General features: G+C 65.2%; 51 protein-coding genes (2 of these 51 cut by a window edge). 28 read left to right on the forward strand and 23 right to left on the reverse strand.

Annotation, left to right across the window (positions count from 1 at the left end; translation table 11 throughout):
• The 5 genes in view from HMPREF2886_RS26705 to nagE are tightly spaced (at most 24 nt apart) and all read left to right on the forward strand, a layout consistent with a single transcriptional unit that may run on beyond the window.
• Positions 1 to 490, forward strand: the 3' portion of a protein-coding gene (locus HMPREF2886_RS26705) for a GntR family transcriptional regulator (protein WP_003092669.1). The gene continues 254 nt to the left of window position 1, outside the view; 490 of the gene's 744 nt are visible here — the last part of the coding sequence; its start codon lies off the left edge, out of view; its stop codon occupies positions 488 to 490.
• Positions 491 to 506: 16 nt separating this feature from the next.
• Positions 507 to 1,598, forward strand: a complete 1,092-nt coding sequence (gene nagA, locus HMPREF2886_RS26710; RefSeq protein WP_070748702.1) for an N-acetylglucosamine-6-phosphate deacetylase — start codon at positions 507 to 509, stop codon at positions 1,596 to 1,598.
• Positions 1,595 to 2,617, forward strand: a complete 1,023-nt coding sequence (locus tag HMPREF2886_RS26715) for an SIS domain-containing protein (protein WP_033969902.1) — start codon at positions 1,595 to 1,597, stop codon at positions 2,615 to 2,617. Before nagA ends, HMPREF2886_RS26715 begins: the two co-directional genes overlap by 4 nt.
• Before the next feature lie 16 nt (positions 2,618 to 2,633).
• Complete coding sequence (ptsP, locus tag HMPREF2886_RS26720) at positions 2,634 to 5,162, forward strand: phosphoenolpyruvate--protein phosphotransferase (protein WP_070748704.1); 2,529 nt, start codon at positions 2,634 to 2,636, stop codon at positions 5,160 to 5,162.
• 24 nt (positions 5,163 to 5,186) lie between these two features.
• Complete coding sequence (gene nagE / locus HMPREF2886_RS26725) at positions 5,187 to 6,899, forward strand: N-acetylglucosamine-specific PTS transporter subunit IIBC (protein WP_039027525.1); 1,713 nt, start codon at positions 5,187 to 5,189, stop codon at positions 6,897 to 6,899.
• Positions 6,900 to 7,100: 201 nt separating this feature from the next.
• On the opposite strand, the gene HMPREF2886_RS26730 is transcribed toward nagE, so the two are convergent.
• The 3 genes from HMPREF2886_RS26730 to purL all read right to left on the reverse strand — a co-directional run bounded on the left by HMPREF2886_RS26730 (position 7,101) and on the right by purL (position 11,779).
• Positions 7,101 to 7,418, reverse strand: coding sequence for a YqfO family protein (locus HMPREF2886_RS26730; protein WP_003092679.1), 318 nt, complete (start codon positions 7,416 to 7,418; stop codon positions 7,101 to 7,103).
• A 179-nt stretch (positions 7,419 to 7,597) separates the two neighbouring features.
• Positions 7,598 to 7,876 (reverse strand): CDGSH iron-sulfur domain-containing protein, encoded by a 279-nt coding sequence (locus tag HMPREF2886_RS33845; RefSeq protein WP_071546757.1) that lies wholly within the window; start codon positions 7,874 to 7,876, stop codon positions 7,598 to 7,600.
• 6 nt (positions 7,877 to 7,882) lie between these two features.
• A complete protein-coding gene (gene purL, locus HMPREF2886_RS26735) occupies positions 7,883 to 11,779 on the reverse strand; it encodes a phosphoribosylformylglycinamidine synthase (RefSeq protein WP_033975756.1) in 3,897 nt (1,298 codons plus the stop codon).
• A gap of 286 nt (positions 11,780 to 12,065) precedes the next feature.
• On the opposite strand from purL, the gene mltF reads away from it, so the two are divergent.
• Positions 12,066 to 13,538, forward strand: coding sequence for a membrane-bound lytic murein transglycosylase MltF (gene mltF, locus HMPREF2886_RS26740; protein ID WP_070748705.1), 1,473 nt, complete (start codon positions 12,066 to 12,068; stop codon positions 13,536 to 13,538).
• Between the two features lie 13 nt (positions 13,539 to 13,551).
• On the opposite strand, the gene HMPREF2886_RS26745 is transcribed toward mltF, so the two are convergent.
• Together HMPREF2886_RS26745 and HMPREF2886_RS26750 are read right to left on the reverse strand one after the other, a co-directional pair.
• On the reverse strand, positions 13,552 to 14,136 hold the full coding sequence (locus tag HMPREF2886_RS26745; RefSeq protein WP_033969909.1) for a DUF2239 family protein: 585 nt from the start codon (positions 14,134 to 14,136) through the stop codon (positions 13,552 to 13,554).
• 125 nt (positions 14,137 to 14,261) lie between these two features.
• Positions 14,262 to 15,518 carry an aromatic amino acid transport family protein gene (locus tag HMPREF2886_RS26750; protein WP_003105913.1) on the reverse strand — a complete coding sequence of 419 codons (1,257 nt, stop codon included), beginning with the start codon at positions 15,516 to 15,518 and terminating at the stop codon, positions 14,262 to 14,264.
• 62 nt (positions 15,519 to 15,580) lie between these two features.
• Between HMPREF2886_RS26750 and HMPREF2886_RS33850 the strand changes: the two genes are divergently transcribed.
• Complete coding sequence (locus HMPREF2886_RS33850) at positions 15,581 to 15,820, forward strand: hypothetical protein (RefSeq protein ID WP_153574653.1); 240 nt, start codon at positions 15,581 to 15,583, stop codon at positions 15,818 to 15,820.
• A gap of 86 nt (positions 15,821 to 15,906) precedes the next feature.
• Here HMPREF2886_RS33850 and tadA read toward each other — a convergent pair whose 3' ends face one another.
• The 5 genes from tadA to HMPREF2886_RS26770 all read right to left on the reverse strand — a co-directional run bounded on the left by tadA (position 15,907) and on the right by HMPREF2886_RS26770 (position 20,261).
• Entirely contained in the window at positions 15,907 to 16,455 is a 549-nt protein-coding gene (gene tadA / locus HMPREF2886_RS26755) for a tRNA adenosine(34) deaminase TadA (RefSeq protein ID WP_073648786.1), read from the reverse strand.
• The gene (locus HMPREF2886_RS26760; RefSeq protein ID WP_039027523.1) at positions 16,446 to 17,837 is read right to left on the reverse strand and encodes a multicopper oxidase family protein; all 1,392 of its coding nucleotides are present in this window, start codon (positions 17,835 to 17,837) and stop codon (positions 16,446 to 16,448) included. The genes tadA and HMPREF2886_RS26760 overlap by 10 nt, the downstream gene beginning before the upstream one ends.
• 261 nt (positions 17,838 to 18,098) lie before the next feature.
• The gene (locus HMPREF2886_RS26765) at positions 18,099 to 18,296 is read right to left on the reverse strand and encodes a hypothetical protein (protein WP_001749826.1); all 198 of its coding nucleotides are present in this window, start codon (positions 18,294 to 18,296) and stop codon (positions 18,099 to 18,101) included.
• A 35-nt stretch (positions 18,297 to 18,331) separates the two neighbouring features.
• Complete coding sequence (locus HMPREF2886_RS35100) at positions 18,332 to 19,762, reverse strand: P-loop NTPase fold protein (RefSeq protein ID WP_256562581.1); 1,431 nt, start codon at positions 19,760 to 19,762, stop codon at positions 18,332 to 18,334.
• Positions 19,763 to 19,877: 115 nt separating this feature from the next.
• Positions 19,878 to 20,261 (reverse strand): plasmid mobilization protein, encoded by a 384-nt coding sequence (locus tag HMPREF2886_RS26770; protein ID WP_032422801.1) that lies wholly within the window; start codon positions 20,259 to 20,261, stop codon positions 19,878 to 19,880.
• A gap of 541 nt (positions 20,262 to 20,802) precedes the next feature.
• On the opposite strand from HMPREF2886_RS26770, the gene HMPREF2886_RS33860 reads away from it, so the two are divergent.
• The 6 genes from HMPREF2886_RS33860 to HMPREF2886_RS26790 all read left to right on the forward strand — a co-directional run bounded on the left by HMPREF2886_RS33860 (position 20,803) and on the right by HMPREF2886_RS26790 (position 24,459).
• On the forward strand, positions 20,803 to 21,012 hold the full coding sequence (locus tag HMPREF2886_RS33860; protein WP_000101767.1) for a TraC family protein: 210 nt from the start codon (positions 20,803 to 20,805) through the stop codon (positions 21,010 to 21,012).
• A 2-nt stretch (positions 21,013 to 21,014) separates the two neighbouring features.
• Positions 21,015 to 21,239 carry a hypothetical protein gene (locus HMPREF2886_RS33865; RefSeq protein WP_016943284.1) on the forward strand — a complete coding sequence of 75 codons (225 nt, stop codon included), beginning with the start codon at positions 21,015 to 21,017 and terminating at the stop codon, positions 21,237 to 21,239.
• A 268-nt stretch (positions 21,240 to 21,507) separates the two neighbouring features.
• The gene (gene trbJ, locus HMPREF2886_RS26775) at positions 21,508 to 22,299 is read left to right on the forward strand and encodes a P-type conjugative transfer protein TrbJ (RefSeq protein WP_070748707.1); all 792 of its coding nucleotides are present in this window, start codon (positions 21,508 to 21,510) and stop codon (positions 22,297 to 22,299) included.
• 2 nt (positions 22,300 to 22,301) lie between these two features.
• A complete protein-coding gene (locus HMPREF2886_RS26780) occupies positions 22,302 to 22,484 on the forward strand; it encodes a hypothetical protein (RefSeq protein ID WP_004690111.1) in 183 nt (60 codons plus the stop codon).
• 2 nt (positions 22,485 to 22,486) lie between these two features.
• Positions 22,487 to 24,130: a P-type conjugative transfer protein TrbL gene (trbL, locus tag HMPREF2886_RS26785; protein WP_053263295.1), complete on the forward strand. Its 1,644-nt coding sequence runs from the start codon at positions 22,487 to 22,489 to the stop codon at positions 24,128 to 24,130.
• Positions 24,131 to 24,132: 2 nt separating this feature from the next.
• The gene (locus HMPREF2886_RS26790; protein ID WP_032422808.1) at positions 24,133 to 24,459 is read left to right on the forward strand and encodes a hypothetical protein; all 327 of its coding nucleotides are present in this window, start codon (positions 24,133 to 24,135) and stop codon (positions 24,457 to 24,459) included.
• Positions 24,460 to 25,558: 1,099 nt separating this feature from the next.
• Here HMPREF2886_RS26790 and HMPREF2886_RS26795 read toward each other — a convergent pair.
• From HMPREF2886_RS26795 to guaB, 5 genes are all read right to left on the reverse strand, one after another.
• A complete protein-coding gene (locus HMPREF2886_RS26795) occupies positions 25,559 to 26,617 on the reverse strand; it encodes a replication initiator protein A (RefSeq protein ID WP_021577798.1) in 1,059 nt (352 codons plus the stop codon).
• Positions 26,618 to 26,697: 80 nt separating this feature from the next.
• Complete coding sequence (locus HMPREF2886_RS26800) at positions 26,698 to 26,928, reverse strand: helix-turn-helix transcriptional regulator (RefSeq protein ID WP_000410046.1); 231 nt, start codon at positions 26,926 to 26,928, stop codon at positions 26,698 to 26,700.
• 284 nt (positions 26,929 to 27,212) lie between these two features.
• Positions 27,213 to 28,421: a tyrosine-type recombinase/integrase gene (locus HMPREF2886_RS26805; protein WP_024248387.1), complete on the reverse strand. Its 1,209-nt coding sequence runs from the start codon at positions 28,419 to 28,421 to the stop codon at positions 27,213 to 27,215.
• A gap of 308 nt (positions 28,422 to 28,729) precedes the next feature.
• Complete coding sequence (gene guaA, locus HMPREF2886_RS26810) at positions 28,730 to 30,307, reverse strand: glutamine-hydrolyzing GMP synthase (protein WP_033969941.1); 1,578 nt, start codon at positions 30,305 to 30,307, stop codon at positions 28,730 to 28,732.
• A gap of 79 nt (positions 30,308 to 30,386) precedes the next feature.
• Entirely contained in the window at positions 30,387 to 31,856 is a 1,470-nt protein-coding gene (gene guaB / locus HMPREF2886_RS26815; RefSeq protein WP_003092702.1) for an IMP dehydrogenase, read from the reverse strand.
• Between the two features lie 263 nt (positions 31,857 to 32,119).
• Between guaB and HMPREF2886_RS26820 the strand changes: the two genes are divergently transcribed.
• From HMPREF2886_RS26820 to HMPREF2886_RS26835, 4 genes are all read left to right on the forward strand, one after another.
• Positions 32,120 to 33,097: a helix-turn-helix transcriptional regulator gene (locus tag HMPREF2886_RS26820; RefSeq protein WP_031638751.1), complete on the forward strand. Its 978-nt coding sequence runs from the start codon at positions 32,120 to 32,122 to the stop codon at positions 33,095 to 33,097.
• Positions 33,098 to 33,231: 134 nt separating this feature from the next.
• On the forward strand, positions 33,232 to 34,128 hold the full coding sequence (locus tag HMPREF2886_RS26825; RefSeq protein ID WP_033969944.1) for a transporter: 897 nt from the start codon (positions 33,232 to 33,234) through the stop codon (positions 34,126 to 34,128).
• Positions 34,129 to 34,140: 12 nt separating this feature from the next.
• On the forward strand, positions 34,141 to 35,298 hold the full coding sequence (locus HMPREF2886_RS26830; RefSeq protein ID WP_057388894.1) for an MFS transporter: 1,158 nt from the start codon (positions 34,141 to 34,143) through the stop codon (positions 35,296 to 35,298).
• A gap of 30 nt (positions 35,299 to 35,328) precedes the next feature.
• Positions 35,329 to 36,471 carry a class II histone deacetylase gene (locus HMPREF2886_RS26835; RefSeq protein ID WP_033975768.1) on the forward strand — a complete coding sequence of 381 codons (1,143 nt, stop codon included), beginning with the start codon at positions 35,329 to 35,331 and terminating at the stop codon, positions 36,469 to 36,471.
• Here the strand turns inward: HMPREF2886_RS26835 and HMPREF2886_RS26840 are convergent.
• Complete coding sequence (locus tag HMPREF2886_RS26840; RefSeq protein ID WP_052151819.1) at positions 36,456 to 37,238, reverse strand: sulfite exporter TauE/SafE family protein; 783 nt, start codon at positions 37,236 to 37,238, stop codon at positions 36,456 to 36,458. The genes HMPREF2886_RS26835 and HMPREF2886_RS26840 overlap by 16 nt on opposite strands.
• Positions 37,239 to 37,345: 107 nt before the next feature.
• On the opposite strand from HMPREF2886_RS26840, the gene HMPREF2886_RS26845 reads away from it, so the two are divergent.
• From HMPREF2886_RS26845 to HMPREF2886_RS26875, 7 genes are all read left to right on the forward strand, one after another.
• Positions 37,346 to 38,254, forward strand: a complete 909-nt coding sequence (locus HMPREF2886_RS26845; RefSeq protein WP_033969951.1) for a LysR family transcriptional regulator — start codon at positions 37,346 to 37,348, stop codon at positions 38,252 to 38,254.
• Between the two features lie 36 nt (positions 38,255 to 38,290).
• Positions 38,291 to 39,670 carry an exodeoxyribonuclease VII large subunit gene (xseA, locus tag HMPREF2886_RS26850; RefSeq protein WP_033969989.1) on the forward strand — a complete coding sequence of 460 codons (1,380 nt, stop codon included), beginning with the start codon at positions 38,291 to 38,293 and terminating at the stop codon, positions 39,668 to 39,670.
• A gap of 6 nt (positions 39,671 to 39,676) precedes the next feature.
• Complete coding sequence (locus tag HMPREF2886_RS26855; RefSeq protein WP_039027519.1) at positions 39,677 to 40,612, forward strand: LysR family transcriptional regulator; 936 nt, start codon at positions 39,677 to 39,679, stop codon at positions 40,610 to 40,612.
• Positions 40,613 to 40,763: 151 nt separating this feature from the next.
• A complete protein-coding gene (dctP, locus tag HMPREF2886_RS26860; protein WP_033969953.1) occupies positions 40,764 to 41,804 on the forward strand; it encodes a TRAP transporter substrate-binding protein in 1,041 nt (346 codons plus the stop codon).
• A 73-nt stretch (positions 41,805 to 41,877) separates the two neighbouring features.
• Positions 41,878 to 42,372 carry a TRAP transporter small permease gene (locus HMPREF2886_RS26865; protein ID WP_033969954.1) on the forward strand — a complete coding sequence of 165 codons (495 nt, stop codon included), beginning with the start codon at positions 41,878 to 41,880 and terminating at the stop codon, positions 42,370 to 42,372.
• On the forward strand, positions 42,369 to 43,649 hold the full coding sequence (locus tag HMPREF2886_RS26870) for a TRAP transporter large permease (protein WP_079387346.1): 1,281 nt from the start codon (positions 42,369 to 42,371) through the stop codon (positions 43,647 to 43,649). Before HMPREF2886_RS26865 ends, HMPREF2886_RS26870 begins: the two co-directional genes overlap by 4 nt.
• A gap of 4 nt (positions 43,650 to 43,653) precedes the next feature.
• A complete protein-coding gene (locus HMPREF2886_RS26875; RefSeq protein ID WP_033975771.1) occupies positions 43,654 to 44,415 on the forward strand; it encodes a M15 family metallopeptidase in 762 nt (253 codons plus the stop codon).
• Here the strand turns inward: HMPREF2886_RS26875 and HMPREF2886_RS26880 are convergent.
• On the reverse strand, positions 44,412 to 45,365 hold the full coding sequence (locus HMPREF2886_RS26880) for a GlxA family transcriptional regulator (RefSeq protein WP_070748709.1): 954 nt from the start codon (positions 45,363 to 45,365) through the stop codon (positions 44,412 to 44,414). The genes HMPREF2886_RS26875 and HMPREF2886_RS26880 overlap by 4 nt on opposite strands.
• 120 nt (positions 45,366 to 45,485) lie before the next feature.
• On the opposite strand from HMPREF2886_RS26880, the gene HMPREF2886_RS26885 reads away from it, so the two are divergent.
• The gene (locus HMPREF2886_RS26885; protein WP_033969959.1) at positions 45,486 to 46,115 is read left to right on the forward strand and encodes a cysteine hydrolase family protein; all 630 of its coding nucleotides are present in this window, start codon (positions 45,486 to 45,488) and stop codon (positions 46,113 to 46,115) included.
• 34 nt (positions 46,116 to 46,149) lie between these two features.
• Here HMPREF2886_RS26885 and HMPREF2886_RS26890 read toward each other — a convergent pair whose 3' ends face one another.
• The 3 genes from HMPREF2886_RS26890 to HMPREF2886_RS26900 all read right to left on the reverse strand — a co-directional run bounded on the left by HMPREF2886_RS26890 (position 46,150) and on the right by HMPREF2886_RS26900 (position 47,774).
• A complete protein-coding gene (locus HMPREF2886_RS26890; RefSeq protein WP_003092738.1) occupies positions 46,150 to 46,722 on the reverse strand; it encodes a putative natural product biosynthesis protein in 573 nt (190 codons plus the stop codon).
• Between the two features lie 56 nt (positions 46,723 to 46,778).
• The gene (locus HMPREF2886_RS26895) at positions 46,779 to 47,255 is read right to left on the reverse strand and encodes a copper chaperone PCu(A)C (RefSeq protein ID WP_033969960.1); all 477 of its coding nucleotides are present in this window, start codon (positions 47,253 to 47,255) and stop codon (positions 46,779 to 46,781) included.
• Between the two features lie 129 nt (positions 47,256 to 47,384).
• Positions 47,385 to 47,774, reverse strand: coding sequence for a DUF2946 family protein (locus HMPREF2886_RS26900; protein WP_070748711.1), 390 nt, complete (start codon positions 47,772 to 47,774; stop codon positions 47,385 to 47,387).
• A 171-nt stretch (positions 47,775 to 47,945) separates the two neighbouring features.
• On the opposite strand from HMPREF2886_RS26900, the gene HMPREF2886_RS26905 reads away from it, so the two are divergent.
• Positions 47,946 to 48,794, forward strand: a complete 849-nt coding sequence (locus HMPREF2886_RS26905) for a M23 family metallopeptidase (RefSeq protein WP_033975773.1) — start codon at positions 47,946 to 47,948, stop codon at positions 48,792 to 48,794.
• An 85-nt stretch (positions 48,795 to 48,879) separates the two neighbouring features.
• On the forward strand, positions 48,880 to 49,275 hold the full coding sequence (locus HMPREF2886_RS26910) for a DUF4345 domain-containing protein (RefSeq protein WP_003092748.1): 396 nt from the start codon (positions 48,880 to 48,882) through the stop codon (positions 49,273 to 49,275).
• 17 nt (positions 49,276 to 49,292) lie between these two features.
• Here HMPREF2886_RS26910 and HMPREF2886_RS26915 read toward each other — a convergent pair whose 3' ends face one another.
• The 3 genes from HMPREF2886_RS26915 to HMPREF2886_RS26925 all read right to left on the reverse strand — a co-directional run bounded on the left by HMPREF2886_RS26915 (position 49,293) and on the right by HMPREF2886_RS26925 (position 53,525).
• Positions 49,293 to 50,708: a PepSY-associated TM helix domain-containing protein gene (locus HMPREF2886_RS26915; protein WP_058018310.1), complete on the reverse strand. Its 1,416-nt coding sequence runs from the start codon at positions 50,706 to 50,708 to the stop codon at positions 49,293 to 49,295.
• Between the two features lie 64 nt (positions 50,709 to 50,772).
• Complete coding sequence (locus HMPREF2886_RS26920; RefSeq protein WP_083318621.1) at positions 50,773 to 52,944, reverse strand: TonB-dependent copper receptor; 2,172 nt, start codon at positions 52,942 to 52,944, stop codon at positions 50,773 to 50,775.
• Positions 52,945 to 53,063: 119 nt separating this feature from the next.
• Entirely contained in the window at positions 53,064 to 53,525 is a 462-nt protein-coding gene (locus tag HMPREF2886_RS26925; protein WP_057388911.1) for a DUF2946 domain-containing protein, read from the reverse strand.
• A gap of 482 nt (positions 53,526 to 54,007) precedes the next feature.
• Here HMPREF2886_RS26925 and leuA point away from each other — a divergent pair, with 482 nt between their 5' ends.
• Positions 54,008 to 55,564, forward strand: partial view of a 2-isopropylmalate synthase gene (leuA, locus tag HMPREF2886_RS26930; RefSeq protein WP_033974425.1) — the 5' portion only. The gene runs 114 nt beyond the window's last position; only the first 1,557 of its 1,671 coding nucleotides appear in the window; the start codon lies at positions 54,008 to 54,010; its stop codon lies off the right edge, out of view.

Raw genomic sequence — 55,564 nt, forward strand, 5'->3', positions numbered from 1 at the left:
GCCGCGTCTCGAACAACCGCTGTCGCGTCTCTCCAGCTTCAGCGAGATGCTCCGCCTGAAAGGCTTCACCCCCGGCTCCACCTGGCTGGAGCGCGGCATCGCCCTGCCCACCCACGACGAACTGATCCGCCTCGGCCTCTCGCCGACCGAGAAGGTCGCGCGCATGAAGCGCCTGCGCAAGGCCGACGGCACGGTGATGGCGATCGAGAACAGCACCCTGCCGGCACGCCTGCTGCCGGATCCGACGGCGGTCGGGGATTCCCTCTACGAATACCTGGACGGCATCGGTCGCCCGGTGGTCCGCGCCCTCCAGCACGTGCGCGCGATAAACGCCTCCGCGTCCGATGCCGCGCTGGTCGGCATCGCGCCAGGCACCGCGATGCTGCTGATGACCCGGATCGGCTACCTCGAGGACAACACCCCGATCGAGCTGACCGACACCTACTGCCGCAACGACTACTACGACTTCGTCGCCGAACTGCGACGCTGACCGACACGGAGCCGCCATGCTCGAAGGCAACATCCTCACCCCGCAAGGCTGGGTCCTCGGCCGCCTGCACATCCAGGACGGGCGTATCCAGCGGATCGAAGGCGAGCCCTGCGATCCGGCTGGCAACGCCGATCCGTACCTGCTGCCAGGCTTCATCGACCTGCATGTGCACGGCGGCGGCGGCCGCGACATCATGGAAGGCGGCGATGCCTTCGCCACCATCGCCCGCACCCACCGGCGCTTCGGCACGACCTCGCTGCTGGCCACCACCATGACCGCACCGCGCGAGGAGATCGCCGACATCCTCAGCCAGCTCGGCGATTACTGCCGCCGTTCGCCGGAGGGCGGTTCACGGATACTCGGCGTGCACCTGGAAGGCCCCTACATCAACTCCGGCAAGCTCGGCGCGCAGCCCAACTTCGCCCATGCCGCGGTGCTCGAGGAAGTCGAGGACTACCTGCGCCGCGCGCCGATCCGGGTGATCACCATCGCCCCCGAGATCGCCGGGCACCAGCCGCTGATCCGCGCCCTCGCCGAGCGCGGCGTGCGCCTGCAGATCGGCCATACCCTGGGCAGCTACGAGGACGGCGTGGCCGCACTGGAAGCCGGCGCCAGCAGCTTCACCCACCTCTACAACGCGATGACCGGCCTGCACCACCGCGAACCGGGTATCGTCGGCGCGGCCTTGGCCCACGCACGCTACGCCGAGCTGATCCCCGACCTGCTGCACGTCCATCCCGGCGCCATCAGGGTGGCCCTGCGCTCGATCCCATGCCTGTACTGCGTGACCGACTCCACCGCCGCCGCCGGCATGCCCGACGGCCAGTACAAGCTCGGCAGCCACACGGTGACCAAGTGCCTGGGCGGCGTGCGCCTGCCCGACGGCACCCTGGCCGGCAGCACCCTGACCATGGACCAGGCGCTGCGCAACCTGGTGAAGATCGGCCTGCCCCTGGCCGAAGCCTCGCAACGCCTTTCGCAATTCCCCGCCGACTACCTCGGGCTCGCCGAGCGCGGCCGCCTGGCGCCCGCAGCCTGGGCCGATGTGGTGCGCCTGGATCGCTCCCTGGAACTCGACGCCGTGATGGTGGAAGGAGAACTCGAATGACTTCGCTGATGCTCGAGGAAGCGCTCGCCGCCGCCGCGGTGGCGAGCCGTCAACTGGCCGTGCTCGACGCTTGCCTGCCGGCGCTTGGCCAGCGCCTGCGGGAGGTCGATCCGAACCTGGCGCTGACCGTCGCGCGCGGCAGCTCCGACCATGCCGCCAGCTACTTCGCCTACCTGGCCATGCAGCACGCCGGCTTGCCGGTGGCCTCGCTGCCCATGTCGGTGGTGACCCTGAACCGCTCGCCGCTGCGTGTCGCCGGGCAGGCCGTCTTCGCTTTCTCGCAGTCCGGACAGAGCCCCGATCTCGTGGACAGCCTACGCATCCTGCGCGAACGCGGCGCCCTGGGCATTGCCCTGGTGAATGCCGAAGATTCGCCGCTGGAAGCCGCCAGCGAATTCGTCGTGCCACTCTGCGCCGGCACCGAGCGCAGCGTCGCAGCGACCAAGAGCTTCATCGCCACGCTCAGCGCCAGCGCCCGCCTGCTCGCCCACTGGCAGCGCGACAATGCCCTGCTGGCCGCAGGCCAGCACCTGGCGGCCGGGCTGGAGCAGGCCGCCAGGCTCGACTGGTCGTCGGCCATCGAGGCCCTGCGCGACTGCCAGCGGCTGATGGTGATCGGTCGAGGCGCCGGCTATGCCATCGCCCAGGAGGCCGCGCTGAAATTCAAGGAAACCTCGGCGATCCAGGCCGAGGCCTTCAGCAGCGCCGAGGTCCGCCATGGACCAATGGCGCTGGTCGAGGAGCGCTATCCGCTACTGGTGTTCGCTCCCCGCGGCCCGGAGCAGGAAGGCCTGCTGGCTCTCGCCGAGGATATGCGCCAGCGCGGTGCGCAGGTATTGCTCGCCGCGCCGGACGACATCGCCGAACGCGACCTGCCGCTGCAGCGCGCCGCGCATCCGGCGCTCGATCCGATCCTGGCGATCCAGAGTTTCTACGTCATGGCCGCCGGCCTGGCCGAAGCCCGCGGCATGGACCCGGACCAGCCACGGCACCTGAGCAAAGTCACCCGAACCCACTGAGCCTGAGCGCGCGCCCATGAACAACAAGAACCTCGCCCTCAAAGCCCCCCTGAGCGGCCCTGTGATGCCGCTCAACCGAGTACCCGACCCGGTGTTTTCCAGCGGCACCCTGGGCGAAGGCATCGCCATCGACCCGCTCAACGACTGCCTGCACGCGCCCTGCGCCGGGCTGGTCAGCCACCTGGCGCGAACCCGCCACGCGCTCAGTCTGCGCGCCGACAACGGTGCCGAGCTGCTGCTGCACGTCGGCCTCGACACCGTACAGCTGCAAGGCGAGGGCTTCGAGGCGCTGGTCGAGGAAGGTGCGCGGGTGATCGAAGGCCAGCCGCTGCTGCGCTTCGACCTGGACCGCGTCGCCCGCGGCAGCCGCAGTCTGATCACGGTGATGATCCTGACCAACGGCGACGGCTTCCAGATACGCCCGCTGACCACCAACCCGGTGGAGGTCGGCGCGCCGCTCCTGCAACTGAGTCCGGAGAAGGCCGAGCAACGTCCGGCCAATCCCGCGCCTGGCGAAAGCTCGACGCAGCGCCAGGTTCGCGGGCGGGTGCGGGTCGCCCACCATGGCGGTCTGCACGCGCGCCCGGCAGCGCTGCTGCGCAAGACCGCGCAGGGCTTTTCCAGCCAGGCCGAACTGCACTTCGCCGGGCAGGTGGCCAGCGTCGACAGCCTGGTCGGCATCATGGGCCTGGGGGTCGCCGAACAGGACGAGGTAGAGGTGATCTGTCGCGGCGAAGACAGCGAGGCGGCCCTCGACGCCCTGCTCGCGGCCCTCGCCAGCGCCACCGCGGGGGCTTCGGAGGAAGCTCCACGTGCCATCGCCCCGAGCGAGCCGGCGCGACCTGCGGCTATCGCCGGTACCCTGACCGGCGTCTGCGCTTCGCCCGGCCTGGCCAGCGGTCCCCTGGCGCGGCTCGGCGCCATCAGCCTGCCGACGGACGACGGCCGGCATCGTCCCGAGGAACAGCACCTCGCCCTGGACCAGGCCCTGCAACGGGTGCGCGACGACGTACAGGGGAGCCTGCAGCAGGCCAGGCTCGGCGGCGACGAGAACGAAGCGGCGATCTTTTCCGCGCATCTCGCGCTGCTGGAAGACCCGGGTCTGCTGGACGCCGCCGACATGCTGATCGACCAGGGCGTCGGTGCCGCCCACGCCTGGCACCGGGCGATCCAGGCCCAGTGCGAGATTCTCCAGGCGCTGGGCAACCTGCTGCTGGCCGAACGCGCCAACGACCTGCGCGACCTGGAAAAACGCGTGCTGCGGGTACTGCTCGGCGACACCGCGCCGTTGCGGGTGCCTGCTGGGGCCATCGTCGCCGCCCGGGAAATCACCCCCTCCGACCTCGCGCCGCTGATGGATGCCGGCGCGGCAGGCCTGTGCATGGCCGAAGGCGGCGCCACCTCCCACGTGGCCATCCTCGCCCGTAGCAAGGGCCTGCCGTGCCTGGTGGCGCTCGGCGCCGGGCTGCTGGAACTGGAGGAAGGCCGGCAGGTGGTGCTGGACGCCGGACAGGGCCGGCTGGAACTCAGCCCCGACGCTCGACGCCTGGAGCAGGTCGCCTTGCAAGTGGCGCAGCGCGAGGAACAACGCCGCCGCCAGCAGGCCGATGCGCAGCGCGAGGCGCTCACCCGCGACGACCGGCGCATCGAGATCGGTGCCAACGTCGCCTCGCCGAGCGAGGCCGCCGAAGCCTTCGCCAACGGCGCCGACGGGGTCGGCCTGCTACGCACCGAGTTTCTCTTCCTCGAGCGCCGCGCCGCGCCCGACGAAGAGGAGCAGCGCAACGCCTACCAGGAGGTCCTGGACGCCATGGGCCAGCGCAAGGTGATCATCCGCACCATCGATGTCGGCGGCGACAAGCACCTCGACTACCTGCCGCTGCCGGTGGAAGAAAACCCTGCGCTGGGCCTGCGCGGCATCCGCCTCGGCCAGGCGCGCCCGGAACTGCTCGACCAGCAGTTGCGCGCGCTGCTGAGGGTCGAACCGCTGGAACGCTGCCGGATACTGCTGCCGATGGTCAGCGAGGTCGACGAACTGCGCGCCATCCGTCGCCGTCTCGGCGAGTTGGCCACGCAGTTGGGGATCGAGCGCCTGCCCGAACTGGGGGTGATGATCGAAGTGCCCTCCGCCGCCCTGCTCGCCGATCAACTGGCCGAACACGCCGACTTCCTCTCCATCGGCACCAATGACCTGTCGCAGTACGTCCTGGCCATGGACCGTTGCCACGCCGGCCTGGCCGACCGCATCGACGCCCTGCACCCGGCGCTGCTGCGGCTGATCGCCCAGACCTGCGCCGGAGCAGCCCGCCACGGCCGCTGGGTCGGCGTCTGCGGTGCGCTGGCCTCGGACCCGCTGGCGACACCGGTACTGGTCGGCCTCGGGGTCGAGGAATTGTCCGTCGGGCCGAACCTGGTCGGCGAGATCAAGACCCGGGTGCGCCAGCTCGACGCCGCCGAATGCCGCCGCCACGCCCAGGCGCTGCTGGACCTGGGCAGCGCCCGGGCGGTGCGCGACGCCTGCCTGCAACACTGGCCGCTGGCCTGACAAGAACAATCGGAGACCACCGCCATGCCCCCGTTCCTGATCGAAAGCCTGCAACGCCTGGGCCGCGCCCTGATGCTGCCGATCGCGATCCTGCCGATCGCCGGCCTGCTGCTGCGCCTGGGCGACGTCGACCTGCTCGACATTCCGCTGGTCCACGACGCCGGCAAGGCGATCTTCGCCAACCTGGCGCTGATCTTCGCCATCGGCATCGCCGTCGGTTTCGCTCGCGACAACAACGGCACCGCCGGCCTGGCCGGCGCCATCGGCTACCTGGTGATGATCTCGGTGCTCAAGGTGATCGATCCGGGCATCGACATGGGCGTGCTCTCCGGCATCATCAGCGGCCTGGTGGCTGGCGCCCTGTATAACCGCTTCAAGGACGTGAAGCTGCCGGAATACCTGGCGTTCTTCGGCGGCCGCCGCTTCGTGCCGATCGCCACCGGGATCAGCGCGGTCTGCCTGGGCCTGCTGTTCGGGGTGATCTGGCCACCGCTGCAACAGGGCATCAATGGCCTCGGCCAGCTCATGCTGGAAAGCGGCAGCTTCGGCGCCTTCGCCTTCGGCGTGCTGAACCGCCTGCTGATCGTCACCGGGCTGCATCACATCCTCAACAACCTGGTGTGGTTCGTCTTCGGTAGCTTCACCGACCCGGAAACCGGGCGCGTCGTCACCGGCGACCTGGCGCGCTATTTCGCCGGCGACCCGAAGGGCGGCCAGTTCATGGCCGGGATGTTCCCGGTGATGATGTTCGGCCTGCCCGCCGCCTGCCTGGCGATGTACCGCAACGCCCGTCCGGAGCGGCGCAAGCTGATCGGCGGGCTGCTCCTGTCGATGGCCTTGACCGCCTTCCTCACCGGCGTCACCGAGCCGGTGGAGTTCGCCTTCATGTTCCTCGCGCCGCTGCTCTACCTGTTGCATGCGCTGCTCACCGGCCTGTCCATGGCCCTCACCGACCTGCTCGACATCCGCCTCGGCTTCACCTTCTCCGGTGGCGCCATCGACCTCGCCCTGGGCTGGGGCCGCTCCACCCACGGCTGGATGCTCTGGCCGCTGGGCCTGCTCTATGCCGGCATCTATTACCTGGTGTTCGACTTCTGCATCCGCCGCTTCAACCTGAAGACCCCGGGCCGCGAAGACGACGCGAGCAGCGAATCGGGCGACAACGCCGAAGCCGAGCGCGCCCCGGCCTTCATCCGCGCCCTGGGCGGCGCAGCCAACCTCGAAGTGGTGGACGCCTGCACCACGCGCCTGCGTCTGCGCCTGGTCGACCGCGACAAGGCCTCGGACGCCCAGCTCAAGGCCCTCGGTGCGATGGCCGTGGTACGTCCGGGCAAGGCCGGTAGCCTGCAGGTGGTGGTCGGCCCACAGGCCGACAGCATCGCCGACGAGATCCGCCGCGCCCTGCCCTTCGATACGCAGCCGGGCGAAGCCGTACCTCCGCCGGGCAGTCCGAACGCAGCCGAAGAGGTGGTGTCGATGCAGGCCACCGTCGACGCCGCCGAAGCCCAGGCCTGGCTCGGCGCCCTCGGCGGCGCCGGCAACCTGCGCGAGGTACGGGACGTCGCACTGACCCGCCTGCGGGTCAGCGTGGCGGACGAACGCAAGCTGGCCACCGAGCAACTGCGCCGTCTCGGCGGACAGGGCGTCAGTTCCCTCGCCGGCGGCATCTGCCATATCCTGGTGGGCCCCCGCGCCGCGGCCCTGAGCCAGGCCTTGCAACCGCTGCTGCGGCGCTGACGGCAGAGGGGGGGGGCCTCGGCCAATCGGCGGATAACCGCCAAGCGGTTATTCGCCCTACGCCACAGCTCCCCCGTTCGGGTTCGATAATCGCGAAGCGGTTGTTCGCGCCACGCCACAGCCCCGGGTCGGGCTCTCCCCGTGAGGCGGATAACGAAAAGGGCGGCCACTGGCCGCCCTTCTTGCTTGTCCGAGGAAAACTCAGAAGACCATATCGGTCAGGCGCCAGACTTCGTAGGCCGGGGTCTCATAGGGATGCGCCGCCTTTAGCGCCTTGACGCTGGCGTGGATGAGCTCGTCGGCCACCACCAGCTCCACTTTCCACTCCGCCACGTGCTCGACCTGGCCGACCTGGCCCAGGTAGGGTTGGCTACCGTCCAGGGGCCGGAACTGGCCCTGGCCGAGGGACTGCCAGCAGCAACTGTCGTATGCCCCGATGCGCCCGCCACCTGCGGCGAACACCGCTTGCTTGACGACATCCAGATGGCTCTCAGGCACATAGAAACACAGCTTGTACATCGTTTTCTCCGCACGAATCGAATGCTGCACGAGGCGGTCGGTGGTTGTGCGACTGCCGACGCCAAATAATGGCACTTTGCCTTGACATGATGAATATTTGGCGCTGCCTTTACGACAGATAAGCGCAACATTTGTTCGCTCGTCACAACACCTTCGTGCGGGCGTTCACAGATTTACGTTCAGCCGCGGAAACGCCGCCACCTGGCCTTCAGCCCGGAGGCGGAAGACGCATGGCTGCCGTCGCAATACGGCAGGTCGGCGGAGCGCCCGCAGCGGCACAACAGCAACAGGCGCTCGCGGGTCGCGTGGAGCGTCAGGCCATTGCGGCAGTCGGCGGGACAATCGGGAAGCGAAGCCGAAGCCCCGCAGGTACAGAGCCGCAAGGTGTCGCCGGGAGAGACCCGGCGAACCTCGGGAAGAAGGTCGGGCGAAGAGCTGGAGTCCGCATCGCCCGCCATGCCGGATCAGTCCACCCAGACCCGGGCGTTGCGGAACATGCGCAGCCAGCCGCCGTCTTCCTGCCAGTCGTCCGGACGCCAGGAATTCTGCACGGCGCGGAACACCCGCTCGGGGTGCGGCATCATGATGGTGACCCGGCCGTCGCGGCTGCTCAGGCCGGTGATGCCGCGCGGCGACCCGTTGGGGTTGGCCGGGTAGGCTTCGGTGACCTTGCCGTGGTTGTCGACGAAGCGCAGCGACACGCAGCCGGACAGGTCGGCCTCGAGCAACGCTTCCTCCGACTCGAACTCCGCATGGCCTTCGCCATGGGCGATGGCGATCGGCAGGCGAGACCCGGCCATGCCCTGCAGGAAGATCGACGACGACTCCTGCACCTGGACCATCGCCACCCGCGCCTCGAACTGCTCGGAACGGTTGCGCACGAAATGCGGCCAGAACTCGGTGCCGGGAATCAGCTCGTGCAGGTTGGACATCATCTGGCAGCCGTTGCAGACGCCGAGGGCGAAGCTGTCCTTGCGCGCGAAGAAGGCCTGGAAGCCGTCGCGGGCGCGGGCGTTGAAGAGGATCGACTTGGCCCAGCCCTCGCCGGCGCCGAGCACGTCGCCGTAGGAGAAGCCACCGCAGGCCACCAGGCCCTTGAAGGCGTCCAGGTCGACCCGCCCGGCGAGGATGTCGCTCATGTGCACGTCGATCGCGGCGAAGCCGGCGCGGTCGAACGCCGCGGCCATCTCCACCTGGCCGTTGACGCCCTGCTCGCGGAGGATCGCCACTTTCGGCCGCACGCCCTTCTTGATGTAGGGCGCGGCGATGTCGTCGTTGACGTCATAGCTGAGCTTGATCGACAGCCCGGGGTTGTCTTCGTCCAGCAGCGCGTCGAACTCCTGCTCGGCGCAGTCGGCGTTGTCGCGCAGACGCTGGATCTGGTAGCTGGTCTCGCTCCAGATGCGTTGCAGGATGCGGCGCTGGGCGCTGTATACGGTCTCGCCGTTGTAGTTCAGGTTGATCTCGTAGCCATTGACCGGCTGGCCGATCACCGCCACGCAGTCGTCGAGACCGGCGGCGCTGAACTGCGCGAGGACTTCCGGAGTGGCGCCCTCGCGAACCTGGATCACCGCGCCCAGTTCCTCGCTGAACAACACGGCCGCCAACTCTTCGCGGCTATCGGCCAGGGCATCGAGGTTCAGCTCGACGCCGCAGTGACCGGCGAAGGCCATCTCCAGCACGCTGGTGATCAGGCCGCCGTCGGAACGATCGTGGTAGGCGAGGATATGGCCGTCGGCATTGAGCCCCTGGATCACCGCGAAGAAGGCTTTCAGGTCCTCGGCGTCGTCGACGTCCGGTACGGCGCGGCCGAGCTTGCCGTGGACCTGGGCCAGGATCGAGCCGCCGAGACGGTTCTTGCCGCGGCCGAGATCGATCAGGATCAGGTCGGTCTCGCCCTTGTCCAGGCGCAGTTGCGGGGTCAGGCTCTGGCGCACGTCGGCGACCGGGGCGAAGCCGGTGACGATCAGCGAGACCGGAGAAGTGACGCTCTTGTCCTCGCCATTGTCCTGCCAGCGGGTCTTCATGGACATCGAGTCCTTGCCCACCGGGATGGTAATGCCCAGTTCCGGGCACAGTTCCATGCCCACGGCCTTGACCGTGTCATACAGGCGCGCATCCTCGCCGGGGTGGCCGGCGGCGGCCATCCAGTTGGCGGAAAGCTTGATGTCGGACAGCTTGCCGATACGCGCGGCCGCCAGGTTGGTGACCGTCTCGCCGATGGCCATGCGTCCGGAAGCCGGGGCGTCCAGCAGCGCCAGTGGGGTACGTTCGCCCATCGCCATGGCCTCGCCGGTGTAGACGTCGAAGCTGGTGGCGGTGACGGCGCAGTCGGCCACCGGCACCTGCCAGGGCCCGACCATCTGGTCGCGGGCCACCAGCCCGGTGATGGTGCGGTCGCCGATGGTGATCAGGAAGCTCTTGCTGGCCACGGCGGGATGGCGCAGGACGCGCTCGACGCTTTCCTGCAGCTCCAGCCCGGCGGCGTCGAAATCGTCGCCCAGCTCGGCCTCGCGGGTGACCGCGCGGTGCATGCGCGGCGCCTTGCCGAGCAGGACTTCCAGCGGCATGTCCACCGGCTTGTTGTCGAAATGGCTGTCGGCGACGGTCAGCTGGCGCTGCTCGATGGCCTCGCCGACCACCGCGAACGGGCAGCGCTCGCGCTCGCAGATGGCCTTGAAGGTCTCGAAGTCGGCGGCGTCCACCGACAGCACGTAGCGCTCCTGCGACTCGTTGCACCAGATTTCCAGCGGGCTCATGCCCGGCTCGTCGTTGGGCACCGCGCGCAGCTCGAAGCGACCGCCGCGGCCGCCGTCGTTGATCAGTTCCGGCAGGGCGTTGGACAGGCCGCCGGCACCGACGTCATGGATGAAGCTGATCGGGTTGCGCTCGCCGAGCTGCCAGCAGCGGTCGATCACCTCCTGGCAACGTCGCTCCATTTCCGGGTTGTCGCGCTGCACCGAGGCGAAGTCGAGGTCGGCGGAGCTGGCGCCGGTGGCCATCGAAGAGGCGGCGCCGCCGCCCAGGCCGATCAGCATGGCCGGGCCGCCAAGGACGATGAGCTTGGCGCCGACGCTGATCTCGCCCTTCTGCACGTGTTCGTCGCGAATGTTGCCCATGCCGCCGGCGAGCATGATCGGCTTGTGGTAGCCGCGCACTTCCTCGCCGTGAGGGGTAGCGATCTTCTGCTCGAAGGTACGGAAGTAGCCGGTCAGTGCCGGACGGCCGAACTCGTTGTTGAACGCGGCGCCGCCCAGCGGGCCCTCGACCATGATGTCCAGCGCGGTGACGATGCGCTCGGGCTTGCCGTAGGGCACTTCCCAGGGCTGTTCGAAACCGGGGATCAGCAGGTTGGACACGGTGAAGCCGGTCAGGCCGGCCTTCGGCTTGGCGCCGCGGCCGGTGGCGCCCTCGTCGCGGATCTCGCCGCCGGAACCGGTGGAGGCACCGGGGAACGGCGCGATGGCGGTCGGGTGGTTGTGGGTCTCCACCTTCATCAGGATCTGTACCGGCTCGCGGCTGGCGGCGTATTCGCGGGTCTGCGGATCGGGGAAGAAACGCCCGGCGACATGGCCGACGATGACCGCGGCGTTGTCCTTGTATGCGGACAGCACGCCTTCGCGGTTCATCTCGTAGGTGTTCTTGATCATGCCGAACAGGCTCTTGTCCTGGGCCTGCCCGTCGATGTCCCAACTGGCATTGAAGATCTTGTGCCGGCAATGCTCGGAGTTGGCCTGGGCGAACATCATCAGCTCGACGTCGTGCGGGTTGCGCCCCAGTTCGCCGAAGCTCTTCAGCAGGTAGTCGATCTCGTCCTCGGCCAGGGCCAGGCCCAGCTCGACGTTGGCCTTCTCCAGCGCGGCGCGACCGCCGCCAAGCACGTCGACGGCGGTGAGCGGGCGGGGCTGCGCATGGCTGAACAGCTCGGCGGCGCCTTCCAGGCGGTCCAGCACCAGTTGGGTCATGCGGTCATGCAGGCGGGCGGCGACCTGCTGGGCGTCGCTCTCGGACAGTTCGCCCTGCACATAGTAGGCAATGCCGCGCTCCAGCCGGTCGATCTTCGCCAGGCCGCAGTTGCGGGCGATGTCGGAGGCCTTGCTCGACCACGGCGAGATGGTGCCGAAGCGCGGCACCACCAGGAACAGCCGGCCGCTAGGCTCCTGCACCGGCACGCTCGGGCCGTATTTCAGCAGCCGCGCCAGCACCTGCTCCTCGTCGGCGGTGAGCGCGCCGGTGACGTCGGCGAAATGCGCGAACTCAGCGTACAGCCCGGTAACGGCAGGTACGTGCTGGGTCAGTTGCTCGAGCAGTTTGCCGTGGCGGAAAGCGGAAAGGGCGGGAGCGCCGCGCAGGATCAGCATTGTCGGAACAGCCTCTGGAGACGGGAAGGTGTGGGGGCCGGCCGGGCCGGCCCGCAGAGGCCGTGCATTCTACCGTAAAGCACCGTCCGGCGGCACCCGCGCCGATGGCTATCGCATAGCCCTCCATCGGATCCGCGGCGACTCGCTTCGAAGCACTTCGAGAACGGCGCCGCGGCGCTCTGCGACGGGGCAAGCGAAACGGCGGACGAACGGTATCCCGGCGATAGCAGAGAAGGGCTCGGCTGTCGAGATATGGCGCCGTCTCGCCTTTGCGTATACTGCGCCGATGTTTGCCCTGACCGCGTACCGCTTACGTTGCGCCGCCTGGCTGTTGGCGACCGGCATCTTTCTGCTGCTTGCGGGCTGTAGCGAGGCGAAAGCCCCTACCGCCCTGGAGCGCGTGCAGAAGGAGGGCGTACTGCGCGTGATCACCCGCAACAGCCCGGCCACCTACTTCCAGGACCGCAACGGCGAAACCGGCTTCGAATACGAACTGGCCAAGCGCTTCGCCGAACGTCTCGGCGTCGAGCTGAAGATCGAGACCGCCGACAACCTCGACGACCTCTATGCCCAGCTTTCCCGCGAGGGCGGCCCGGCGCTCGCCGCGGCCGGCCTGACCCCGGGACGCGAAGACGACGCCAGCGTGCGCTACTCGCACACCTACCTCGACGTCACCCCGCAGATCATCTACCGCAACGGCCAGCAGCGCCCGACCCGCCCGGAAGACCTGGTCGGCAAGCGCATCATGGTGCTCAAGGGCAGCAGCCACGCGGAGCAGCTCGCCGAGCTGAAGAAGCAGTATCCCGAACTGAGGTACGAAGAGTCCGATGCTGTCGAAGTGGTCGACCTGTTGCGCATGGTCGACATCGGCGACATCGACCTGACCCTGGTCGACTCCAACGAACTGGCGATGAACCAGGTGTACTTCCCCAACGTCCGCGTCGCCTTCGACTTCGGCGAAGCCCGCGGGCTGGCCTGGGCCTTGCCGGGGGGCGACGACGACAGCCTGATGAACGAGGTCAACGCGTTCCTCGACCAGGCCAAGAAGGAAGGCCTGCTGCAACGCCTGAAGGATCGTTACTACGGGCATGTCGACGTACTCGGCTACGTCGGCGCCTACACCTTCGCCCAGCACCTGCAACAACGCCTGCCACGCTACGAAAGCCACTTCAAGCAGAGCGGCAAGCAGTTGGATACCGACTGGCGCCTGCTCGCCGCCATCGGCTACCAGGAATCGCTGTGGCAGCCCGGCGCCACCTCCAAGACCGGCGTACGCGGCCTGATGATGCTGACCAACCGGACCGCCCAGGCGATGGGCGTTTCCAACCGGCTCGACCCGAAGCAGAGCATCCAGGGCGGCAGCAAGTATTTCGTGCAGATCCGCAGCGAACTGCCCGAGAGCATCAAGGAACCGGACCGCAGCTGGTTCGCCCTGGCCGCCTACAACATCGGCGGCGCGCACCTGGAAGACGCGCGCAAGATGGCCGAGAAGGAAGGCCTCAACCCGAACAAGTGGCTGGACGTGAAGAAGATGCTGCCGCGCCTGGCGCAGAAGCAGTGGTACGCCAAGACCCGCTACGGCTATGCGCGCGGCGGCGAGACCGTGCACTTCGTACAGAACGTGCGGCGCTACTACGACATCCTCACCTGGGTGACCCAGCCGCAGATGGAAGGCAGCCAGATCGCCGAGAGCGGGTTGCACCTGCCCGGCGTGAACAAGACGCACCCGGAAGAAGACAGCGGCGACGAGAAACTCTAGCCGCCCCCTCCCCTCAGGATTCTCCGTCGCTTGCCAGCCAGGCGGCGTGCTCGCGCACATCGGTCGGCCAGCCGGCGATCCGCTCGGCGAAGCCCTCGCGATCCCCGGCGAACAGCGCCCGCGTCGCCTCCTCGAAGCCCGGCAGGTCGCCGGCCATCGCATTCATGAAATGGTAGGCGCGCTCCTGCGCCTGCCGCGCACGCCCGGACTGGCTGCGGCGCGCCTCCTCGACCAGCTTGCGCAGCGCCACCGAGGCGCCCCCGGGTTGTGCGGCGAGCCATTCCCAGTGGCGCGGCAGCAAGGTCACCTCGCGCGCCACCACGCCCAGCTTCGGCCGCCCACGCCCGCGCGGCGCGGCCTCCTCCGCCGGTTGCCGCTCGCCTGCGACGACCAGGCGCGCCAGCAGGTCCTCGCTGGAACCACGGATATCGAGATCGACGGAACGGCCGGTGGCATTGTCGAACACCAGCAGCGGCCCGGCAGCACCGCCGGCGACCGCTTGCTTCAAGGCCAGCGCGACCTCCGGCAGCGCCGCCGTCAGCAGCCGGCGCGTGCCGTCGAAGCAGGTGAAGGATTGGATGTGTGGATCATTGGCCATGACAGGCTCCCATGGATGGAACGCCCGAATAATACCCGGATATAAATAGAGCGACAATATTACCCGGATAAAATAAACTCCATGAAAAAGGCCGCCCAATGGCGGCCTCTTCCGGCGGCGATGACCTACCAGCCGGCCGGTAGCAGGTTCATGGCGCTGCAAATGGCGTAGGCGGCGCTGGCCAGGTAGATCGTCACGATCACCGCCTGGATCGCCGGATGGGCGATCCAGCCGCATTTCCAGGCCGGCTCGAAGTCGCCGTTCCTGCGCGCCGAGCGCAGCATCAGGATCGGCATGATCGAGAGAATCACCCCGCTGAAGGCCCCGGCGAAGTACAGCGCGTTGACGAAGCCGACCAGCCCGCTGTAGGCCAGGACGAACGGCGGTAGCGCGACGATCGCCAGCACCAGCAGGCGGGTCTTCGGCCGGTTCTCCGGACCGAGCTTGTGGAACTTGTCGAAGATGTTGGTCAGGAAGCTACCGCCCAGGCCCCAGTAGGAAGTCAGCATGGCGCACAGGGCGAAGGTGTTGGCGGTGAAGAAGGCCCATTCGCCGAGCGCCTTGCCCCAGGCCAGGGTGGCGACTTCGGACTGGTTCTCCAGCCCGGTCAGGGCGATCACCGAGAGCGGCACGATGCTGAGCAGGACGAAGGTGGTCAGCATCCCGGTGATCACCGCCTTCGGCAGGCGTTCCGGTGCATGGCTGAAACCACGGGCCATCTCCGGGACGATGTACTGGGCGGAGAAGCAGAACACCGCGATGTTGAATACCGGAACCATGTAGATCCAGTCGCCGTCGAGCAGACGGGCGAACTCGGTGTTGTCGTTGAGCAGGGTGGCCGCCACCAGGATCAGGATCATGCTGACCATGCCGATGCTGATGAACTTCTCGCCCTTGCCGATGGCGCTCAGCCCCAGGTACAGCACGCCGGCGGCCGGAATGAAGAACAGCACGCTGCCCAGGGCCGGGCTGATACCGAAGAAGGCGCTGAGGATCTTGCCGCTGCCGCTCATGTAGGCGATCAGCGCGCCGATGCTGTTGACCGCCACGGACAGGAAGATCGCCCAGGCGCCGAAGGAGCCGACATAGCGCTGGGCAAGGCCGCTCAACTGGTTGTGGGTGCGCGTGCGCAGGGCGGTTTCCGAGACGTAGAGCATGGAAATGGTGGTGAACAGGCCGGCCACCGCCAGCCAGAGCAGCAATGGCATGAAGCCGGCCTTGCGGCTGGCGTAGGCCATGGACAGCACGCCTGCGCCGATGTTGGTTCCGACGATCATCGCCACCGCCTCGAGGAACGTCAGGCGCTTGACCTCCAGTCCCGAGGAATCGACGGCTTCCGCCCCGGCGTGATCCTGATACTGCTGGACCCGGGTATCACTCATGACAACAACTCCCTGCATTTCGAATTGGCATTGTGCGGGAGGCGGCCAGGACCGCCGTACCGATGGCCTTCTTCGAGGACAATGCAGGGCCGGGAATCGCGGACGCCTCCGGACCGGCCGCGCTTTTCTGCTGCGCGGTCCGGCGGGGGTATCCGCAGGCGGGCTCGCTCTCACCTGAAGCCATTGCCTGCGGGCCGCTTGCTCAAGCGGCCGTGCAAAATATCACACAATTCGATGAAGAAAGCGCGCGGCGACTACGACTTTACGCCTATGCCGATCGTCCGAAATATCCGGATAAATAATTGATACAGATGGATTTTCAAGGAGAGGAAGGCGCAAGGGCGTGCTTTAACGTTTCAGCCTGAACGTTCGAAAAGAGAAACATCCGTCAGTCTTCGCGAGGCTTCTTCGCCGCTTCGCGCCGCGCGCGGAAGAACGCCGAGAGCGCCTGGCTGCATTCTTCCGCCAGCACGCCGCCCTCGACCATGACCCTATGGTTGAGATGCTCCTGCTCGAAGAATCGCCCACGGCTTTCCACTGCGCCCGACTTGGGCTCGACCGTGCCGTACACCAGGCGCTGAATGCGTGCGTGCACCAGCAGTCCGGAACACATGCTGCAAGGTTCCAGGGTCACATACAGGGTGCTGCCTGGCAGCCGGTAGTTGCCCGCCTCCGCCGCTGCCATGCGGATCGCCAGCATTTCGGCGTGGGCACTGGGATCGTGGCTGCTGATCGGCCGGTTGAAGCCCCGCCCGATGATCTCGCCCTCGCGCACCAGGACCGCGCCCACCGGTACTTCGCCGAGGGCCGCGGCCTTTTCCGCCTCTGCCAGGGCCTCGCGCATGAAATGCGGGTCCCGGCTGCGATCGATGATCGGACGCACGCCTTTTACCGTCGGGTAGCCCTTGCCGTTACGGATCAGCTTAGTCACCCGCACCAGGCCTCGCCGACCGCGATGGTCCCCATCAGGCCGGTCTCCATATGGTCGATGACGTGGCAGTGGAACATCCACAGGCCCGGATTGTCCGCCACCAGCGCGACGCGGGCGGTCTCGTTCTTGCCCAGCAGGTAGGTGTCGGTGAAGTACGGGATGATCTCCCGGCGATCCGAATCCAGCACCTTGAAGGCCATCCCATGCAGGTGGATCGGGTGCTGGTACTGCGCCATGTTGCGCAGCTCGAAGATGTAGCTCTGGCCTTCCTTTAGCTTGGCCAGCGGCGGCGCGTTGTGCTTGTGCTCCTCGCCGCCTTCCCAGGCCTTGCCGTTGATCTGCCAGAACGACGGATAGGGATTCTTGCCGCTGGTATCGGACATCGCCCCGACCCACTCGAAACGGAAACCGATCTTCTCGGCATTGGCCAGGTCCGGTTCGCTCACCGGATTCGCCGGCAACGGCTCCGGCCAGTCGCCGGCAGGTGCCTCGGCGCTGGCCACGCTGCGGATCGTCGCCAGGCGTACCGGCCCGTCGCGCAGGGACAGCTCGGTGCCCGCTTCCGGCACCTTCAGCGCCAACTCCAGGCGCATCCCGGGGCCGATCCAGTACTGCCCCTCGAAGCCGCGCGGTTCCACCGGATGGCCATCGATGGCATAGATCCTCGCCTCGCCGTTGGGCAGGTTGAGACGGTAGGTGACGGTATTGTCGACGTTCAGCAGGCGCACCCGGACGATCTGCCCGGCCGGCAGGTCGATGGTCGGCACATGCTTGCCGTTGATCGTCGAATAGCGCCCGCGGGTGCCTTCGCGCGCGGCCTGTCGCGGCACGCTGAAGGGGGTGAAGGCGCCCTGCTCGTCCACATGCCAGGTCTTCAGGCAGAGAACCTTCTCGTGGCGGAACCCGGTGGGTTCGCGCTCCTCGATGATCAGCGGGCCGACCAGCCCACGGCCGAGCTGCTCGCTGCTCATCAGGTGCGGGTGGTACCAGTAGCTGCCGGCGTCCTGGGTCTTGAACTGGTAGATGAAGCTCTCGCCCGGCTGCACCGGCGGCTGGGAAATGTACGGCACGCCGTCCATCTCGATCGGCAGGCGGATGCCGTGCCAGTGGATGGTGGTCGGTTCGTCCAGCCTGTTGGTGAAGCGCACCCGCAGCCACTCGCCCTGCTTCGCCCGCAACTCCACGCCGGGGCACTGGCCGCCATAGGCCAGCGCCGGACTGCTGAAGCCCGGGACGATCTCCAGGTCCAGCGGCGCGGCGATCAGTTCGTAGTCGTACTCCTGCGCCACCTGCGGACGCGCCAGCCAGAGGCGCGCGCCGCCGGCGCCGAGGCCGACCACCGCCAGCCCGGCGAGGCCGCCGAGCACTTGTCTACGGGTAAATGTCATGGAGCCTTCACCTTCGCGGGTACTGCGGCTGGAAAATGATAGATTTTCTCATTTCCCAGCCGCGAAGGCGAGCCATCGCTCCGTGCAACTGCCTCTTTGCTGATCCGGAGCAAACGAAAAGGGCAGCCGAAGCTGCCCTTTCCTCTCATCGGCGCAAGCCGATCATTCCCACTCAATTGTAAATTACCTGAAAACAACCATATAAATCAGCATATTGATACCATACCTATTTGCCGAACCATGAAAAATACCATGCTCAAATCAGAGAGGTAGAGCGCGCTTTGTATCGGTGTCATCCGACCTTTCATCACCTGCCGAGGCCTTGGCCATCTGCCGCAACAGAATGGCCAACTCGGCCGGATTGCCGTCGCGGCGGACTTCGGCCAGCAGCTCCGCTGCATAGGTAGGATCAGCGCGGAAGTGCTCGGCCATCGCCGCATCATGCGATCTGCCCTTCATTGGTGCCGTCCTCCTCGTTGAAGTTATACAAAGCGCTAGTGTGCCAAAAGCTCTCTAGTCAGTTCATCTGCAGACGGGATTCCGCCCCGTAGCAAAATTGCCTGACATGTCTTTTGCAATAGCCCCCAAGCCCGCATCCATTGAAAAATATCCACAGATGAACTTGAACCGTGTGCGATCTTACTGCGGTCTCCGTAACTCTTTTTTGCCGTGTCGTAGGTTAACGAACGGGGCTGAATTGGTGCGCACAACTCAGCCAGTAATAACGACGTGCGATACGTAATCTCTGACTGAATTCGTATGATGTTTTCTAACGCTTGCCACATGTGCAATATTGATGAGGATATATCAGGCATTAGAGGCGCTTTGGCCAACGCAGCTCGTATAACTTTAGCCGGCGGATTTTTATCTTCTAAATTGCGCCAAAGTAACGAATCTTGAACGGCTGACAAAAAAACATCCTCACGCACTGTATTCGATAATTGTTCGGGGTCGCCACGCAAACACATCAGTGAAAGTTCATACGGCCACCCCTCAACTTTCGCATCTTTGAGATTAATGCCAGTCTGCAACCCTTTGTGCAATTTATCTTTTGTCAGATCAGATATGTATGGAGCAACGACATCATAGAATACATTCATGAAGCGCACTAGCTGATCTTCGCTGGGAGCTCCGCAAATCTCATCAATGGAAGCGAGTACCGCATTGTTTAAGTCAGTCGACACTGGCATTGGTAGCTCAAAACCGGCCTGTATTATCTTTTCTAAAAAATGCGGCCCTTCTGACGGATATTTTTCGTTAATCGCTTTATCTGCTAGTTGCCTGTCAAAAACAACAAGATACATCACATTCGGCAATCGTCCTACTGACTTAATAAGACGAAATATAGCAAGTGCCTCCTCCGAAGATAGACGATCCATGTCATCAATTATGACGAGGAATCGTCGATTCTCTGCCTCAAGTACTTTTGACAGCTCTCGAAACACTGTCTCTAGGGGCTCTTCATCTGGAAACAACCGCTTCGCTACATCAAACAAGCCGCCGACTAACCCAGACAACCAACCTACCGGAGTTAATGCAATTGCGGGGCCTATAACAGGACCGGCTTGGAGAATGCCGCGACCCAATTTTCGAACTAATTTACGAGTTTTGTCACCAAATTGTTCACCCAAAACAGAGTTTAATTGTTGAAGAAAGGCGAGCGCCAGGGCCTCTTCTCCTCTATACCACCAACATTTAAACTCAGTGACAATCAAATGGGAATCTTTTGCTTCCGAAAGCTCCGCTCTAATAAGATTAACTGTACTGCTTTTGCCTGACCCCCATGCTCCATTTAAAGCAATTGTTGTTCCAATCGGATCCTTAATATTTAATATACTTTTTGCGAGAGCCTCTGAAAAAGAGGTCACACCGTATAGATCTTCTTCTCGCCTCTCAATTGGACTGTCGTTAAAATAATTACTCACACTCCCCCCCATATAAACACTCACTTTATGAAAAACGCTCGCCTCTTTGCCTTCAGTTGTGCTCTAACAGATAAAAGTGACAGATAGAATTAGCAACCTATCTCCTATGATCAGCTCATTTCCGAGACACAACTATAGCGCTCATTTTCTCTCTGATAGAAGCCTGCAAGGCTCTAAATTCGATCATTACCTTCTCAATGTCCATAGACCGGGCACTCTGCCCACGCTTCTCCGCAAGCCACAATTTCAACAACCCGGCCACCCGGCCAAGGTCGCCATTCACTCGCACAAGATCGGCCACGGCTGACAGGTCAGCCCTTGCCCGGATAGGCGCGTTCAGTCCGGCCGCTTTCATGTAGGCGGACAACGACAAACCGGACTGAGCAGCCCGGTCGGCCAGCTCGGCCTTTTCGTCGTTGTTCACCCATACCTCTATTCGTTGGCCTCGGGGTCGGGTTCCTCGGCCCTTCCCTTTCGGTTTCTGTTCTTCGTCACTCATCAGTGCCCCTTTTCCATCGCGCCCGATGGCGCGGATTGGTGTCGTTGTCTTGCCCGGCTTGCGCCTCCTTTTTGGTGCCCGTGGCTCCTTTGTCGCGGCAGCGACCGTCAGCCTCGCAGAGCAGGATGCCGTCGAACCGCAGGTGAGTAAGGGGCGGTGTTGGACTGGTGCGGGCTTGCCCGTACCGGTACAACACACATCCTGCCTGCTACCTCTCTGCGATTCTATGCGACTGGAGCAGAATCGCCAGTAAAATATGGCGTAATCGCGTACATTCGCGCTAATTCGCATACACTCGCGTAGCATCGCATTAATCAATTCTTCTAATCGCATAGAATCGCATACATTCGCATAAAAACGCGTTTCCGACTGAGTTCATGAGCATCAAGGACGTACTGACACCAAAAGGAGGGGGCTTTGAGAGGCCATCAGCTAGGCCAGCCAAATCTAAGTCTTGTAAATTGCTCGACCCGGGTGAGAACATAGCCTCCGTTTACGCGCTTTTTTCGAAACTCGATCATCAAGAAACAACGGAGTAATCATGGCACGAAAAACCCTCGCAGAGCGCCGTTCTGATGCCCTTTCGGAGCTTGAAATGGCGAAAGCCAGATTGGCAAAACTCGACAATGAGGCAGCCGAAAGAATCGGAAGAATTGCAATAAAGTCAGGATTGGTTAATCTTGAGCTTACGGACGATCAAGTCCGAGAAGAATTCGACAAAATCGTGGAAAGGATTAGCAAGGGGAATTGATCATGAAGACAGCTCACCGCATCAGCGCATTGGCCAATCAACTCAACGAACTGCAAGCCTGCCTCGGTCGAGCCAGTGGACGGCCTAGCAAGAGCGTTATGGAAGCCCAGCGCATAGCGGCCGAGCTGGCTTCTTCACTTGAAGATTGGCACCTTGAAACGCTACACATCCCTGAACCGGAGCGTGACCTTTATCGCGCACAGAATCCCTATTACGCTGCCCACTGACGCCGCGCACCGCCTTATCAAAAGCTCACTTCGGTGGGCTTTTTTTGTCCGCAAAACGTATCAAACCGGACAGCCGAGCCCCTTTCACGCGTCAAGAAAAACGCGATCAAAATCATAGCGTTGAGAAACAATCTCGTGAAGATTGACGGACAGTTTACGGACATAAATCATTGAATTCTATGCGGATACAAGATTATCCGCATATTTAAAACCGCTCCATATCGGTCAATAATCAAACCTCGGACGATGACAGAATGAGGTATTCGGTATGGAAATGGAATCGCAAAAAGCGTCGGCTTATGCCGCCCGAAAATTCGGTCGAGGCGCGGCGCTCGCTCTAGCAATGGCGAGCGCAGGCCTTGGTGTAAGTCTCTACATGGCACCGGCTCCGGCCTATGCCATCTACTGCTCGAACTGCTCTACGTTCTATCAGCAGATGTACGAATACGCCGAAGCGGTGAATACGCAACTGAACACCGCGCAGCAGTTGCAGACGCAGATCCAGCAGTACGACAACATGATTAAGCAGGGCATGTCACTGCCCAGCCGCATGTTCAACACCATCACTGGCGACCTCCAGCGCGTGGCCAGCGTCTACAACTCGGCGCAGTCGCTCGGCCGCAACATCAGCAATCTGGACGAACAGTTTCGCCAGCAGTTCAAGGGCTATGACAGCTATCTGAACTCGATTGGCCAAGGGCAAAACAACATGCCGCAGCGCTATCGGGACTGGGCACAATCCGGCTTCGATAACGCCCGCACGGCCATGCAGGCCGCTGGCGTGAATACCAGCACATTCGAGGATGAGAACGCGATGCTGGACCAGTTGGTAAGCCGTTCACAGTCGGCCGTTGGTCGCCAGCAGGCCATTCAAGCAGGGAACGAGATTGCGGCGCAGAACGTGCAGCAGCTCCAGAAGCTGCGCGATCTGGTGGCCACACAGATCACCCTGCAAGGCAACTACATGGCGCAGCAAAACGAACGACAGTCCGTTAGCGATGCCTCCGAACAGCAATTCCGCAGCCGTGAAAATACACGCGGCCCGTCTGAGGGGTTCTAACCATGATGATTTCTAAGGCGCTGATTGCCGCCCTCTGTCTCGTCTCGGCCCTTGGTGGGTCGGCACTGACGGCCGTGGTCGTCACGAACGCCGCCGCGCCGGAATGCGCAGCGGTCGGCAATGGCCATCAGGATGACCAATTCCGCAGCCGCCCAAACACTCGCGGCCCGTCTGAGGGGTTCTGACTATGCGACGTTCAACCGTTTACGCACTTGTCGGCGCGGTGCTCTTGCTATCCGCAACTAGTGCGATGGCTGCCGGGGTCGATTTGGCGCAGAGCAACACGTCTATGAACAGCCTTCTGCGGCTGATTCAGAACGCTTCAAACCAATGGGCACCGCGCCTGCATGATTACGCCTTGTGGCTCTTGGGATGCCTTGCCGTCATCCAGTTAGTTTGGACTTTTGCTCCTTTGGTCATGCGCGGGGCTGAACTGGGCGACATCCTCCATGAACTGGTGAAATTCATCCTCGTGATAGGGTTCTTCTATGCGATGCTCGATCACGCGACCGAGTGGGGCGGGGCCATCGTCAACAGCTTCCGGCAGGCCGGGGCGCACGCGGCAGGGTTGGGTAGTGCGGAGCTGATGCCGGGGGATATGTTCTCAACTGCTGTGGACTTTTCACGGCAGGTGCTGACGGCCGGTGTTTCGATGTTCAGCCCAATCACATCGGTTGTGGTGGCCGTATCTGCATTGATCGTCCTGATGTGTTTTACGTTTATAGCGGCTCTGGTGTTCGTGACGCTGGTAGAGGCCTACGTCATCATCAATGCCGCCGTCCTGTTTATGGGTTTCGGTGGCTCTCAATGGACACGCGAATATGCACTGGCTCCCATTCGCTATGCCGTTGCGGTAGGTGCCAAGCTGTTTGTCCTGACTCTGATTGTGGGTCTGATCATGCAGGTTTCCGCAGAATGGTCGGCAGCCTACACCAACGACGAAGCGTCGTTGATGACCTTGGTCGGCCTGTCTTTGGTGTGCGCCTACCTGACCAAAACCATCCCTGAACTGATCGGCGGCATGATTAGCGGCACGTCGATGGGCGGCGGCTCTGCAATTGGGGGCATGGCCGCAGCCGGTGCAGCCGGTGCGGCGGCCGCAGTCGCTACTGTTGCAACAGCAGGGGCAGCAGCCCCGGCCGCAGGAGCACTAGGGGCCGCAGGAACTGGCGGAGGCGCTGCCAGTGCCGCGGGTGGTGGACTGGCCTCCGCACTGAACGCCAGCATGGCAGGCGGCAGTACCGCAGGGGGCATCGGTGGTGCGACGGGCGTCAGCAGCGCTGGAATTGGCGCAAGCACAGGATGGGGCAGCGGTGCGGCCGCAAAGGCCGCAGGTTCTCGCGTCGGGGGTGGTGCCGCGTCAGGATCGGCGAATCCAGTGTCGGCGGCCGCTTCGCCAGCTAGCCAAGAAGCAGGCAGCGGCTTGAAACAAGCCGCCAAACAGGCCGGAAGAGCGGCCAAGGGCGGTGACGACGATACGGATCAGCAGGCCGTCGCTCAGCAACGGCAGATGACACCAAAAGAAGGGACCGGCGGCAACGGCAAGGTTGTTGCGCAGGGCGCCGAGGTGGCCACACGGGCGCTTGGCGTGCTGGGCGCTATCAGCGTACCCGGTATGGAAAGCTCCCACGGGCTTTCGCTCGGGGGCACCGGGTCTCCCCCTCCCGTCCCCGGCGGCGACAGTCCAACACCTGACGACGGCGCAGAGCCGACTACACAAGCGGAATCCAACATTATTCGTCCGACATCGGACACAGCTAGGACCGGAAATGTCGGCGCGCTCAATGTGCCCGGCATGGATTCTGGCGTTAACTCTCAATCGGAGGCGTAATCATGATGAACGATGTATTTTTTGGCCTGATGATGCTCGGCGGCTTTTTTGTTCTCGGTATTGGTATGTGGGCGCTTGGCCAATGGCTCCGACGCAAAGGCTTTGGCCCGCAGCTCGATGCACTGGATAAGCAGTACACGGCACTACAGCATCGGGTGAACCGATTGGCTCTGCCTGCCGCTGCGCATTTCTACGGCCGCATGGGTATGCTTAATCGCATGCCACTTTTCGGCAGCAAGAATCAGGTGGTATTGGTAGAGCGTGTGAGAATGGCCATCCTTCAGATGGAAGAGGAAGAACGGCAGCGACGCAGGGTCATCAATCGCTGACGCGCACAGCCAGTTCCATCACCCACAACCCCGCCTGAGTGCGGGGTTTTGTTTTCCTGCCGCAGCATCTCCGTCTATTACACACCGCAATAACGGCCTGTATCGCTCTGTGAGAAGTTTTCACACATGACAGTCACAACAACATTCCGACACTGAAAAAACGCCTCCACGGCCCATACAGGAGGGATTTTGGACGCTTTCGCAGGCCGTAAGAGGCCTTATGTCGATTTTGGCCCTGCCCTTCCCTTTTTGGTGCCTGAGCGTCTTTTTGCTGGTTTCAACGGCTCGACCAGGTGCTGCGACCGGTGGGTAATCCACGGAACTAGCCGCGTCGGCGACGGCAGGCCCGCCCTACCTTTTTTGGTGCCCAACGGCCGTAGGCCGACCAAGAGCAGCAAGCTAGGAGCTGCGCCATCAAGGCGCGGCACTTAGCGCGCATGCTGGGGATTCTTAGAGAATCTTAGATGGAATTTGCGAACGGCCCGCAAACGCCCGCCGTTGCTGGGTTTTCAGAAACCGGCCGGGTGCCGTTAAACAGGGGGTGGGGTGCCGTTAAACAGGGGGGGAGCGGCGTTACGGTCGGATGCCTTGGGTCGCCCGTTTCTCCTTTGCCCTTAGCGTACTCGTCCAGCCTCCAACCCACGGCAGCAAGCTCGGCCAGCGCCTTGGGGCGGAGCGAACGCCTTTCATGAGGGAGGGGAGCTGCCGCGAAGCGGTGGGAACCCCGCAAGGGGCCACGCTTTTGGATCGTGGCGCGATTTCGCACGAATAGGAGTTCCGAACTAACGGATGGGGGCCATCGACTTATGCACAGGCAAAAGGGTTTTAAACAGTTTTATATATAGTTTTAAAAGATTTAGCGTAAAAAGAAGGAAATTTAATCTTTTAATTCAATGGATTACGCGCGATGCCGGTTCCTAATAGACGGATACCGGTTCCCAATAGACGGCGAAACGGTTCCTAATAGACGGTTTCAGGTTCCTAATAGACACTCTATCCACAGCGTGGCGGGTTGTTCCCACTTTGTCCGCCAACTGTCCGTCAATCAAAATGAAAAAAGCCCGCAACGGGGCTCTTTTGCGATCTCACTCACCGTCTATTAGGAACCGCCCAGCGGTTCCGACGAGGAATTGCGGTGCCTCATGACCAGTAGAGGGCCATCCTTCCCCGCTTCTTCGCACAAGGCATATTCAGGCAGGTCATCGGCTTTGATGATCCCGCGAAGGAAGAAACAGAATTTTTTGAACGAGCCACCGCTTCCACTGCGTTCGTAAAGGGTCTTGAAAGCCCATTTAGCGCTATCCCTGCCTGCGGCACGGCGAGCCAGTCGGTAGATAAAGCGTCCTATGCCCGGCTCGATCAGAAAGTAGTCCCGGTGTACTGTAAGTACCTCCGGCCGCTTGCCCTCGGTGACTTCTCGATAAATCCACTCCGGGGCTTCAATCTCGACAGAACTTATCTTCTTGGTGTCCGTGCGTGACAGAACACGATAGCGCGCGATCAGCCCCTCGGCTTCGGTTGTCCGAAACTTGCCGCTTTCGCGCACTGTCTTGATGGTAGTACCCCGCAACCGATCTAGCGCGGCTTCCACTCCCTTAACCTGACTACTACCGTTACCACGTCGGGCAAATCTGAGGATGTCGCTAACATGCAGCCGAAACACTCTCCCCGGCTTGCCACCCTTTCCTTCTCGATAGCGGTTCATAGCTTCGGTCAAGTGAGACACCATCATCAGCACAATGTCGTAGTCCCAAATGGAGGCCATTCCGTGCGCTCCTGCGGACACTTCCACGTATCCATCCGGCAGGTCGTAGCGGATCAGTTCTCCGGCTCGCTTGTCCTTCTTGGATAAACGGAACACGGCCACATCCATGACGCTGCGATTGTCGCGGCCGCCCACGTCATAAAGGCTGGGCGCAAAAAAATCTGGCTGAGCGTCGCCTTGTGGAGGCTTGCGGACAAGTGACAACGCTTTGTCCCGCTCTTTTGCCCTTTCCATCTGTTCATGCACGGTCGAGACGTTAGACGGTCTACCGCGTTCAGCAGCCGGAGTTCGGTCACTGTTCCGCTTCCTGATATTTTCAAGGCGTTCCAGTAGCCCGCCAGAGTCGCCTATTACCGCGCCTATGGGCTTAAGACCGCTGTTTCGGCTACTCATGCACGGCCCAACCGGAGCTGTATTAAGCCCAGTACAAGCGGTCTACTCGTAAATGTCGCCTGCAAGTTGGCCGCCACAATTCAGGCCCCCATTCCGGGACGAGGGGCCGGGCTGGAATGTTTGCACGCATCAATCCATGCCTCGACCTCCGCCAAATCCCACACGACCTTGCGGCTACTGAGCGCAATGCGCTGAGGAAATTTCCCCTGCTTTTCAAAGTTGTAGATCGTGCGCTCGCACAGCGGAATCATCTCCAGCAGCTGCTTTTTGCTAATGAGAACTTTACTTGCTCTCCTTAATTCTTTTTCCACACCGAATACCTCGTTTTGTCATCATCCGAGGTTTAATTATTGCTACACAATTCCGGAAAATTCCAGCATATACGATCATATTTTTTCAATTAAATCAATCACTTAGTGTCCGTAAATTCAACGTTTGACGGACAATCTTGATAACGCAAACCGCTGTTTTAATTAGGTTTGCAATAGGCACTTAAACCCAATTTATCGCGTCCGGAAATTCATCGTTTTTCGGACAAAAAAAAGCCCACCGAAGTGGGCATTTCGCTACAGAATGCAGGTCTCTAGGCTCCGAATCAGTCCTTGAGGCGGGTCTTCCTGATTGTCCACTCGTCGATCATGTCGGCCCAATCTTGGAGCATCGCCCGGCGCTGATCGCGGTACTCGGCCTTGTTGTAGATGGCACGAACGCCCTTCTGTTCGTGCGCAAGGCACTTCTCGATCCAGTCGGTGTTATAGCCCGCCTCATGCAACAGCGTGCTGGCTGTGCGCCGCAAGTCGTGCGGTCCAAACTTGCCAAGTGACTGCCCTTCCTTCTGGGCCAGCCGATAGGTAAGGGTAAGCACCTGATTGAGCGTTGCGCTGCTCATCGGCAAGTCTGAGTCATAACGTGATGGCAGAATGTATTCCGAACCGCCGGCGAAGGTCTTCAGCGCGATGAAAATATCCAGCGCCTGCCTCGACAGGAACACCAAATGGGGATTGCGGCGCTTCATCCGCTCCTTGGGGATTGTCCAGAGCGCGTCGGTGAAATTGATTTCGTTCCACGTTGCGTTGGTCAGTTCGCTTTTGCGAACCATCGTTAGCAACAGCAGCTTGGCAGCCGCTCGAATTGAAGGTGTGGTGCCGATACGCTCCATGTACTGGTACATCAAGCCAATTTCCTCGGGCGTCAGTGCTCGATCTCGCGGCTCAAACTTGGCGATAGTTGACGGGCGCACCAAATCGGCCGGGTTCTCAACCTTCTGTCCGCGTTCGATAGCCCAGCGGAAGACCTGCATCATAATTTCGCGGCAAAGCACGGCCGTTGATGGCCTGCCTTGTTCCACGATGGCATCAGTCAGCGCCCGCAAGTCCTCGTGGGTAATTTCTATCAGTTTCCTGTTGCTGAATTTCGGCTTTAGCTCTCGCTCGTATGTTCCACGGCGCATGTCGCGGGTGGAATCTGCCATTTGATAGCCGCGCAACCACTTCTCGGCCCACGCGCCGAATGTCTCAGCATCCTTGACGCGGGCTTTGTCCCGCGCTTTCTCCTTGGCTGGAGATTTCCCTGCGGCGATCATCTTCTTGGCTTCGCCCAGCCGTTCGCGAGCTTCCGCTAGCGTGATCCCTCCGACACCATAGCGGCCGAAGGTGATGGTCTCTTGCCTGCCGTGGATCGAGTAGTTGTAGCGGAACGAAATCGAACCCGCAGGGGTGATGGCCACGTAGAGGCCGTCACGGTCATTCACTTTGTAGAGCTTGTCCTTTGGCTTGAGGTTGCGCAGCTTGGTATCAGTCAGCATGGTCGGGTTGGGTTTCCTCTCAAAAATACCATGCTCAAAAAGCCCCACAAATCCTCAAAAAACTTCTTTAAGGACAATGCGTTACCTAAATTCGATACCATGAACACCCCATCAGAGGAGGCATGGTATCGAGTGCCGAACATGGCATCAGGTTCAAATCGTACCATCTACCATGCCATAGAAACGGTGTGCTTGGCGATGCGAAAATTTGCCAGACAGTGCTACGCCAAGAACGAAAAAAGCCCGCAATTACGCGGGCTTAGGGGTGTTTTAATGCTTCTTGGTGCCAGTCTGTGCCGGACGCGGGATCACTCCCACTCGATAGTCGCCGGCGGCTTGCTCGACACGTCGTAGGTGACCCGGGAGATACCGGCGATCTCGTTGATGATGCGGTTCGAGACCTTCTCCAGCAGCTCGTAGGGCAGGTGCGCCCAGCGCGCGGTCATGAAGTCGATGGTCTCCACCGCGCGCAGGGCGACGACCCAGGCGTAGCGACGGCCGTCACCGACCACGCCGACCGATTTCACCGGCTGGAACACCACGAACGCCTGGCTGGTCTTGTGGTACCAGTCGAAGGCGCGCAGTTCCTCGATGAAGATGTGGTCGGCCTGGCGCAGCAGGTCGGCGTACTCCTTCTTCACCTCGCCGAGGATGCGCACGCCCAGGCCCGGGCCGGGGAACGGGTGGCGGTAGACCATGTCGTAGGGCAGGCCCAGCTCCAGGCCGATCTTGCGCACTTCGTCCTTGAACAGTTCGCGCAGCGGCTCGACCAGTTCGAACTGCATGTCCTCCGGCAGGCCGCCGACGTTGTGGTGCGACTTGATCACGTGGGCCTTGCCGGTCTTGGCGCCAGCCGACTCGATCACGTCGGGGTAGATGGTGCCCTGGGCGAGGAACTTCACGTCCTGCAGCTTGGTGGCTTCTTCGTCGAAGACTTCGATGAAGGTGCGGCCGATGATCTTGCGCTTCTCTTCCGGGTCGGCGACGCCGGCCAGGCGACCGAGGAACTTGTCCTCGGCGTTGGCGCGGATCACCTTCACGCCCATGTTCTCGGCGAACATGGCCATCACCTGGTCGCCTTCGTGCAGGCGCAGCAGGCCGTTGTCGACGAACACGCAGGTCAGTTGGTCGCCGATGGCCTTGTGCAGCAGCGCGGCGACCACCGAGGAGTCCACGCCGCCGGAGAGGCCGAGCAGGACCTTGGAGGAACCGACCTGGGCGCGCACGGTGGCGATGGCGTCGTCGACGATGTTCGACGGGGTCCACAGCGCGGCGCAACCGCAGATGTCGAGGACGAAGCGCGAGAGAATGCGCAGGCCCTGCTTGGTGTGGGTGACTTCCGGGTGGAATTGCACGCCGTAGTAGGCGCGGGCATCGTCGGCCATGGCGGCGATCGGGCAGCTCGGGGTGCTGGCCAGGATGTGGAAGCCGGCCGGCATCTCGGTGACCTTGTCGCCGTGGCTCATCCACACGTCGAGGCCGAGCACGCCGTCGTCGTCCACGTGGTCCTCGATGCCGTCCAGCAGGCGCGCCTTGCCGACCACGTCGACGCGGGCGTAGCCGAACTCGCGCAGGTCGGAGCCCTGCACCTTGCCGCCCATCTGCTCGGCCATGGTCTGCATGCCGTAGCAGATGCCGAACAGCGGCACCCTCAGGTCGAACACCGCCTGCGGCGCGCGCGGGCTGTCGGCTTCGTGTACCGACTCGGGACCGCCGGCGAGGATGATGCCGCGCGGCGCGAAGGCGATGATCGCCTCGTTGCTCATGTCGAAGGGATGGATTTCGCAATACACGCCGATCTCGCGCACGCGGCGGGCGATCAGTTGGGTGTACTGGGAGCCGAAATCGAGGATCAGGATACGGTGGGCGTGAATGTCTTGGGACATGGCCATCTCTCGCTACGGAATTCGAAAACGACACGGGGCTGAATCGAACAGCCCCGTGCAGCACTCATTTCAATCAGCCTCAACCAACCCGGTAGTTGGGGGCTTCCTTGGTGATCTGGACGTCGTGGACATGGGACTCGGCCATGCCCGCACCGGTGATCCGGACGAACTGCGGCTGCGTGCGCATCTGCTGGATGTCGGCGCTGCCGGTGTAGCCCATGGCGGCGCGCAGGCCTCCCATCAGCTGGTGGACGATGGCGGACAGGGCACCCTTGTACGGCACGCGACCCTCGATGCCTTCCGGCACCAGCTTCTCGGCGCCGGCGGAGGCGTCCTGGAAGTAGCGGTCGGACGAGCCCTGGGAGCCGGACATGGCACCCAGCGAACCCATGCCGCGGTAGGACTTGTAGGAACGGCCCTGGAACAGCTCGATCTCGCCCGGCGCTTCCTCGGTACCGGCGAACATCGAGCCCATCATCACGCAGTAGGCGCCGGCGACCATGGCCTTGGCCAGGTCGCCGGAGAAGCGGATGCCGCCGTCGGCGATCAGCGGTACGCCGGTGCCTTCGAGGGCGGCGGCGACGTTGGCGATGGCGGAGATCTGCGGCACGCCGACACCGGCGACGATGCGGGTGGTGCAGATCGAGCCCGGGCCGATGCCGACCTTGACCGCGTCGGCGCCAGCCTCGGCGAGGGCCTTGGCGGCCTCGGCGGTGGCGATGTTGCCGCCGATCACCTGGACGTCCGGGAAGGTCTGCTTGACCCAGCGCACACGCTCGATCACGCCCTTGGAATGGCCATGGGCGGTGTCCACCACCACCACGTCGACCCCGGCGGCGACCAGCGCGGCAACGCGCTCGCCGGTATCGGCGCCGGTGCCGACGGCGGCGCCGACGCGCAGGCGGCCCTGCTCGTCCTTGGACGCCAGCGGGTAGGTCTTGGCTTTCTCGATGTCGCGGAAGGTCACCAGGCCACGCAGGTAGAAGTTCTCGTCGACTACCAGCATCTTCTCGATGCGGTTCTCGTAGAGCTTGGCCTTCATCTCTTCCAGCGGGGTGCCTTCGCGGGCGGTGACCAGCTTGTCCTTCGGGGTCATGATCGCGGCGACGGTATCGCCGGCGTTCGGCTTCACCCGCAGGTCGCGACCGGTGACGATACCGACCAGCTCGCCCTGCTCCACCACCGGGAAGCCGGAGAAGCCATACTCGCGGGCCATCTGCAGCAGTTCGATGATCTTGGTCGAGGGAGTCACGGTGACCGGGTCGCGGACGATGGCCGTCTCGTGCTTCTTGACCTTGCGGACTTCCGCGGCCTGCTGCTCGATGCCCATGTTCTTGTGGATGATGCCGATGCCGCCTTCCTGAGCCATGGCGATGGCCAGGCGGGCTTCGGTCACGGTATCCATCGCGGCGGATACCAGCGGGATGTTCAGTTCGATGCCGCGGGTCAGGCGAGTTTTCAAACTCACGTCCTTGGGCAGGACTTCGGAATAACCGGGGATCAGAAGGACGTCGTCGAAAGTCAGGGCTTCTTGACTGATTCGCAGCATGGCGGGCGCTCCCAGACGGGAAAAATGGAAGCGCGACATTATACCCAGCCACGCGCTTCCGCTCAACGCAGTTGATCGCCGAAAACGGCGAATGGGCAAATATCTTGCAAGGCGCCCGCCAGGTCCCGTTCCGCCTGTCCTATCCCGCATTTGCAGGATGGCAGCGCGGCGGCGGATGGCCGGATACTGCGTACGTCACCCAGCGACCGCCCAGGCGGCGGGACGCCGATTCCAAGAACTATAAAAGTGGGACGGGGGAGAGAATGAAAGGGAGCACTGACCCGCATTCGTCATCCGCAGCCTTGCTCGCGGCGTTCGGCGCCGCCGTGCTGGACATCAACCGGCTGGCGCGCGACAAGACCCTGGAGCGTTTCCATCGCACCGCGCTGGAACGTCTGCAGCAACTGGTGCCGTTCCAGCGTGCCTGGTGGGGCCGCGCGGCGCTGATCGACGGCGTGCCGGTGGAGCACAGCGCACACCTGTTCAACCTCGAAGAGCACTATGTCGAGGACTGGAAATCGATCAGCCACGACGACATCACCGTCGGCCTGGTACACGCCCGCCCGGGCACCGCCGTGGCCGTCGACATGCAGGCCACCGCCGGGCTGCGCTGGCTTGGCGCGCGTCACGACATCGGTGAGCTGCTCTGCGTGATCCACGTCGATCCGATCACCCGCCTCAGCGACCACGTCGCCCTCTATCGCACGCCTGGCGGCCCGCCTTTCGCGGAACAGGAGAAGCTGCTCCTCGGGCAACTCTCGGCGCACCTGGCCGCGGCCGTCTCGGCCAACCAGATCCGGACCCTGGTGGCCCTGCGCGAATCCCTCGAACGCCAGGCACTGGCCATGGCGGTATGCGACCGCTACGGCGTGCTGCATTGCGCCGAACGCGGCTTCGTCGACCTGCTGCTCGGCACCTGGCCGGGCTGGACCGGTCCGCAACTGCCGGAGGAAACCAGTCCGCTGGGCTATCGCGATGCGCGCCTGGTGATCGACTCGCGGCAGGTCGGCGACCTCTACCTGCTCACCGCGCGGCAACCGAGCGCGATCGAACAGTTGAGCAATCGCGAAGGCGACGTCGCCCTGCTGTTCAGCGAAGGCAAGACCTACAAGCAGATCGCCCGCGACCTCGGCCTGGCGCCGAACACCGTGCGCCATCACATACGCACCATCTACTCCAAGCTCGGCGTCAACGACAAGGCGAGCATCGCCCACCTGCTGCACCAGTTTCCGCCTGGCTGACAGCCCTCCACCCCTGCCATCACCGCTTCGACCGCCCCGCCAAGGGCGGCATGGGCGCCCTTTCGCCTGCGAAAAGGCGCAACCACCACCGGCGCGACGAACGCCGGGCACACAACGTCCGGGGAGACCGACACATGACCCACCGCACCGCCTCGATGGCCGCACCGACCGCCAGCGCCCTCACGCTGCTCGGCATCCAGCTCCTGCTGGGTGCCGAGGCCGGCGCCGCCGACCTCAACGCCCGCGACTTCTTCGGCGCCCCGGCGGGCACCACGCTCGGCGTACTCTACCTGCCGGCGACCCGCGCCCATGAGTTCCACGGGCCGGCCGATCGCAACGGCAAGGCCGAACTGAAGACCAACGCGGTGGCCTACCGCCAGGTGTTCTTCAGCGACATCTGCGGCACCCTCTGCACGCCGCAGTTCATCATTCCCTTCGTCGACATCGATGCGCGCCTGCCCGGCACCGCCGGGCATACCGGCGAGACCGGTTTCGGCGATCCCCAGGTCGGCGGCACCCTGTTTTTCGTCAACGACCCGGAACGGCGCCGCTACAGCGGCCTGCTGACCCTGATCACCCTGCCGCTGGGCGAGTACCACGCGAAGAACCCCGATGTCTCGCCCGGCGCCAACCGCTGGGGCGCCACCTTCGTCTACAACTACACCCAGGGCATCGGCCGCGACTGGGTGCTGGAAGCCAACCTGGAAGCGCAGTTCTACGCGAAGAACGACGACTACTTCGGCAGCGACCTGGAACAGAAACCGCTCTATCGTCTGCAGGCCTTCGCCTCCTACGACTTCAGCCAGAGCACCTACGGCGCCCTCAAGCTGGTGCATGCCGATGGCGGCGAACTGAAGCTGCAGGGCCATACCCTCGACGACACCCACCAGCGCTACACCCAACTCGGCTTCGAGCTAGGCCACTGGCTGGACCGGCGCAACAGCCTGATGTTCGGTCTCTCGCGCAACGTCGCCACCGACAATGCTTTCCATGGCAGCCAGGCCCTGTTGCGCCTGGTCCATGTGTTCTGAGGAGGCGCAGCCATGAACGCTTCCGACAAGCCCCTCGCCAGCGCCTCTCCGGCGTCCGGCAACCTCGCGCTGCTCGCGGCCATCGTGGTGTTCGCCGCGATCACCCCGACCATCCTGATGACCGCCCCCGCCGTCGCTGCGCAACTGGCGGCCCAGTGGCAACTGAGCCCGGCGCGGGTCGGCGACCTGTTTTCGGTGGAGCTGGGCGCCATGAGCCTGGCGACGCTGCCGGCCTTCCATTGGCTGAAACGCGTCGATTGGCGCCACGCGGCGCTGCTCGCCGGCCTGCTGTTCATCGCTGCCAACCTGGCCTCGGCGCTGGCCGGCAGCTACCCGCTGCTGCTCGCCCTGCGTTTCTGCAGCGCCCTCGCCGGCGGCTCGCTGATGATCCTCTGCCTGTCCAGCGCCGCCAGCACCGCCACCCCGAGCCGGGTCTACGGGCTCTGGGTGATGGGCCAACTGGTGGTCGGCGCCGTCGGCCTGGCACTGCTGCCGGCGCTGTTCGAACGCTTCGGCCTGGCCGCCTGCTACCTGTTGCTGGCCGGCCTGATGGGCCTCGCCCTGCCGTTGTCGCGGGCCTTCCCCAGTGGCAGCCCGCCAGCGGAAGCCCGCGCCAGCACCGGCGCGGTTCACTCGCGACTGCGGGTCGGGCTGGGTATCCTCGCCGTGCTCACCTTCTATATCAGCCTCAGCGGCGTCTGGACCTTCATCGGCGCCATCGCCGAAGGCGCGGGGATCGGTGCCGGCGCCAGCGGCGAAGTACTCGCCGTCGCCACCCTGATGGGCATCGCCGGGGCGGCCTGCGCCTCCTTCATCGGCAACCGCCTGCCGCGCGACCTGATGCTGCTCGGCGGCTACCTGGCGATGGCTGCGGCGATCCTCCTGCTGATCGGCCAGCCGCCGCTGGCGCGCTTCGCCCTGGCCGCGCTGCTGTTCAAGTTCACCTGGACCTTCGCCCTGCCGTTCATCCTCGCCTGCCTCGCCGACCTGGACCGCTCCGGCCGCCTGATGAACGCCTCCAACCTGGTCATCGGCGGCGGGCTGGCCATCGGCCCGGCGCTGGCCGGACGACTCATCGAAAGCAGCGGCGGTTTCATCCCGCTGCTGCCGATCGCCGCCGGCCTGGCCGGCCTCTCGCTGCTGCTGGCCCTGGCCTGCCGGCCACGCTGAAACCCTTTTCCCGAACCACGGATATCCGCCATGACCCGACGTACCGCTTTCTTCTTCGACGAACTCTGCCTCTGGCACGCCGCCGGCCCGCACGCGCTGACCCTGCCGGTCGGCGGCTGGGTGCAACCGCCTGCCGCTGCCGGACACGCCGAATCACCGGAAACCAAGCGCCGGCTGAAAAGCCTGCTCGACGTGTCCGGCCTGACCGCCCGCCTGCAACTGCGCAGCGCACCGCCGGCGAGCGACGAGGACCTGCTGCGCGTGCATCCGGCGCACTATCTGGAACGCTTCAAGGCGTTGAGCGACGCCGGCGGCGGCAGCCTCGGCCAGGACGCACCGATCGGCCCGGGCAGCTACGAGATCGCCCGGCTCTCCGCCGGCCTGACCATCGCCGCGCTGGACGCGGTGCTCGCCGGCGAGGCGGACAACGCCTACTCGCTGTCGCGGCCGCCGGGTCACCACTGCCTGCCGGACCAGGCGATGGGCTTCTGTTTCTTCGCCAACATCGCCGTGGCCATCGAGGCGGCCAAGGCGCGCCACGGCATCGAGCGGGTCGCGGTGCTGGACTGGGACGTGCATCACGGCAACGGCACCCAGGCGATCTACTACCGGCGCGACGACGTGTTGAGCATTTCCCTGCACCAGGACGGCTGCTTCCCGCCTGGCTACAGCGGCGCCGAAGACATCGGCGAGGATCGCGGTCGTGGCTTCAACCTCAACGTGCCGCTGCTTCCCGGCGGTGGTCACGACGCCTACATGCAGGCCATGCAACGCATCGTGTTGCCGGCGCTGGAGCGCTTCCGCCCGCAATTGATCGTGGTCGCCAGTGGCTTCGACGCCAACGCGGTGGACCCGCTGGCACGCATGCAACTGCACAGCGACAGCTTCCGGGCGATGACCGCGATGGTCCGCGACGCGGCCGAGCGGCATGCCGGCGGACGCCTGGTGGTGGTCCACGAAGGCGGCTACTCGGAAGCCTACGTGCCGTTCTGCGGCTTGGCTGTGATCGAAGAACTCAGCGGCGTGCGCAGCGCGGTGCGCGACCCGCTGCGCGACTTCATCGAGTTGCAGCAGCCCAACGCGGCGTTCCGCGAATTCCAGCGCCAGCGCCTCGAAGAGCTGGCCGCACAGTTCGGCCTGTGCCCGGCGCAACCGCTTCAGGCGGCCAGGTAGCGCCCGACCAGCGCCAGGCCGCTGCACAGCACCAGCCAGGTAACCAGGCGGACGAAGGCTTCACGCGACAGGCGCAGGGTCACCCGGCGGCCGATCCACAGGCCCAGCGCCATCCCCGGCAGCAGGCAGGCGGCGAGCAGCCAGGGCTCGCGCGCGGCATACAGTCCGGCGAGCAGGAACAGCCCCAGGCGGACGAAGGTGCTACAACCGATCAGCGCGCTCTGGGTGGCGCGCATCTGCTCCTTGCTCGCCAGGCGCCCGTTCAGGTACAGCGAGTAGAGGAAGCCGCCGCTGCCGAACAACGCGCCGAACAGCCCGCCGAAGACACCGAAGGGCAGCGCCCAGGTCGCCCGCCAGCGCGGCTGGCCGCGTGGCTGGAGGAACAGCGCGTAGAGCGCATAGAGACTGACGAACACGCCGAGGGCCAGCATCAGCAGCTCCGCGCGTAACGCCAAAAGACCGTACGCCCCCAGCGCACAGCCCAGCAGCATGCAGGGCAGCAGACGCTTGAGTTCAGTGACGGCGACCTGCCGCCGCGCCGGCAGCCAGTTGCCGAACGACGCGCTGAAATCCAGCAGGACCAGCAGCGGAATGATCTGCGACAGCGGCAGCACCCCGGCCAGCAACGGGCCGGCGACCAGCGCGGTGCCGAAGCCGGCGATGCCGAACACCACATAGGCGAGGACGATGGCCAGTTCGACCAGCAGCCATTGCCATAGGCTGAACGGCAGGGCGGCGAACAGGACTGACGGATCGAGCGAGGACATGGCGGCTCCCGGAACGACGACCTGCGCACTCTAGCGAGCGCAACGGCGCGCCAGCCAATACAATCCGAGCCCTGTAGCCATCTCGAAAAGGCATGGGGAATCCTCCGATGATCTCTTTGCGGCAACTCCATTACTTCATCGAAATCGTCGAGTCCGGCGGCTTCAGCCGTGCCGCCGAACGCCTGTTCGTCGCCCAGTCGGCGCTCAGCCGGCAGGTGCGCGAACTGGAGGACAGCATCGGCACCCCACTGCTCCGCCGCGGTCCGCGCCAGGTCGAGCTGACGCCGGCCGGCCGCGCCTTCCTGCCCCGCGCGCAGCGCCTGCTCGGCGACCTGGAGGCCGCCCGGCGCCTGGCTCGCGAGGTCGGCGAAGGCGGCCATGGCCTGCTGCGCCTGGGGCATTCCAGCTCGGTGCCGCTGGTGGGCGGCCTGCAAGCGGCGCTGCGCAGCTACCTCGCGGCGCAGAGCGGCGTCCGCCTGGAACTGACCCAGCAATCCTCCGAGCAGCAACTCGCCGATCTCGCCGAAGGACGCCTGGACCTTGGCCTGCTGCGCCTGCCGGTGCTGCGCCAGCATCCCCGGCTGCACTTGCGCGCCCTGTACCGCGAGCCGTTGCTCCTGGCTCTCGCCGCCGACCATCCGCTGGCCCGCCGTGAAGCCCCCGTGGCCCTGGCCGCCCTGGCCGGAGAAACCTTCGTCTCCATTCCCCACCTGCAACGCGGCGGCCTCAGCTATCGCGCCGCCGAACTCTGCCTCGGCGCCGGTTTCTACCCACGCCCGGCGCGCGCGCTGTCGCGCAAGACCAGCCAGTTGCAACTGATCGAGGCCGGCTTCGGCGTCGCCCTGGTGCCCGCCTCGATGCGCGCCATCGCACCGCCCGCCGTGCGTTTCATGCCTCTGGCCGAGACAGAGGCATACAGCGAGGTGGCGCTGGCCTGGCGACGCGACGATAGCCCCCTGGTGGAAGGGTTCGTCGAATATTTCCTGGAGAATCTGCCGAACGAAGCCAAGGATTGATCGCACATCGCGGTGCGCCGCCTTATCATGCCGCCCATGCGTAACGATCCCTTCCAACGGCTCGGCCTCGATCGCGAGGTGCTGACCGTCAGCCAACTGAACCAACGCGCCCGCCTGCTGCTGGAAGACGTGTTCCCGCAGGTGTGGGTCGAGGGCGAGCTGTCCAACCTCGCCCGGCCGGCCTCCGGCCATGTCTACTTCACCCTCAAGGACAGCAACGCGCAGGTCCGCTGCGCGCTGTTCCGGCAGAACGCCCTGCGCGTACGCCAGGCCTTGCGCGACGGGCTGGCGGTAAAGGTGCGCGGGAAGATCTCGCTGTTCGAGGGGCGCGGCGACTACCAGTTGATCGCCGATACCGTCGAGCCGGCCGGCGACGGCGCCCTGCGCCTGGCCTTCGAGGCATTGAAGGAAAAACTCGCCGGCGAAGGCCTGTTCGCCAGCGAACGCAAGCGTCCGCTGCCCGCCCATCCGCGCCGCATCGGTATCGTCAGTTCGCCCAGCGGGGCGGTGATCCGCGACATCATCAGCGTGTTCCGCCGCCGCGCACCGCAGGTCGAGCTGACCCTGGTGCCCACCGCGGTGCAGGGCCGCGAGGCCGTCGCGCAGATCGTCCGCGCGCTGCAACTGGCCGACCGGCAAGGCTTCGACGCGCTGATCCTGGCCCGTGGCGGCGGATCCCTGGAAGACCTCTGGTGCTTCAACGAAGAAGCGGTGGCACGCGCCGTGGCAGCCTGCGCCACACCGATCGTCAGCGCGGTCGGCCACGAGACCGACGTATCGATCAGCGACTTCGTCGCCGACGTGCGCGCGCCGACGCCTTCGGCCGCCGCCGAACTGCTGGCGCCCAACGCCGGCGACCTGCAGCAGCGTCTCGACGGCCTGCGCCGGCGCCTGGTGCTGCGCATGCGCGACCAGTTGCTGCGCGAACGCCTGCGCCTGGAAGGCGTCGCCCGCCGCCTGCGCCATCCCGGCGAACGCCTGCGCCAGCAGGCGCAGCGCCTGGACGACCTGGACATGCGCCTGCGCCGTGCCTTCGAGCGCCAGCTGGCGGTCCGCCACGAACGCCTGGTCCGCCTGGAGACGCGCCTCGCCGCGCAGCATCCGGGCCGCACCCTGGCGCTGCTCCGGCAGAAGCTCGACAGCCTCGCCGCGCGCCTGCCGCGCGCCGCCCGCGAGGTACTGAAGGATCGTCGTCAGCGCCTCGAAGGACTGGCGCAGACGCTCAACGTGGTCAGCCCGCTGGCGACCCTGGGCCGCGGCTACAGCATCCTCCTCGACGAGCGTGGCCGGGCGATCCGCGATGCCGGCCAGACCCAGCCGGGACAGCGCCTGAAGGCTCGCCTCGCGGAAGGCGAACTGGAGGTGCGGGTCGAGGACAACCACCGGACGCCGGTGACCCTGTCGCTGCTGGACTGAGCCGCGATGATCCGTCTCAGCCAACGGGCCCTGGCCTACCTCAACGAGGTGATCCACCACGGCTCTCTACGCCGCGCCGCCCAGCACCTGAACATCGACCCCTCGGCCATCAGCCGGCAGCTCGCCAGTCTGGAGGAACATCTCGGGGTGCGCCTCCTGCAACGCACCCCGCAGGGCGTGGCGCCTACCGAGGCCGGCGAGCTGCTGGTGGCGCACTACCGCCAGCAACGGGCCAATGAAGAGGGCGTGCTGTCGCGTCTATCGGCCCTGCAGGGGCTGCGCCAGGGCAAGGTGCGCCTGGCGGTCGGCGAGGGCTTCATCGCCGACCTGATCTCCCAGCCATTGCAGAGCTTCATCCTGCGCTACCCCGGCATCGAGCTGGAGGTCCGCATGGCCGGGGCCAACGAAGGCGTGGCACTGGTCAAGGAAGACGCCGTCGACCTGGCCCTGGTCTACGCCCCGGTCGAGGACGGCGAGCTGGACGTGCACGTCGACACCCGCCAGCCCCTCGACCTGATCATCCCCGCCAACCATGCCCTCGCCGGACACCGCGGCGCGGTGCCGATGCGCGCGCTGCGCAACGAGTCGCTGGCGTTGATCCACAACAGCACCGGCATGGGCCAGCTGGCGGTGATCGCCGCCCAACTGGAGCGCATCGAGCTAAGGCCGAAACTGCGCACCAACTCGGTGGCGGTGCTGACCAATTTCGTCAAGTCCGGCATCGGCGTGGCCTTCATGCCGGAGTTGACGGTCAGCCACGAGATCGAGGCCGGGCATATCCGTTGCCTGCCGCTGGCCCACCCGGCGCTGCGCGACGCCCGCGCGCGGATCGTCAGCCACAAGAGCCGCGAGCTGACCGTGGCGGCGATCGCCTGCCTGGAACACCTGCGCCGCGGCATGCGCTTCTTCAGTGGCGACGCGCCCGGGCTCTCGCAGCGCTGAGGCGTTGTCTTTTTCGCATCACGTCCGGACTTGAATAGTCAACGAGACAACGGCTAGCGTTGCTTCGCTTTCGTGCGAGCACCCGGCCCCGCGCCCCGACAAGAAGTGCCGCCGATCCCTCGACCGTTCGGACTGCCATAAGGAAAACAACATGCACACGAATCCGCGCCGCGGCCTCGCCCGCCGCTTCGCCGCCGGACTGCTGGCCGCCGCCCTGGGCCTGGGCGGCAGCCTCGCCCAGGCCGCCACCACCCTCAACCTGAGCTATAACGGCGCCGCCGACAGCGAGAAGAACCTGGTGCATCTGTTCGCCAGCAACCTCAAGCGCCTGGCCGAGGAAAAGAGCGGCGGCGAACTGCAGTTCAAGCTCTACCCCAACAGCATGCTCGGCGAAGAGGAGCAGCGCATGGAACAGGTGATGACCGGCCCCGGCCTGAACATCGCCTCCTTCGCCGGGATCGCCCCGCTGTTCCCGGAGATCTACGTCAGCGCCACGCCCTTCATGTTCAAGGACGCCGCCGCGGCCCACACCTTCTTCGACAGCGGCAGCTACTGGCAGGCCGCCCGCGAGGCCTTCCGCGAGCGCACCGGCACCGAGCTGCTGGCGGTGGTCGAGGAAGGCGGCTTCCTCAACTTCACCAACGGCAAGAAGCCGATCCACGGCCCGGCGGACTTCCAGGGCCTGCGCTTCCGCGCCATGGATCCCAGCCAGGTGGCGCTCTACGAAGCCTTCGGCGCCTCCGGCACGCCGATCCCCTGGACCGAGCTGTACATGGGCCTGCGCACCGGCGTCGCCGACGGCCAGATGAACCCGACCTCCTACATCATCCTCGGCAGCCTCTACCAGGTGCAGAAGTACCTGACCCTGGCCAACATCCAATACTCCGACCAGTTCCTGGTGGCCAACGGCGATCTGCTCGCCAGCCTCCCGGCAAAGGAGCGCCAGGCCCTGCTCGACGCCGCCGCCGAAGCCACCCGGCTGAACCGCGAGGCGGTCGCCGCCCAGCAGGAGCGCGACCTGGCGTTCCTCAAGGAAAAGGGCATGCAGATCATCCAGCCGTCCGCCGATGACCTCGCCGCCTTCCGCGAGAAAGGCCAGCCGTCCTACCTGGCCTGGCTGAAGACCCAGGACATCGAGCCGCGCTGGACCGAGATGGCCTTCCGCGACGCCGGTCTCGCCACCGCCCCCTGACCTTCGCGCGTTGCCCCCCGACGGCCGCTGCCGTCGGCCGGGCGCGCCTGTCCGACTTTCCGGAGTACCTCCCATGCCGTCATTGCTCAAGGGCATGCGCGCCGCGTTGCTGAACCTCGCCACGCTGCTGTTGCTGCTCGACCTGGTCCTGCTCATCTACGGCGTGTTCGCCCGCTACCTGCTCGGCAGCTCGCCGATCTGGATGGACGAACTGGCCCGCTACCTCATCATCGGCGCAGTAATGCTGGCGCTCGGCGCGGTATGGATGGAGGGCGGGCACATGCGCGTCAACCTGCTGGAACAGCACCTGCCGCCACGCCTGGCGCAGGTACTCAGGCTCTACCAGTGGCTGCTGGCGCTGGCCTTCTTCGCCTTCGCCGCCTGGGTGAGTACCCGCTACGCGCTGAACGCCGGGCGCTTCCGCAGCCTCGGCCTGGGCGTCAGCCGCACCTGGCCGTTGCTCAGCCTGCCGCTCGGCTTCGGCCTGCTGACCCTCATGCTGTTGCTCCAGGGCCCCTGGCCGCGGCAGCCGGCCAGCACCACCATCGAGGGAGGGACGCAGGCATGATGGCCATCGCCATGATCGCGGCCTTCGTGGTCAACCTCCTGCTCGGCCTGCCGCTGTTCCTCTGCCTGCTGCTCACTGCGCTGGTGGGGTTCCTTTTCGTCGACCCGGCGCTGTTCGCCAACACCCTGCCGCAGCGCTTCTTCGGCGGCATGGACATCTTCTCGCTGATGGCGATCCCGCTGTTCGTGCTGGCCGGCAACCTGATGAACCATTCCGGCATGACCCCGCGCCTGATGCGCCTGGCCAACGCCCTGGTCGGCCACTTCCGCGGCGGCCTCGGCCACGTCAACGTGGTCGCCGGGGTGTTCTTCGCCGGGGTCAACGGGTCCGCCGCGGCCGACGCTTCGGCACTCAGCACCCTGCTGGTGCCGGCCATGGAAAAGGAAGGCTACTCGCGGCGCTTCGCCGCCGGGCTGACCGCAGGCAGTTCGCTGATCGGTCCGATCATCCCGCCGAGCATCTTCATGATCCTCTACTCCTCGCTGACCAACACCTCGGTGGGCGAGCTGTTCCTCGCCGGGGTGATCCCCGGCCTGCTGCTGGCCGCCGCCTTCATGCTGCTGAACGCGGTGTACGCCTACCGCAACGGGCTGCAGGCGCGCCACGCGGCGCCGGCCTGGGGCGAGATCCTGGCGGCGCTGTCCGGTGCCCTGACCGCGCTGATCGCGCCGGTGATCATCGTCGCCGGAATCGTCCTGGGACTGGTCACGCCCACCGAGTCGGGCGCCCTGATCGCCCTCTACGTGGCGCTGGTCGGCCTGCTCCAGCGCCAACTGAGCCTGGTCGGGCTGTGGAACTCGCTACGCGAGACGGTACGCCTGACCGCCAGCATCTACGTGATCATCGCTGCCGCCTCGGTGATCAACTGGTTGCTCAACTACGCCCAGGTCGCCAGCGAGTTCGCCCAGTTGCTGGAGCCGTTCGGCCACTCGCCGACCCTGATGCTGTTCATCATCAGCGCGGTGATCTTCGTCTGCGGCATGCTCATGGAGGAGGTCTCGGTACTGATGCTGCTGACACCGATAGTCGCCCCGGTGGCGCTGGCCGCCGGCGTGGATCCGGTGCACCTGGGGCTGATCTTCACCCTGAACATCACCATCGCCCTGATCACCCCGCCAATGGGCGCCTGCCTGTTCATCGTGGCGACCATCAGCCGCCTCGATATCCTGGAAATGTTCAAGGGTATCTGGCCGTTCATCCTCGTGGCCCTGGGGGTGCTGTCGCTGCTGATCCTGTTCCCGTCCCTGACCCTGTGGCTGCCACGCCTGCTCAATTGACGCCATGACCGACCTCACCCAAGCCATCCCCATTCTCCCGGAGCCCGACTGGCACGCCGTGGCCGGCATCCCCATCGTCGATGCCGGCACGCCGCTGGAAGCACTCGGACTGAGCCGCGACTTCAGCGTCTGGCCGGCCTACCACAAGCTCGGCATTCCTCACGCGATCCCGGAGTGCCACGCTCGCGGCGAGGTCTTCGAGCGTCTCCTGCGGGTCGCCGCCGCTCTCCCCGGTGGCGTGCGCCTGGTAGTGCTGGACGCCTGGCGACCGTTCGCCGTGCAGCAGTATCTCTACGACAGCCTGTCCAGCGCCCTGGCCGCGCACTACCCAAGGGCCGGCGAAGCCGAGCTGGAGCGGCTCACCCGCCAGTTCGTCTCGCCGCCGAGCAGCAGCCGCGAGGCACCAAGCCCGCATCTCACCGGCGGCGCGGTGGACGTCACCCTGTGCGACGCCCAGGGCCGCTGGCTGGACATGGGCAGCGCCTTCGACGAAGCCGTACCAGCCTCCTACACCGCCTACTTCGAACGCCTGGCGGAGCCCGACGCGCGCCAGCGACGCGTCCGCGATCATCGTCGCCTGCTCTATCACGCGATGCTCGATGCCGGTTTCAGCAACCTGCCCAGCGAATGGTGGCACTACGATTTCGGCGACCAGCTCTGGGCCTGGCACACCGGCGCGACGCAGGCGCTGTTCGGCCCGGTGCAGTTGCAGGCAATGGACGCGCTCTGGCGCCAGCAGTTGCAGAAGCGCCCTCCGGCGGACTAGGAGGCGAAGGCGCGCCGGTAGCCCAGCGGCGGCAGGCCGAACGCGGCGGAGAACTGCTGGCGCAACGACACCGCTGAACCGAAGCCGGCCAGCCCGGCGATCACCTGCACCGAATGCTCGGTGGTTTCCAGCAGGCGCTGGGCCAGGGCCAGGCGTTCGGCCTGCAGCCACTGGCTGACGGTGGTGCCGGTGAGCTGGCGGAAATGCCGGGTGAAGGTCCGCCGGCTCATCAGCACCCGCTGTGCCAGGCTGTCCAGGCTGTGCGCCTGGTCGAGGTTTTGCCGCAGCCACACCAGCAGCTCGCCGAGACGGCCGTCCTGGGCGCTGCCCGGCAGCGGCTGCTCGATGAACTGGGCCTGGCCGCCCTGCCGATGCGGCGCCACCACCAGGCGGCGGGCCAGGTGATTGGTAGTCTGCGCACCGAGCCGCTGGCGCACCAGGTGCAGGCAGCAGTCGATGCCAGCGACGGTGCCTGCCGAGGTCAGCAGGCCGTCGTCCTCGATGTACAGCACGTCGGGCTCTACCCGCACCGCGGGAAAGCGCCCGGCGAAATCCTCCGCCCACATCCAGTGGGTGGTGGCGCGGCGACCGTCGAGCAACCCGGCCTCGGCCAGCACGAAGGCCCCCAGGCACAAACCCACCAGTTGCGCTCCGCGTGCACGGGCCGCGTTCAGCGCCTCCAGCAGCGCTTGTGGCGGACGCTCGTATGGATCGCGCCAGCTCGGCACGATCACGGTCTGCGCCTCGGCCAGCGCTTCCAGCCCGGCCTCGGCCTCGATGGTGAACCCCACCGTGGTTCGCAGCCGGCCTGGCTCGGCGGCGCAGACACGCAGGTCGAAGGCCTGCGCGCAAGGGTCGTAGCACTCCTGGCCGAACACCAGGCAGGGCACCGACAGGTGGAACGGACTGATGCGGTCGAAGGCCACCACAGCCACGGACTGGCGGGACATGCGCACCTCGGTGGGTATGAGCGGGTTGGCCCGATTCTAGCGAAAGTTGTCTCTCAGGCCACTCACTCGCTACGCCGCGCCGGGACCAGAATCCGCCTCACCCACTCAGGAGGAAACGCCATGTCCGCACGTCAACCCAAACGCGCCTTGCTGGTCATCGACGTACAGAACGAATACGTCAGCGGCAACCTGCGTATCGAATTTCCCGCCATCCAATCGTCGCTGGAACGCATCGGCGCCGCCATGGATGCCGCCTACGCGGCGGGCATCCCGATCGTCGTGGTGCAGCACCTGGCACCGGCGGACTCGCCGTTGTTCGCGCGCGGCAGCCGGCAGGCCGAGCTGCACGAAGTGGTCGCCTCGCGGCCCTACCAGCACAAGGTGGAGAAGAAACTGGCCAGTTCCTTCGTCGGCACCGGGCTGGCCGACTGGCTGCGCGAGCGCGACATCGACACCCTCGCCGTGGTCGGCTATATGACCCAGCACTGCGACGACTCCACCATCCGCCAGGCGATCCACGAAGGCTGGCAGGTGGAATACCTGCACGATGCCAGCGGCTCGGTGCCCTACCGCAACCGCGCCGGCCAGGCCAGCGCGGAAGAGATCCACCGGATCTTCGGCATCGTCCTGCAGTCGTCCTTCGCCGCCGTGCTCAGCACCGAGGAATGGCTGGAAAGCCTCGCCGGCCGGCACGTTCCGGAACGCGACAACATCTACGACTCCAACCAGCGGGCCCTGGCCAACCGCTGAAACGGCGCCGCCCCGCACGCGGGGCGGCGAGCGCTCAACCGACCAGCGAGCCGCGTGCCGGCAACGGCTTCCAGCCCGGGAACTCGCGCAGCCGCGGGTCGGGCACCGCGCAATAGGCGAATGTCCAGTTCGGCGCCGGCAGGTCCAGGCGCTCCAGCGGCACGCGCGTGCCGGCGCCGGCCTGCGGCGCCTTCCAGTCCTGGGTGATGTGCGCACCGCCCTGGCTGGCCAGTAGGATGCCGCGGTTGGCGCTGGTGTCGTCCACCGTCCAGCGCGCGGCGGAGGCGTCCATCAGCACCTCCAGGTGCTCGTCGGTCACCTTGGCGCCGAACGGCGACTGCAGCAGCCAGCAGTACAGGCGCAGGTGCATCGCCCAGTTCCAGGCGGCCTTCTGCTCGGCCGCCCATTGCAGGAAACCGCGGAGGATGGTCAGGCCATCCGGCGGATCGATCTTCAGCAGTTCCGGGCAAAGGTCATAGAGATGGTGCCAGGCGCTGCTCAGGCGCTTGTTGAGCTGGTCCGGACGCAGGGTGGAGTTCTTCGGCGGCAGGCCGGGAGCCACCACCAGGCCGGTCTGCGCCGGCAAGGGATATCTGTTGCTGTTCATGCTCTGAACCTCGCACGCAAAGGCGGGGCGCCGGGCGCCCCTGCTCGACACGGCGCTCAGTGGCCGTGCTGCTCGTGCCCGCCCTGTTCGGCCGGCGCCTTGGACTCGACGACGATTTCCACCGGCACGTCGCCGGCCTTGCGGAAATGCAGCGTCAGCGGGAAGCGCTCGCCGGCCACCAGTGGCTGCTTCAGGCCCATCAGCATCAGGTGGTAGCCACCGGGGGCGAAACGCAGGTCCTTGCCTGGCGCGACATCGACGCTGTCGACTTTCTGCATGCTCATCATGCCGTTCTTGTGCACATGCTCGTGCACCTCGGCAGAAGCCGCGCGCGGCGTGTCGGCGCCAAGCAGGGTGTCGTTTTCCTTGCCATGGTTCTGCACCACGAAATAGGCCGCGCCGTTCGGCGAGGTCGGTGGCAGTGCCAGCGCCCAGGGATGCTCGATGTGCAACTGGCCGGCGTTGTACTCGTGGGCCTGGGCGAAAGCGGAAACGGCCAGCAGGGCCGCGGTAGCGAAGAAGGATGTGCGCATGGTGACTCTCCAGTAGCGTATGACCGGTCTTTTTCCGTCGGACCGGCGATTCCAGGGGGGAAGCTAGGGCATTGCGCCGCGACCTGCCCCGACCCGAAGGTCCAGGTTGTCGAAGGCGCGGGGGAGGAGTCAGGCGACAGGAGAAGCGCGAGGATTGGCGAGGCGCCAGTAGCGCAGGGGAGGCAGGTCGGTCGTGGAGAAGGCGATACGGGCCGGGCTGGCCAGCGGCGCCAGCGGCAATGCCGGCCAGGAGACGACCAGTCCGGGCGTGCCGGCGGCGCCGGCGCAGCAGCAGAGGTGCGGGGCCAGGCTTTCGTGGTCGTCGGGAAGATCGATGTCCTTGAGCGCGGCGCTCAGCTTCAGGCGCAGCAGCGAGTCGGACGAGGTGCTGCAGAAGCCGCCGAGCAGCAACGAGGCGCGCTCCTGCGTCGTCAGCGCCTGCGAAAGCGGCACCACGAACAGGTTCATCAGCACGGCCAGGCTGGCCAGCCAGGCCACGGGGCGCCGTGACAGGGGCATCGTCGGTTCTCCGGAGAATGGGCCCTTTATGCCTGAGCGCGGGGCAAAAGTAAAAACGCCGGGCGCGACAGAGTGCCGCAGGTGAAAACGTTTGCAACCCTTGCGGGCTTTCCCCCGCCACGCTCTTCCGCCAGCATAGACGGCTTTGACGCCCGACGAGTCGAGAAGCCGATGCCCCGCACCCTAGCCTTCGTTTCCACGCTATTGCTCTCCGCTTTCTGCGCCCTGCCCGCCCAGGCCGACAGCTTCATCATGCGCCTGCTGAACAAGCCGGTGCCCGGCGGGGTGGCGGTGGTCGACCTCGGCGAGGAAGGCCCGCCGCCGCGGGCCTTCTACCAAGGCAAGCCGGTGCTGGTGGTGCGCGAGGAAGGCCGCCGCTGGATCGCCGTGGTCGGCATCCCGCTGAGCATCAAGCCCGGCCCGCAGAAGCTGGAAGTGCGGGCGGCGACCGGCAACCACGAGGAAAGCTTCAGCGTCGCCGGCAAGCACTACCGCGAGCAGCGCATCACCCTGAAGAACAAGCGCCAGGTCAATCCGCTGCCGGAAGACCTCAAGCGCATCGAACGCGAACTCGCCGAGCAGACCGCCGCCTACCGCCGCTTCAGTCCCGGCCTGCCCAGCAACCTGATGCTCGACAAGCCGGTCGACGGTCCGCTCTCCAGCCCCTTCGGCCTGCGCCGCTTCTTCAACGGCGAAGAGCGCAACCCGCATTCCGGTCTAGACTTCGCGGTACCGGCCGGTACGCCGATCAAGGCGCCGGCGGCCGGCAAAGTGATCCTCATCGGCGACTACTTCTTCAATGGCAAGACGGTGTTCGTCGACCATGGCCAGGGCTTCATCAGCATGTTCTGCCACCTGTCGAAGATCGACGTGAAGCTCGGCCAGCAGGTGCCGCGCGGCGGCGTACTCGGCAAGGTCGGCGCCACCGGCAGGGCCACCGGACCGCACATGCACTGGAACGTCAGCCTGAACGACGCGCGAGTCGACCCGGCGATCTTCATCGGTGCCTTCCAGCCCTGAGAAGTGAGCAACGCGGCGCCGGCTGAGGTCAGAAGGAACAGGGGGCGCGTCGATGCGCCCCTTTCATGACCAAGGGAGACACCGCATGACTCACCCGCTTCGCCTGCTCTGGCTGTGCTCGGCACTGTTCGTGGTCCTCGGCCTGGGCTTCGTCTTCTTCCCCGGCCCGCTCGCCTCCCTGCTCACCAGCGGCGAACCGCTCACCCCCGCCGCCCTCACCGACCTGCGCGCCAGCTACGGCGGCACCAGCTTCGGCATCGGCCTGCTGCTCGGCTATGCCGCCCTGCGCCCCCGCTATCTGGTGCTCGGCCTGCTCGCCGCCCTGGCGGTGATCGCCAGCGGCGGCGCGGCGCGTCTCTACGGTGTGCTGATCGACGCCTCGCCGGCGCTGACCACCTTCCTCTGGCTCGGCGCCGAGGCGCTGCTCTGCGTGCTGTTGCTGGCGGCACTCTGGAAGACCCGCCAGCTCGACCTCGACTGAGCGCCGGACAGCAGGTCTCAGGCCAGGACCCGGCGAACCGCCGGCAGCCGCGACAGCACCAGCCAGTCCAGCGCCCAGACCAGCAGGATCGAGGCCCCCACCAACGGGAAGGCCACGCCCAGCGCCAGCATGATGGCGATGCCGCTCTTCCAGCGCGGCAGTTCGTGGCGCAGCGGCGGCACGCCAAGGCGTCCGGCCGGCTTGCGCTTCCACCAGATCCACAGGCCACTCGCCGAGCTGAGCAGGATCGCCAGGCAGACCGCGAGCATCAGCAACTGGTTGCCCAGGCCGAAGAGCTTGCCTTCGTGCAGCACGACGCCCATCTGCACGCTCCTCGCCACCGCGTTGTAGTCCTGCCAACGCACGTCGGCGAGAACCTTGCCGCTGTACTGGTCGATGTGCAGGGTGGCGTCGTGGCGCGGATCGTCGGGGAACACGGAAATCGTGTAGACCCCCTCCATCCCGCTCGGCAGGGCGATCCCGTAGCCCGCCGCCACGCCGCGCTCGCGGGCGATATCCACCACCCTTTGCAGAGGGATGCCCGCCGGCATCGGCATGTCCATCGGCATCTCGTGCCCGGCCTGGGCGGAATGCCCGCGGTGCCCGGCATGGGCGTCGGCCGCCGGCGGCTGCGAGCGCGGCAGCGGAGTGTTCTCCAGCGGCCAGGGCACCTGCTGGCGCGACGCGCTGTTGAGGCTACCGGCCAGCATGTCGGAGGTCGGCACATCGTTCCACATCGCCGCCGGGAAGCGATTCCAGACATCGGCGAACTGCTTGCCCCAGTAGCCGGTCCAGGTCATCCCGCTGAGCAGCATGAACAGCAACAGCAGGCTGCCCCAGAAACCGGCGACCACATGTAAATCGCGCCACAGCGGTCGTCCGCGCAGGTGCAGGCGCGGCCAGAACAGCGCGCTCGCCGCCCGCCCGCGCGGCCACCACAGGTAGAGACCGGAGACCACCAGGACGATGCCCCAGCCGGCGGCCAGCTCGATCAGCCGGTCGCCGACGGTCCCGGCCATCAACTCGCCATGCAGTGCCCGGGCCACCGCCTGGAGATTCAGCTGCGCATCCTGGCGGCCGAGTTCGCGTCCGCTGTAGGGATCGACGAAGAGGTTCCATTGCCTGCCCTCTTCGCCAATCACGAATTGCGCGCTGCGCCCCGCCTCGCTCGGCGGCAGGTACTGGCTGACGGCGGCCTGCGGGTGCGCCTGGCGCACCCCGGCGAGCAACTGGTCGGCGCTGCGCATCTGCGCGCCGGCCTCGACGCGCAGCAATTGCGGGTAGAGCAGCGCATCCAGCTGCGGCTTGAACAGGTAGACGATTCCGGTCAGCGCCAGCAGGATCATGAAAGGCGCGACGAACAGGCCAGCGTAGAAATGCCAGCGCCAGGCCAGCGCGTAGAAGTCACGGCCGTTCTTTTCGTTGGGTTGCATGGATCACCTCTTCGGAGCGCACACAGGCAAGGCGGGCCCCGCTGGACGGGGCCTCGTTGAAAGTTCAGAAGCTGAAGTCGACCTTGGTCCAGAAGGTCCGGCCCGGCTCGGGAACCGTTTCGTTGGCGGAGAAACCGAAGCCGGCGTCGCCGGCCTTGTTCAGGTGCTCGGTGTAATCCTTGTCGAACAGGTTATCGACACCGGCGCTCAGCTTGACGTTGCGCGTCACCCGGTAGGCGCCGTTGAGCGAGAAGACGCCGAAGCCGGCGCTCTTGTCGAAGTCCTTGCCGACCACGTTGCCCTGGTCCCTGGCGATGCGATTCTGCGGCGCGACCACCCGCCACAGGCTGCCGGCGCTCCAGTCGCCTTCCTCGTAGGTCAGGCCGAAGCGCGCTTCCAGCGGCGGGATCTGCGGTAGTGCGCGGTTGTCCGAGCTGTTCTTGCCCCAGGCATAGGCCAGGCTGGCGTCGGTCTTCCAGTTGCCGGTGAGCTGGTAGGAAGCGCCCAGCTCGCCGCCCATGATCCGCGCGTCGACGTTGGTCGCCTGGGTCGAGGAGCCCATCATGCCCTCGCGATAGCTGAACAGGATGAAGTCCTGGACCACCCCGACGTAGCCGGAGGCCCAGGCCTGCAGCTTGTCGCCGTTGTACTGGAGGCCGAAGTCGAGCTGGGTGGTCTTTTCCGGCTTGAACTTGTCGAAGGCGTTGACCGACCCGTTCGGCCCGCGCTTGGGCGAGAACAGCTCCCAGTAGTCGGGAAAGCGCTCGGCATGGCCGAGGCCGGCGTAGAGGGTGGTCGGCGAGTCGGCGAGGTCGTGCTCGTAGCGCACGAAGCCACTGGGCAGGGTATCGGCGCGGGTGTCGTTGGCCGTCGGGTTGGCCATGGCATGGCCCATGTGCCCGGACTTCAGGGTCTGCCGGTAGTCCTTGACCGAGGCGCGATCCAGGCGCAGCCCGCCGATCAGCCGGTCGCGCTCGGCGGCGAACCAGGTCAGTTCGCCGAAGGCCCCGTAGTTGTGGAACACCGCGTCCTTGCTCCAGGGGAACTGGTCGGCGTCGGTGTAGTAGTCGGTCATCATGTCGTACCTGGAGCCGCGAGCGCGGTGCTCGTTGCGCATGGCGTCGACCCCGGTGACCAGCTTGAAGTCGTCCCAGCGCCAGGTGGCCGCCAGGCGACCGCCAAGGGTGCGTCGGTCCACCTGGGACGCCATCGGCATCGGCATCATGCTGGACGGGTCGGGAGTGCGCAGGCGGAAGTTGTCCATGATGTGGTCGGCGTAGTTGTAGTAGACCTGCGCCTCGACCTTCTCCAGCACATCGCTGACGTTCGATTTGACGAAGCGCAGGCCCAGGCTCTCGCGCTTGAACTGCGAGCCGTCCATGCCGCGCCCGGCGTAGCGTGCCTCGCCGTCGCCCTTGCCGGCGGTGAGTTCGATCAGGGTGTCCTCGTCGGGGGTCCAGCCGACCGCGACGTCGCCGTTCCACTTCTTCCAGCGCGACGGCACGGTATTCCCGGCACCGTCCTCGTAATCGTCGGACTGCGCGTGGTTGCCGGTGAAGCGCAGGTAGCCGAGCCGGTTGCCGGCGGCGGCGTCCAGCACCTTGTCGAAGCGGCCGTTGGAGCCGGCCAGCAGGCTGGCGTTGACCCGCGAGCCGAGTTCGCCGAAGCGCTCCGGCTCACGCTCGAAGAGGATCGTCCCGGCCGACGCGCCCGGCCCCCAGAGCACCGTCTGCGGGCCCTTGATCACGGTGAGCTTGTCGTAGGTTTCCGGCGAGATGTAGGAGGTCGGCGCGTCCATCCGGTTCGGACAGGCACCGAGCATCATGCCGCCGTTGGTGAGGATGTTCAGGCGCGAACCGAACATTCCGCGCAGCACCGGGTCGCCGTTGCTGCCGCCGTTGCGGATCACCGCGAAGCCGGGAATGGTCTTCAGGTAGTCGGCCCCATCGCTGGCCGGCACCGGTTGGCGCGGCTCCTTGGGATTGGTGACGATGGTCAGCGGCGAACTCTGGGCGACTCCGGTGACCACGCTCGGCGCCAGCTCCACGGCGTGATCCTGGTGCTGGGAGTGCTCCTCGGCCAGGAGCGCCGACGGAGACAGGGCCAGGCCGCACAGCGCGGCGAAGGCCCCCGCCCAGCGGCGGCGTTGTGCGAGACGGGCAGGGTCGAAGCTGAAAGCGGCGGTCGGGCAGGCGTTGCCGGCCGCACGTTGTTGAGTAGACATACGTTTTTCCATGATCGGTGTGACTTCCGCCCCGCCCCACGGCGAGCAGGCACGCGGCCAGGCTCGCGTCACCGGCGCGGCGAAGACGCACCGGTGCCCCCAGGAAGCGGCGGCTATCGGATTGAAAGAGGTCAGGCGATCAGGAACGGCGGCGCACGGGTACGGGCGCCGGGAAATACCGGCGAGGCGACGAACGCCTCGTTCAGGAAAGCGACGGCGGGCGCCGTCGCGAAGGGAACGGAGAACAGCGCCAGGCAGGCGTCTTCGGTGAGCGGCGGGCTGTGGAACAACAGGCTGCAATAACCGCACTTCTCCCAGAGCACGTCGCTGGCCAGGCGATTGCCTTCCTCGCCGCCCATCCCCGGCATGCCGGCATGGACGACGGAGCGCTGGGCATCGGAACAGCCGGCATGGGCCATGTCGCCATGGTCCATGTTCTCGTGCGACATGCCTTCGTGGCCCACTCCCACGCCCATCGGCATCGGGTGGTCCATCGGCATCGACTGGGAGATCAGCGGCCCGACGAAGATCATCAGCATGGCGAACAGAGCCAGCCATGCACCGATGCCTTGTCGTTTCAGAGTGGTCGCCACCTGCGACTCCCGCCGTCTTGAATGAGGCCCGCAGCGTATCCGGCCGAGCGGCCGCTCGCGCTAGGTCGTGTCCGAAAAGAGAAGTATGCGCCTGCCGTTATACGCGCCAGGCGCAGGGAGCAAAATGATCGCACAAGGTCGGCCGGGCCTGCTGCGGCATGGGGCCGCAGAATTTCCACTTGCGGAACACAGGCTGGCGGCGCAATCGGGACGAAGCTTTCACCCACAGCGAAGAATAAAAAGCTACAAAAGCACTACAAATAGGAAATTCTACTAATTTTCCTTTAATGCTTGCCATTCAAATGCAGTCTCACTAGTGTGGTACGCATGAAAACACCGCACACCCTCATCCTGCTCCGCCAACACGCCTGCCTGTGCCTGGTCAGCCCGCGACTGCGTGGCTGAGCGACGCTTCCTCTCATCTCGTCATTGCGTTCGCCTGGCCGCATCGGCCTGGGTATCGATTCCAAAGGATTAGCCCCATGAGCATGTTGAAAGACCCTTCGCAGAAATACCGTCCGTTCCCGGCCATCAATCTGCCCGACCGCACCTGGCCGTCGAAGACCATCACCGAAGTGCCGATCTGGTGCAGCTCCGACCTGCGCGACGGCAACCAGTCGCTGATCGAGCCGATGGACGCGGCGAAGAAGATGCGCTTCTTCAAGACCCTGGTGCAGGTCGGCCTGAAGCAGATCGAAGTGGCGTTCCCGTCGGCCTCCGATACCGACTTCAACTTCGTCCGCGAGCTGATCGAAGGCAACCACATCCCCGACGACGTCACCATCCAGGTGCTGACCCAGGCCCGCGAAGACCTGATCACCCGCACCTTCGAATCCCTGCGCGGGGCGAAGAAGGCCATCGTCCATGTCTACAACGCCACCGCGCCGTCGTTCCGCCGCATCGTCTTCAACCAGGACAAGCAGGGCGTCGTGGACATCGCCACCAACGCCGCCAAGCTGATCAAGAAGCTGGCCGCCGAGCAACCGGCCACCCAGTGGTCGTTCCAGTACTCGCCGGAAATCTTCAGCTCTACCGAGCTGGAGTTCTCGGTGGAGGTCTGCAACGCGGTGATCGACGTCTGGCAACCGACCCCGGACAACAAGATCATCCTCAACCTGCCGGCCACCGTGGAGTGCGCTACGCCGAACGTCTACGCCGACCAGATCGAATGGTTCGGCCGCCACGTCGACAAGCGTGACAGCGTGATCATCAGCCTGCACACCCACAACGACCGTGGCACCGGCGTGGCCGCCACCGAGCTGGGCCTGATGGCCGGAGCCGACCGCGTCGAAGGTTGCCTGTTCGGCAACGGCGAGCGCACCGGCAACGTCGACCTGGTGACCCTGGCCTTGAACATGTACACCCAGGGCCTGCATCCGCAACTGGACTTCTCCGACATCGATGCGGTGCGCAAGGTGGTCGAAGAGTGCAACCAGTTGCCGGTCCACCCGCGCCATCCATACGTCGGCGACCTGGTCCATACCGCCTTCTCCGGCTCGCACCAGGATGCCATTCGCAAGGGCTTCGCCCAGCAGAAGGAAGACGCGATCTGGGAAGTACCGTACCTGCCGATCGATCCGGCCGACATCGGCCGCGACTACGAAGCGGTGATCCGGGTCAACAGCCAGTCCGGCAAGGGCGGCATCACCTTCCTGCTCGAACAGGAGTACGGCATCAGCCTGCCGCGGCGCATGCAGATCGAGTTCAGCCAGGTAGTGCAAGGCGAGACCGACCGCCTCGGCCTGGAAATGACCGCACAACAGATCTACTCGCTGCTGGAAAACGAATACCTCAAGGCGACCTCACCCTACGTCCTCGCCAGCCATCGCCTGCAGGAAGAGAACGGCACCAGCGCCGTCGACCTGGAAGTCTCCTTCGCCGGCGAGAAGCAGCACTGGCGCGGGATCGGCAAGGGTCCGCTGGAGGCCCTGGTGGCCGCCCTGCCGGTCAAGGCGGAAATCATGGACTACCATGAGCACGCCATCGGCGCCGGCGCCAATGCCAAGGCCGCGGCCTACATCGAGATCCGCCTGGAGGGT

Source organism: Pseudomonas sp. HMSC066A08 (genome assembly GCF_001813025.1).
Classification (GTDB): domain Bacteria; phylum Pseudomonadota; class Gammaproteobacteria; order Pseudomonadales; family Pseudomonadaceae; genus Pseudomonas; species Pseudomonas aeruginosa.

What these genes read in the sequence shown, in the direction of transcription:
- nagA (WP_070748702.1), top strand. Translation starts at nt 507, where the DNA reads ATGCTCGAAGGCAACATCCTCACCCCGCAAGGCTGGGTCCTCGGCCGC.
- HMPREF2886_RS26715 (WP_033969902.1), top strand. Translation starts at nt 1,595, where the DNA reads ATGACTTCGCTGATGCTCGAGGAAGCGCTCGCCGCCGCCGCGGTGGCG.
- ptsP (WP_070748704.1), top strand. Translation starts at nt 2,634, where the DNA reads ATGAACAACAAGAACCTCGCCCTCAAAGCCCCCCTGAGCGGCCCTGTG.
- nagE (WP_039027525.1), top strand. Translation starts at nt 5,187, where the DNA reads ATGCCCCCGTTCCTGATCGAAAGCCTGCAACGCCTGGGCCGCGCCCTG.
- HMPREF2886_RS26730 (WP_003092679.1), bottom strand. Translation starts at nt 7,418, where the DNA reads ATGTACAAGCTGTGTTTCTATGTGCCTGAGAGCCATCTGGATGTCGTC.
- HMPREF2886_RS33845 (WP_071546757.1), bottom strand. Translation starts at nt 7,876, where the DNA reads ATGGCGGGCGATGCGGACTCCAGCTCTTCGCCCGACCTTCTTCCCGAG.
- purL (WP_033975756.1), bottom strand. Translation starts at nt 11,779, where the DNA reads ATGCTGATCCTGCGCGGCGCTCCCGCCCTTTCCGCTTTCCGCCACGGC.
- mltF (WP_070748705.1), top strand. Translation starts at nt 12,066, where the DNA reads ATGTTTGCCCTGACCGCGTACCGCTTACGTTGCGCCGCCTGGCTGTTG.
- HMPREF2886_RS26745 (WP_033969909.1), bottom strand. Translation starts at nt 14,136, where the DNA reads ATGGCCAATGATCCACACATCCAATCCTTCACCTGCTTCGACGGCACG.
- HMPREF2886_RS26750 (WP_003105913.1), bottom strand. Translation starts at nt 15,518, where the DNA reads ATGAGTGATACCCGGGTCCAGCAGTATCAGGATCACGCCGGGGCGGAA.
- HMPREF2886_RS33850 (WP_153574653.1), top strand. Translation starts at nt 15,581, where the DNA reads ATGGCCTTCTTCGAGGACAATGCAGGGCCGGGAATCGCGGACGCCTCC.
- HMPREF2886_RS26760 (WP_039027523.1), bottom strand. Translation starts at nt 17,837, where the DNA reads ATGACATTTACCCGTAGACAAGTGCTCGGCGGCCTCGCCGGGCTGGCG.
- HMPREF2886_RS26765 (WP_001749826.1), bottom strand. Translation starts at nt 18,296, where the DNA reads ATGAAGGGCAGATCGCATGATGCGGCGATGGCCGAGCACTTCCGCGCT.
- HMPREF2886_RS26770 (WP_032422801.1), bottom strand. Translation starts at nt 20,261, where the DNA reads ATGAGTGACGAAGAACAGAAACCGAAAGGGAAGGGCCGAGGAACCCGA.
- HMPREF2886_RS33860 (WP_000101767.1), top strand. Translation starts at nt 20,803, where the DNA reads ATGGCACGAAAAACCCTCGCAGAGCGCCGTTCTGATGCCCTTTCGGAG.
- HMPREF2886_RS33865 (WP_016943284.1), top strand. Translation starts at nt 21,015, where the DNA reads ATGAAGACAGCTCACCGCATCAGCGCATTGGCCAATCAACTCAACGAA.
- trbJ (WP_070748707.1), top strand. Translation starts at nt 21,508, where the DNA reads ATGGAAATGGAATCGCAAAAAGCGTCGGCTTATGCCGCCCGAAAATTC.
- HMPREF2886_RS26780 (WP_004690111.1), top strand. Translation starts at nt 22,302, where the DNA reads ATGATGATTTCTAAGGCGCTGATTGCCGCCCTCTGTCTCGTCTCGGCC.
- trbL (WP_053263295.1), top strand. Translation starts at nt 22,487, where the DNA reads ATGCGACGTTCAACCGTTTACGCACTTGTCGGCGCGGTGCTCTTGCTA.
- HMPREF2886_RS26790 (WP_032422808.1), top strand. Translation starts at nt 24,133, where the DNA reads ATGATGAACGATGTATTTTTTGGCCTGATGATGCTCGGCGGCTTTTTT.
- HMPREF2886_RS26795 (WP_021577798.1), bottom strand. Translation starts at nt 26,617, where the DNA reads ATGAGTAGCCGAAACAGCGGTCTTAAGCCCATAGGCGCGGTAATAGGC.
- HMPREF2886_RS26805 (WP_024248387.1), bottom strand. Translation starts at nt 28,421, where the DNA reads ATGCTGACTGATACCAAGCTGCGCAACCTCAAGCCAAAGGACAAGCTC.
- guaA (WP_033969941.1), bottom strand. Translation starts at nt 30,307, where the DNA reads ATGTCCCAAGACATTCACGCCCACCGTATCCTGATCCTCGATTTCGGC.
- guaB (WP_003092702.1), bottom strand. Translation starts at nt 31,856, where the DNA reads ATGCTGCGAATCAGTCAAGAAGCCCTGACTTTCGACGACGTCCTTCTG.
- HMPREF2886_RS26820 (WP_031638751.1), top strand. Translation starts at nt 32,120, where the DNA reads ATGAAAGGGAGCACTGACCCGCATTCGTCATCCGCAGCCTTGCTCGCG.
- HMPREF2886_RS26825 (WP_033969944.1), top strand. Translation starts at nt 33,232, where the DNA reads ATGACCCACCGCACCGCCTCGATGGCCGCACCGACCGCCAGCGCCCTC.
- HMPREF2886_RS26830 (WP_057388894.1), top strand. Translation starts at nt 34,141, where the DNA reads ATGAACGCTTCCGACAAGCCCCTCGCCAGCGCCTCTCCGGCGTCCGGC.
- HMPREF2886_RS26835 (WP_033975768.1), top strand. Translation starts at nt 35,329, where the DNA reads ATGACCCGACGTACCGCTTTCTTCTTCGACGAACTCTGCCTCTGGCAC.
- HMPREF2886_RS26840 (WP_052151819.1), bottom strand. Translation starts at nt 37,238, where the DNA reads ATGTCCTCGCTCGATCCGTCAGTCCTGTTCGCCGCCCTGCCGTTCAGC.
- HMPREF2886_RS26845 (WP_033969951.1), top strand. Translation starts at nt 37,346, where the DNA reads ATGATCTCTTTGCGGCAACTCCATTACTTCATCGAAATCGTCGAGTCC.
- xseA (WP_033969989.1), top strand. Translation starts at nt 38,291, where the DNA reads ATGCGTAACGATCCCTTCCAACGGCTCGGCCTCGATCGCGAGGTGCTG.
- HMPREF2886_RS26855 (WP_039027519.1), top strand. Translation starts at nt 39,677, where the DNA reads ATGATCCGTCTCAGCCAACGGGCCCTGGCCTACCTCAACGAGGTGATC.
- dctP (WP_033969953.1), top strand. Translation starts at nt 40,764, where the DNA reads ATGCACACGAATCCGCGCCGCGGCCTCGCCCGCCGCTTCGCCGCCGGA.
- HMPREF2886_RS26865 (WP_033969954.1), top strand. Translation starts at nt 41,878, where the DNA reads ATGCCGTCATTGCTCAAGGGCATGCGCGCCGCGTTGCTGAACCTCGCC.
- HMPREF2886_RS26870 (WP_079387346.1), top strand. Translation starts at nt 42,369, where the DNA reads ATGATGGCCATCGCCATGATCGCGGCCTTCGTGGTCAACCTCCTGCTC.
- HMPREF2886_RS26875 (WP_033975771.1), top strand. Translation starts at nt 43,654, where the DNA reads ATGACCGACCTCACCCAAGCCATCCCCATTCTCCCGGAGCCCGACTGG.
- HMPREF2886_RS26880 (WP_070748709.1), bottom strand. Translation starts at nt 45,365, where the DNA reads ATGTCCCGCCAGTCCGTGGCTGTGGTGGCCTTCGACCGCATCAGTCCG.
- HMPREF2886_RS26885 (WP_033969959.1), top strand. Translation starts at nt 45,486, where the DNA reads ATGTCCGCACGTCAACCCAAACGCGCCTTGCTGGTCATCGACGTACAG.
- HMPREF2886_RS26890 (WP_003092738.1), bottom strand. Translation starts at nt 46,722, where the DNA reads ATGAACAGCAACAGATATCCCTTGCCGGCGCAGACCGGCCTGGTGGTG.
- HMPREF2886_RS26895 (WP_033969960.1), bottom strand. Translation starts at nt 47,255, where the DNA reads ATGCGCACATCCTTCTTCGCTACCGCGGCCCTGCTGGCCGTTTCCGCT.
- HMPREF2886_RS26900 (WP_070748711.1), bottom strand. Translation starts at nt 47,774, where the DNA reads ATGCCCCTGTCACGGCGCCCCGTGGCCTGGCTGGCCAGCCTGGCCGTG.
- HMPREF2886_RS26905 (WP_033975773.1), top strand. Translation starts at nt 47,946, where the DNA reads ATGCCCCGCACCCTAGCCTTCGTTTCCACGCTATTGCTCTCCGCTTTC.
- HMPREF2886_RS26910 (WP_003092748.1), top strand. Translation starts at nt 48,880, where the DNA reads ATGACTCACCCGCTTCGCCTGCTCTGGCTGTGCTCGGCACTGTTCGTG.
- HMPREF2886_RS26915 (WP_058018310.1), bottom strand. Translation starts at nt 50,708, where the DNA reads ATGCAACCCAACGAAAAGAACGGCCGTGACTTCTACGCGCTGGCCTGG.
- HMPREF2886_RS26920 (WP_083318621.1), bottom strand. Translation starts at nt 52,944, where the DNA reads ATGGAAAAACGTATGTCTACTCAACAACGTGCGGCCGGCAACGCCTGC.